This window comes from Candidatus Flexifilum breve (assembly GCF_016713355.1).
The window spans coordinates 461374-519044 of record NZ_JADJPI010000037.1 but is presented as its reverse complement, the minus strand read 5'-3'; the positions used below and the strand labels follow the sequence as shown (position 1 = coordinate 519044).

Annotated in this window: 50 protein-coding genes and 1 pseudogene (2 of these 51 only partly in view); 22 read left to right on the top strand and 29 right to left on the bottom strand. The window is 60.2% G+C overall.

Going from position 1 to position 57671, the window contains the following annotated elements:
- The 4 genes in view from IPK17_RS33360 to IPK17_RS33345 are tightly spaced (at most 56 nt apart) and all read right to left on the bottom strand, a layout consistent with a single transcriptional unit that may run on beyond the window.
- Window positions 1-398, bottom strand: the 5' end (the start) of a protein-coding gene (locus tag IPK17_RS33360) for a hypothetical protein (RefSeq protein ID WP_343422043.1). It extends 544 nt beyond the left edge of the window; 398 of the gene's 942 nt are visible here — the first part of the coding sequence; its start codon is at window positions 396-398; its stop codon lies beyond the left edge, outside the window.
- Window positions 398-1318, bottom strand: a complete 921-nt coding sequence (locus tag IPK17_RS33355; RefSeq protein ID WP_343422042.1) for a hypothetical protein — start codon at window positions 1316-1318, stop codon at window positions 398-400. The genes IPK17_RS33360 and IPK17_RS33355 overlap by 1 nt, the downstream gene beginning before the upstream one ends.
- Window positions 1272-2228 carry a tetratricopeptide repeat protein gene (locus IPK17_RS33350; RefSeq protein WP_343422041.1) on the bottom strand — a complete coding sequence of 319 codons (957 nt, stop codon included), beginning with the start codon at window positions 2226-2228 and terminating at the stop codon, window positions 1272-1274. Before IPK17_RS33350 ends, IPK17_RS33355 begins: the two co-directional genes overlap by 47 nt.
- A 56-nt stretch (window positions 2229-2284) precedes the next feature.
- Window positions 2285-2944 (bottom strand): response regulator, encoded by a 660-nt coding sequence (locus IPK17_RS33345; protein WP_343422040.1) that lies wholly within the window; start codon window positions 2942-2944, stop codon window positions 2285-2287.
- 83 nt (window positions 2945-3027) lie between these two features.
- Here IPK17_RS33345 and IPK17_RS33340 point away from each other — a divergent pair, with 83 nt between their 5' ends.
- The 7 genes from IPK17_RS33340 (at window position 3028) to IPK17_RS33310 (ending at window position 9201) form a co-directional block, all read left to right on the top strand.
- Window positions 3028-3807 (top strand): hypothetical protein, encoded by a 780-nt coding sequence (locus IPK17_RS33340; protein WP_343422039.1) that lies wholly within the window; start codon window positions 3028-3030, stop codon window positions 3805-3807.
- Window positions 3808-3953: 146 nt separating this feature from the next.
- Window positions 3954-5108 (top strand): TolB-like translocation protein, encoded by a 1155-nt coding sequence (locus IPK17_RS33335; RefSeq protein ID WP_343422038.1) that lies wholly within the window; start codon window positions 3954-3956, stop codon window positions 5106-5108.
- Between the two features lie 51 nt (window positions 5109-5159).
- Window positions 5160-6056, top strand: a complete 897-nt coding sequence (locus tag IPK17_RS33330; protein WP_343422037.1) for a hypothetical protein — start codon at window positions 5160-5162, stop codon at window positions 6054-6056.
- Window positions 6050-6910: a hypothetical protein gene (locus IPK17_RS33325; RefSeq protein ID WP_343422036.1), complete on the top strand. Its 861-nt coding sequence runs from the start codon at window positions 6050-6052 to the stop codon at window positions 6908-6910. The genes IPK17_RS33330 and IPK17_RS33325 overlap by 7 nt, the downstream gene beginning before the upstream one ends.
- Window positions 6911-6927: 17 nt before the next feature.
- Window positions 6928-8181, top strand: a complete 1254-nt coding sequence (locus tag IPK17_RS33320; protein WP_343422035.1) for a TolB family protein — start codon at window positions 6928-6930, stop codon at window positions 8179-8181.
- Window positions 8182-8249: 68 nt separating this feature from the next.
- Entirely contained in the window at window positions 8250-8795 is a 546-nt protein-coding gene (locus IPK17_RS33315) for a lipoyl synthase (RefSeq protein ID WP_343422034.1), read from the top strand.
- Window positions 8767-9201, top strand: coding sequence for a hypothetical protein (locus tag IPK17_RS33310; RefSeq protein ID WP_343422033.1), 435 nt, complete (start codon window positions 8767-8769; stop codon window positions 9199-9201). Before IPK17_RS33315 ends, IPK17_RS33310 begins: the two co-directional genes overlap by 29 nt.
- 79 nt (window positions 9202-9280) lie before the next feature.
- Here the strand turns inward: IPK17_RS33310 and IPK17_RS33305 are convergent, their stop codons facing one another.
- The gene (locus IPK17_RS33305; RefSeq protein WP_343422032.1) at window positions 9281-10510 is read right to left on the bottom strand and encodes a DnaB-like helicase C-terminal domain-containing protein; all 1230 of its coding nucleotides are present in this window, start codon (window positions 10508-10510) and stop codon (window positions 9281-9283) included.
- Between the two features lie 169 nt (window positions 10511-10679).
- On the bottom strand, window positions 10680-11990 hold the full coding sequence (locus IPK17_RS33300) for a putative hexosyltransferase (RefSeq protein WP_343422031.1): 1311 nt from the start codon (window positions 11988-11990) through the stop codon (window positions 10680-10682).
- A 280-nt stretch (window positions 11991-12270) separates the two neighbouring features.
- Between IPK17_RS33300 and IPK17_RS33295 the strand changes: the two genes are divergently transcribed.
- The 3 genes from IPK17_RS33295 (at window position 12271) to IPK17_RS33285 (ending at window position 15369) form a co-directional block, all read left to right on the top strand.
- Window positions 12271-13443, top strand: a complete 1173-nt coding sequence (locus IPK17_RS33295; protein ID WP_343422030.1) for a sigma-70 family RNA polymerase sigma factor — start codon at window positions 12271-12273, stop codon at window positions 13441-13443.
- A 127-nt stretch (window positions 13444-13570) separates the two neighbouring features.
- Window positions 13571-14734, top strand: coding sequence for a GAF domain-containing sensor histidine kinase (locus tag IPK17_RS33290; protein ID WP_343422029.1), 1164 nt, complete (start codon window positions 13571-13573; stop codon window positions 14732-14734).
- Window positions 14731-15369 carry a response regulator gene (locus IPK17_RS33285; RefSeq protein WP_343422028.1) on the top strand — a complete coding sequence of 213 codons (639 nt, stop codon included), beginning with the start codon at window positions 14731-14733 and terminating at the stop codon, window positions 15367-15369. The genes IPK17_RS33290 and IPK17_RS33285 overlap by 4 nt, the downstream gene beginning before the upstream one ends.
- Window positions 15370-15601: 232 nt before the next feature.
- On the opposite strand, the gene IPK17_RS33280 is transcribed toward IPK17_RS33285, so the two are convergent.
- Window positions 15602-15766: a hypothetical protein gene (locus IPK17_RS33280; protein ID WP_343422027.1), complete on the bottom strand. Its 165-nt coding sequence runs from the start codon at window positions 15764-15766 to the stop codon at window positions 15602-15604.
- Between the two features lie 423 nt (window positions 15767-16189).
- Between IPK17_RS33280 and IPK17_RS33275 the strand changes: the two genes are divergently transcribed.
- Window positions 16190-16726: a helix-turn-helix domain-containing protein gene (locus IPK17_RS33275; protein ID WP_343422026.1), complete on the top strand. Its 537-nt coding sequence runs from the start codon at window positions 16190-16192 to the stop codon at window positions 16724-16726.
- Window positions 16727-16743: 17 nt separating this feature from the next.
- Window positions 16744-17520 (top strand): alpha/beta fold hydrolase, encoded by a 777-nt coding sequence (locus IPK17_RS33270; RefSeq protein ID WP_343422025.1) that lies wholly within the window; start codon window positions 16744-16746, stop codon window positions 17518-17520.
- Here IPK17_RS33270 and IPK17_RS33265 read toward each other — a convergent pair.
- Window positions 17510-18277, bottom strand: a complete 768-nt coding sequence (locus tag IPK17_RS33265) for a nucleotidyltransferase domain-containing protein (protein WP_343422024.1) — start codon at window positions 18275-18277, stop codon at window positions 17510-17512. The genes IPK17_RS33270 and IPK17_RS33265 overlap by 11 nt on opposite strands.
- A pseudogene (locus IPK17_RS33260) lies at window positions 18274-19385 on the bottom strand (cation:proton antiporter). The gene IPK17_RS33265 and the pseudogene IPK17_RS33260 overlap by 4 nt, the downstream one beginning before the upstream one ends.
- A 222-nt stretch (window positions 19386-19607) precedes the next feature.
- Between IPK17_RS33260 and IPK17_RS33255 the strand changes: the two are divergent.
- From IPK17_RS33255 to IPK17_RS33235, 5 genes are all read left to right on the top strand, one after another.
- Window positions 19608-20339 carry an SDR family NAD(P)-dependent oxidoreductase gene (locus IPK17_RS33255; protein ID WP_343422023.1) on the top strand — a complete coding sequence of 244 codons (732 nt, stop codon included), beginning with the start codon at window positions 19608-19610 and terminating at the stop codon, window positions 20337-20339.
- A complete protein-coding gene (locus tag IPK17_RS33250) occupies window positions 20326-21408 on the top strand; it encodes an S-adenosylmethionine:tRNA ribosyltransferase-isomerase (protein WP_343422022.1) in 1083 nt (360 codons plus the stop codon). The genes IPK17_RS33255 and IPK17_RS33250 overlap by 14 nt, the downstream gene beginning before the upstream one ends.
- A 281-nt stretch (window positions 21409-21689) precedes the next feature.
- The gene (locus tag IPK17_RS33245) at window positions 21690-23489 is read left to right on the top strand and encodes an ABC transporter ATP-binding protein (protein ID WP_343422021.1); all 1800 of its coding nucleotides are present in this window, start codon (window positions 21690-21692) and stop codon (window positions 23487-23489) included.
- Complete coding sequence (locus IPK17_RS33240; RefSeq protein WP_343422020.1) at window positions 23482-25299, top strand: ABC transporter ATP-binding protein; 1818 nt, start codon at window positions 23482-23484, stop codon at window positions 25297-25299. Before IPK17_RS33245 ends, IPK17_RS33240 begins: the two co-directional genes overlap by 8 nt.
- Before the next feature lie 115 nt (window positions 25300-25414).
- Complete coding sequence (locus tag IPK17_RS33235) at window positions 25415-25540, top strand: hypothetical protein (RefSeq protein ID WP_343422019.1); 126 nt, start codon at window positions 25415-25417, stop codon at window positions 25538-25540.
- 390 nt (window positions 25541-25930) lie between these two features.
- Here IPK17_RS33235 and IPK17_RS33230 read toward each other — a convergent pair whose 3' ends face one another.
- The 5 genes from IPK17_RS33230 to IPK17_RS33210 form a co-directional block, all read right to left on the bottom strand.
- On the bottom strand, window positions 25931-26284 hold the full coding sequence (locus IPK17_RS33230; protein WP_343422018.1) for a TFIIB-type zinc ribbon-containing protein: 354 nt from the start codon (window positions 26282-26284) through the stop codon (window positions 25931-25933).
- Between the two features lie 479 nt (window positions 26285-26763).
- A complete protein-coding gene (locus IPK17_RS33225) occupies window positions 26764-29553 on the bottom strand; it encodes a cation-translocating P-type ATPase (protein WP_343422017.1) in 2790 nt (929 codons plus the stop codon).
- 436 nt (window positions 29554-29989) lie between these two features.
- Entirely contained in the window at window positions 29990-30331 is a 342-nt protein-coding gene (locus IPK17_RS33220; protein ID WP_343422016.1) for an NIPSNAP family protein, read from the bottom strand.
- On the bottom strand, window positions 30328-32853 hold the full coding sequence (locus IPK17_RS33215) for an HAD-IC family P-type ATPase (RefSeq protein ID WP_343422015.1): 2526 nt from the start codon (window positions 32851-32853) through the stop codon (window positions 30328-30330). Before IPK17_RS33215 ends, IPK17_RS33220 begins: the two co-directional genes overlap by 4 nt.
- 135 nt (window positions 32854-32988) lie before the next feature.
- Window positions 32989-34671: a response regulator gene (locus IPK17_RS33210; protein ID WP_343422014.1), complete on the bottom strand. Its 1683-nt coding sequence runs from the start codon at window positions 34669-34671 to the stop codon at window positions 32989-32991.
- A 200-nt stretch (window positions 34672-34871) separates the two neighbouring features.
- On the opposite strand from IPK17_RS33210, the gene IPK17_RS33205 reads away from it, so the two are divergent.
- Window positions 34872-37274: a Gmad2 immunoglobulin-like domain-containing protein gene (locus tag IPK17_RS33205; protein WP_343422013.1), complete on the top strand. Its 2403-nt coding sequence runs from the start codon at window positions 34872-34874 to the stop codon at window positions 37272-37274.
- A gap of 71 nt (window positions 37275-37345) precedes the next feature.
- Here the strand turns inward: IPK17_RS33205 and IPK17_RS33200 are convergent, their stop codons facing one another.
- The 10 genes from IPK17_RS33200 to IPK17_RS33155 all read right to left on the bottom strand — a co-directional run bounded on the left by IPK17_RS33200 (window position 37346) and on the right by IPK17_RS33155 (window position 48805).
- Entirely contained in the window at window positions 37346-37549 is a 204-nt protein-coding gene (locus tag IPK17_RS33200; protein WP_343422012.1) for a hypothetical protein, read from the bottom strand.
- Window positions 37516-38529, bottom strand: coding sequence for a hypothetical protein (locus tag IPK17_RS33195; RefSeq protein WP_343422011.1), 1014 nt, complete (start codon window positions 38527-38529; stop codon window positions 37516-37518). The genes IPK17_RS33200 and IPK17_RS33195 overlap by 34 nt, the downstream gene beginning before the upstream one ends.
- Window positions 38530-38615: 86 nt before the next feature.
- Window positions 38616-38933 (bottom strand): DUF4258 domain-containing protein, encoded by a 318-nt coding sequence (locus IPK17_RS33190; protein ID WP_343422010.1) that lies wholly within the window; start codon window positions 38931-38933, stop codon window positions 38616-38618.
- A 2-nt stretch (window positions 38934-38935) separates the two neighbouring features.
- The gene (locus IPK17_RS33185) at window positions 38936-40249 is read right to left on the bottom strand and encodes an MFS transporter (RefSeq protein ID WP_343422009.1); all 1314 of its coding nucleotides are present in this window, start codon (window positions 40247-40249) and stop codon (window positions 38936-38938) included.
- 23 nt (window positions 40250-40272) lie between these two features.
- Window positions 40273-40911, bottom strand: a complete 639-nt coding sequence (locus tag IPK17_RS33180; protein ID WP_343422008.1) for a glycerol-3-phosphate acyltransferase — start codon at window positions 40909-40911, stop codon at window positions 40273-40275.
- A 138-nt stretch (window positions 40912-41049) separates the two neighbouring features.
- Window positions 41050-41607: a hypothetical protein gene (locus IPK17_RS33175; RefSeq protein ID WP_343422007.1), complete on the bottom strand. Its 558-nt coding sequence runs from the start codon at window positions 41605-41607 to the stop codon at window positions 41050-41052.
- Between the two features lie 178 nt (window positions 41608-41785).
- The gene (locus IPK17_RS33170; RefSeq protein WP_343422006.1) at window positions 41786-42802 is read right to left on the bottom strand and encodes a Gfo/Idh/MocA family protein; all 1017 of its coding nucleotides are present in this window, start codon (window positions 42800-42802) and stop codon (window positions 41786-41788) included.
- Between the two features lie 24 nt (window positions 42803-42826).
- A complete protein-coding gene (locus IPK17_RS33165) occupies window positions 42827-45826 on the bottom strand; it encodes a GMC family oxidoreductase N-terminal domain-containing protein (RefSeq protein WP_343422005.1) in 3000 nt (999 codons plus the stop codon).
- A gap of 154 nt (window positions 45827-45980) precedes the next feature.
- Window positions 45981-47570 carry an MFS transporter gene (locus IPK17_RS33160; protein WP_343422004.1) on the bottom strand — a complete coding sequence of 530 codons (1590 nt, stop codon included), beginning with the start codon at window positions 47568-47570 and terminating at the stop codon, window positions 45981-45983.
- 128 nt (window positions 47571-47698) lie between these two features.
- A complete protein-coding gene (locus tag IPK17_RS33155) occupies window positions 47699-48805 on the bottom strand; it encodes a hypothetical protein (RefSeq protein ID WP_343422003.1) in 1107 nt (368 codons plus the stop codon).
- 126 nt (window positions 48806-48931) lie between these two features.
- On the opposite strand from IPK17_RS33155, the gene IPK17_RS33150 reads away from it, so the two are divergent.
- A complete protein-coding gene (locus IPK17_RS33150) occupies window positions 48932-49231 on the top strand; it encodes a hypothetical protein (protein WP_343422002.1) in 300 nt (99 codons plus the stop codon).
- Window positions 49232-49352: 121 nt separating this feature from the next.
- Here the strand turns inward: IPK17_RS33150 and IPK17_RS33145 are convergent, their stop codons facing one another.
- The 4 genes from IPK17_RS33145 to IPK17_RS33130 all read right to left on the bottom strand — a co-directional run bounded on the left by IPK17_RS33145 (window position 49353) and on the right by IPK17_RS33130 (window position 52739).
- Window positions 49353-50093, bottom strand: coding sequence for an FkbM family methyltransferase (locus IPK17_RS33145; protein ID WP_343422001.1), 741 nt, complete (start codon window positions 50091-50093; stop codon window positions 49353-49355).
- Between the two features lie 74 nt (window positions 50094-50167).
- Entirely contained in the window at window positions 50168-51169 is a 1002-nt protein-coding gene (locus IPK17_RS33140) for an alpha/beta hydrolase family protein (protein WP_343422000.1), read from the bottom strand.
- A 78-nt stretch (window positions 51170-51247) separates the two neighbouring features.
- Window positions 51248-51955, bottom strand: a complete 708-nt coding sequence (locus tag IPK17_RS33135; protein WP_343421999.1) for a hypothetical protein — start codon at window positions 51953-51955, stop codon at window positions 51248-51250.
- 361 nt (window positions 51956-52316) lie between these two features.
- On the bottom strand, window positions 52317-52739 hold the full coding sequence (locus tag IPK17_RS33130) for a hypothetical protein (protein WP_343421998.1): 423 nt from the start codon (window positions 52737-52739) through the stop codon (window positions 52317-52319).
- A gap of 242 nt (window positions 52740-52981) precedes the next feature.
- On the opposite strand from IPK17_RS33130, the gene IPK17_RS33125 reads away from it, so the two are divergent.
- Together IPK17_RS33125 and xylB are read left to right on the top strand one after the other, a co-directional pair.
- Window positions 52982-54130, top strand: a complete 1149-nt coding sequence (locus IPK17_RS33125) for a S1C family serine protease (protein ID WP_343421997.1) — start codon at window positions 52982-52984, stop codon at window positions 54128-54130.
- A 137-nt stretch (window positions 54131-54267) separates the two neighbouring features.
- Window positions 54268-55800, top strand: a complete 1533-nt coding sequence (gene xylB / locus IPK17_RS33120; protein WP_343421996.1) for a xylulokinase — start codon at window positions 54268-54270, stop codon at window positions 55798-55800.
- 15 nt (window positions 55801-55815) lie between these two features.
- On the opposite strand, the gene IPK17_RS33115 is transcribed toward xylB, so the two are convergent.
- Window positions 55816-56295: a hypothetical protein gene (locus tag IPK17_RS33115; RefSeq protein WP_343421995.1), complete on the bottom strand. Its 480-nt coding sequence runs from the start codon at window positions 56293-56295 to the stop codon at window positions 55816-55818.
- A 258-nt stretch (window positions 56296-56553) separates the two neighbouring features.
- Between IPK17_RS33115 and IPK17_RS33110 the strand changes: the two genes are divergently transcribed.
- Window positions 56554-57671, top strand: partial view of a S8 family peptidase gene (locus IPK17_RS33110; protein WP_343421994.1) — the 5' portion only. The gene runs 250 nt beyond the window's last position; 1118 of the gene's 1368 nt are visible here — the first part of the coding sequence; the start codon lies at window positions 56554-56556; its stop codon lies off the right edge, out of view.

The following is a 57671-nucleotide window of genomic DNA, read 5'->3' as shown; positions in this document are numbered from 1 at the left end:
AGGCTGGTGCGAATCAGATCGGAGCGGCGCATGTTGAAATCATTGCTGATCGTGCCGAGCGCCCCGGAAATGCCGACAAAGTCAAGGATGAGGTTCAAGGCAATCGACCCGACGAACGCCATCGCGATGAATTCCCCGAGGAAGCTTAGCGGCGTGTAGTAGTAATACGAGCCGATCGGACCAAACCCGGCGTTGGTCAGATCGTTCCAGCGGAACACGGCCAGCAGCAGCATACTCACTGCCAAGACCAGCAGCATCTGCACGCCCCAGCGGAACACCCGCCCGCGCAGCACCATCCAGCTCACACCCCATTTGACCGCCCGGGCATCCGTGCGAAACAGTGGATCATTCCACGCCGCCGGGGGTGGCAGCAAACGCGCCAGTGGATCGACCATCATCACCTCTCCAATAGAGCTAAACGGAAGGCTGCGTGGCGCAGGCTCGCATGTTGAATACCTGAATAGAAACCATAAATGACCGCGCCGAAACCAGCAATGACGACCGGCATGCAAACAAGGACGGCCAGTTGGCTGGCTAACATCCAGAGTGATGCCGTTGAGAACAATAGGGCGAGCGTCACGATCAACACTAACTCTAGCCACCAAAACGCCAACAGCGCCAAACCCGACGCCAGCGGCGCGCTCACTCCGCTGAGAGCCCGCGCCGAAATCGCCACACCGAGCGCGGTGAGCGCCTTCATCCGCCAGTATGGTTCAAGCACGAAGACCACAGCGCCGCACGTGCCAACCACTAGCGCGGCACCCGCATATAACAGGTCAAAGACGGTTGAGCCAACACCCGTCGTGAACCACTGCCACGCAATGAGCACGAGTCCGAACACGGCGAGCAATGCGCGCGCCCACATCAAGCGCGCGGTGGTGCGCCACGCCCGCACGCGAGCCACCGCATACTTCGCGACAATCACGTCAACCGGGCTGATCGACGTCAGACGGATGAGTTCATACCGTCCAGACACGATTTCCTCGCTGATGACGGGCATTCCCGCCGTGATGCCGCGAAAATCGACGACCAGGCTGGTGAGCAGACTCGCGCCCGTCGCGGCCACCCAGAAATTCTGCGAATACACCAACAGCCAGGTCTGCGGAAAGGAGTTTGCGCTGTAGGCAACGTAGCGCAGGAACAGCATGAACACCAACCATGTACCAAAGATCAGCAGGGCGACATGCAGCGCCCAGTACAGAGTTCCGTCATGCATGCGTCCCCAACTATCGCCCCACTTGATGAGCCGCACCTGCGACCGAAACAGCGGGTTATCCCACTGGCGTCGGGGTGGCAGCAATCGCGCTAGTAGGTTCATCAGTCACTCCCAACACATCCAACAGCGCCTGCTGATCCGCATCGAAAGCTGCCAGAATCGCCGCAAACTGCGGATCATTTCCTGAAAGCGTCACCGCGTATTCCAACCAGCGCCGCGCGGAAAGCGCATCCCCGGCGAGATCATAGGCCGTACCCAATTCGGCGTACAGCGTCGGATTCTCCGGGTCGAGCGCCGCCGCCCCGATGATCGCTTCGAGGCTGGCTGTATAGTCCCCCAAGATCCGGAGGTGCAGTCCTTCGAGTAAGCGCACCTGCGGGTCATCCGGCGCGAGCGCGACCGCCATCTGCAGCAGCGCGCCGCCGTCTTTGCCCTGCTGATCACGCACATACCCGCCATAGGCATATGCTCGCGCTGAGCCAACCTGCTCAAAGGCGAGTTCAGCATATGCCCACAGACGCGCCTCTGCCAATGCTCTGCCCACCCGCAGCGGATCCGCCCGCCGCACCCCTTCGATCACTTCAGCCAGTGAGTCGCCGTAGGTCGGCAGCGCGGCGTTAAGATACGGCAGCGCTCGATCCGGTGCCACCGCTGCGAGGATTATGCCTAACTGAAAGTTCGCCCACGCATCATCCGGCGCGAAACGGATCAGGCGTTCGAGCGTATCGACGGCGCGCGCCCACTCGCCCAATTCGACATAGGCCTGCGCCAGCGCCCGCACGACCAGCGGATCCTCGCCCGCGTTCTCCCAGTAGGCTGCCGCGCGCACCAGATCGCCCGACTGGCGCCATAAATCGCCCGCCTGCCGCGCGAGATCCGCCGTCCAACCATCGCGCTGTGCCTGTCGTTCGATATGATACACCGATTCCATAACGCGTTCTTGCTCAAAGGGGTGCGTGGGGTTGAGCGGAGAGACGAGCAGCAGGGCGGAAAACAGAACGAGCAGCGCCAAAATCGACGCTGCCCGTGCATAAGACCGAAAAGAACGCTGAGGCGAAACGCGAGCCATTAACGCGGTGCGCCGCTCAACGCTTTCCTGACAATTTGTTCAACATCGCCCGGCGTAAACGGCTTGATCAGGTAGCTGTACACGCCGTGCAGTTTGCCGACCAGACGATTCGCCGGGTCGCCGTAGGCGGTGATAACGATGACGATCGGCATTGCGCCGCCCGTCTCCTTCTGCCGTTCCTTGATGCTCTCCAGCACCTTCCAACCGGGGATATCCGGCAGGCTGATGTCGAGCAGCACCACGTCAGGCATCATGCTGTTGAAACGCACAAACGCCCGCTGACCGTGACTCTCATGGGCGGTGATCAAGCCCATGCGGTCGAGCGTCACCCGAATGATTTCTGCCAGTTCGAGCGTGTCCTCGATGATCAGGACGGAGGGTCGGCGGTCTTCCAACGGTTGAGCAATGCCTTGCGTTTCGGCAGTGGTGCGCAGAGCATCCTGCCGATCGTCGTCGTCCGCGCCTTCACGGGACAGAAAGACCGGGTTAATCAATCCGGTTTCGGCGCTGGGGGGCGTTGTCAACCCATTCAAGCGCAGCGGGGGCATGGTGGAGGTTTGCTTGAGCTGATGGCGAGTCTGCCCCTCATCGTCCAATTGCCGCGCGCCCTCTGCGAGTGGATCGGTTATAATGATCTTGTCGGCTAACCGTTCTGTCATTGAACCTAGCCTCAATGATAAAAGAAGAGGACATTTGTAGTATAACAAATGTTCACGCCTGAAAAAAGTTAAAAAGGTCAGACATGCGCGCGCCCCTGTTCCATCACCATCTGACGATACCGCTCCCGCACCACGGTGATTGCAGTTTGCTCGGTGTTACGCCGGAAGGTCACATTTACGTCGAAGAGATCTACGCGGACGATGGCTGGTTGGCCCAGCATTGCTATGCGTCCGATGGCGGTCTGCTGCGCTCAGTGGATGAACTCGAAGGCCAGAACACGACCGTGCAGCCGCTGGAACTGCCCGACGACCTCATCACACCGAAGACCGGCTGGCACACAATGGCGCTGAACTTCACGGGCGCACGGCATCGCGGGATGCGCGTCAACGAGCGGCTGGCCGATCTGGTGCAGCCGCTGTCCATTGCCGACAAAATGGCGCTCAGCGGGCGGCTCAAGCTCCAGCCGATGCAGGTGGTCGGCGTGGCCGAAAGTTACGTACTGGCGGAAATTGAGCTGATCCATCCGCATCTGTTCCTGACCTGCCGCCGCATCCGCTTCGCCTATGCCCTGCCCACCGAACAGATCGACGCAGACGGGGAGCCTTACGACTACGATACGCTGGTGATTTACGCCCTGCACCTGTTCGACCTCACATTGGAAGAAGAGCGTCCACTCAGCACGGTGCTCGACGACCTGCCGGGTCTCACCCGCCCAATGGACTGTCTGCTCCACGACAATTGGTTGTATGTGGCGGAGGGCGGCAGCGCCGAGCGGTCGAGCAGCGTACAGGTGTGGCGCGTCGAATGGCTCGACAAGCCGCTGCCCCCGGATGAAGCTTTGCAGAAGAAAATCTACGGATGATCCAGTTTCACAACCACATTAAGCATCATGAGAAGCGGGTGTTTATAAAGCGGACAATGAACTCAACAAGCGAGGTATTTGTAGGGACAAGGCATGCCCTGTCCTCCATACTCGTCTCTAGAAGTCAGGCGGCCTCATTCGTCGCTATGACCGCCCTGCGCCCGCTGCTGCTCGGCCTGCTCGTTCTGCTGATCGGCCTCGCGCCCGCCGCGCATGCCGCCGACACCGTCAACCGCGTGTGCCCGACCGACGAGATTACGACGCGCACCGAAGACTTCACCGGGACGGGCATCATCCTCACGCAGTTCGACAGCGCCGACCTGTGGGTCTATGAGGTCGGGCGCGACCGCCGCTATCCCCTGCCCGACACTAACGCCTGCATGAATCACTGCCGCCTCTCGCCGGACTTTCGTTGGATCTCGTATTTTAATGACCAGACGAATGCCTACAACCGCATGACGCTGCTCGGCACCCAGCGCAGCTTGATCACCGAGTATGCGTCGGATGTCGAATGGTGGTCGGACGACACGTATTTGATCTGGACACCGGCCCGCAGTGCCTACCTGCGCCCCGTCGACGGTGTCGCGCGCGAATATCTCTCCGGGCCGGGCGTCGTCGCCATTCAGCCGGGCGGACGCTATGCGCTGCTGCTCGAACAGAATGGTGATGACTTCCAGCGGTCGCTCATCAATCTTGAAGTGCCGCGCGAACGGCTGCTGCTTGGCGAGGATCGCAGTTACTTCAACGCGCACCAGTGGTCGCCGGATGGCGACTGGCTGGCGTATGTTGAACCTGTCGCCGCGCCTGCGGGTATAGCCACTGAAGCCGCCGACACCAGCGCCGAAATCTACGCGATTCAGCCCGGCGACGATGAACCCGAACCGTGGACGCAGCTCACCGACGAGTACGGCGCGATCCGCATCAACGGGATTGCGGTGGGCGATCTGGCGTGGTCACCAGACGGTCGGCAAATCGCCTTCTGGGTGACGCCGCTCACGGGCGCAGATCCGCTTACGGATACGGGCGCGGCCATGCTGCACGTGCTCGATGTGCGCACGCAAGCGGTGACCGCATACTGCGGCTATACGACCGAGCAAAGCACGCCGAATCCGCCGCATCTGGTGTGGTCGCCGGATGGCCGCTACATCGCGTTTGGCGGCGAACTGCAGCAAGGCGATCAATCCGTGTACGCGCTGCTGGCACTGGAAACCGAATCCGGCGTATACACCGATCTCAGCGAAGGCATCTTTCCGATGTTCGGCGCGCCGAACGTCATCGTATGGGGGCTGCCGCCCGAATAGCGGTCGGCTCCGGAGGAGCAACCGGGTGATCATCATCTGCGGGCATGGGACATGCTGATCTGGCGCTTGCGGCGGGCGCTGGATGACCCCAATCTAAAGTTGGAGTCACGGTGGCAGCGCTACACCACCTTTACCCGGGGCTATCTGGCGCGCGAAGCGGCAGGGCTCCCCGTTGTGGGTGCCGTTGCGTCGCTGCTCCGCGGCGTCGGGCTGATCGTGCTGCCCATCGGCGCAATCCTCTTCGGCGCGCCGCTGCTGGTTATCCTCATGTTCGTGGTCTTCACGACCTCGCCCATCCTCGTGCCGCTGGCGCACCTGCTCTACGGCGGCGCCATCGCTTATCAGGTGAGCGGCAGCATCGTCCGGGAACGCGAAAAAGGTACTTACGACCAGCTCTGCGCGCTCCCGCCCGGCAGCGTCGGTCTGCACTGGGCACATGCGACGAGTTGGCTGCTGGATCACCGCGCGCTGCGGACGCTGGCCGTAGCCATGGTGCTGGTGGGCACAGCGACCACCCTGTTCGGCAGCGTTTCGTTATTCGGCCTGACATATACGGGGACGAGCGCGCTGCTCTTCTGGGTGCTCTCATGCGCCTGCGTGATCGCGCTGCTGACCATCGACCATTACAGTACGCAGGTCACCGCCACCCTGCTCGGCATGACGCTGCCCGCCAGCGTCAACAGCATCTCGACGGTGCGTATCAGCACGGTGACGCTGTTCGTGCTCGTGCAGGTGAGCGCCTACCTGATCGGCGTGCTCAGCGCCGGCGTGGTGCTCCCGACGCTCTATCGTCTCACCAACGCCAGCAGCGAAATGATCGCGCTCACACTGCCCACTATCACGCTGTTGGTCTTCACAGCCTATCGCGAATGGATCATCCGGCGCTTGTGGGCGCAGTTCCGCTCAGCGGTGAATGCGACTCCTGCCGAAATGGAGGCCCTGTGCTAACGTGGCGCTTGCATCACACCCTGCAAAACCCGCTGCGGCGTGACCCGATCAGTTGGCGCGGCTACGAGGGGCGGCTCGGCAAATTCGTCACCTATGTGGAGCCGCGCTTCGACCGCTTCACCCCGGTGATGACCGCCGCGTTTGTCGTCATCGTGCCGCCCGTCGTCGGCATGTCGCTGCTGGTGATCTTCTTCCCCGCGCCGCTGCTCGCACTGCTGGCCTCGCTGCTCTTCGGGCTGCGCACGGTCGAACGCATCAGCGCGTATCTCGCCGGCGAACACCGCCGCCGCGCCTACGATTTGCTGTGTTCGCTGCCCGCCGGGAAGATCAGCTTGCATTGGGTGTACGCGACGCAGTGGTTTCAGGCGACACCCGTCACGCGGATGGTGCTGCGCGGCCTGATGATCCTTGGGTTGGCCGCCGCGCCCTTCCTCGTCGGCGGCTGGCTGATGTGGATCACGCATGAGCGCGCTGTCGCCTTCTGGTTTGCCGATACGCTGGCCTTCTGGGCCTTCCTGCTCTACGAGTACTTCAACACGCGCATTGTCGCCGTGCTGATCGGCATGCTTGTGCCCGCGCTCACCCGCAAGACGCGCACCATTTTCGCGCTGGCGGTCGGCGGCTACCTGCTCGTGCAGGTCGTGACCTATTTGCTCGGCGCGGTGGTTGCCGTCACGCTGCTGCCCGACCTACTGGTGCGCCTCAACGCGCCGCCCATCGCGGCCATCGTGATCGGACCGATCACAGCAGTCGTCGTCATCGTCTTTCGCGAACTCCTCACCCACGGGCTATGGCACACCTTGCGCACATGCTTGAATACCACGCGAGAGGAGATAAACTCTTATATCTATTAATGAACACCAAGGTTTCGATGATGCCAGATGACAACCTTCCAATTGGCGACGATGGCGAACTGCAAATTGATGCAGAGCTTTTAGAGCACCGCAAAAGCAAAAAGAAATATCCGCTCATCCCGCGCCGCGCCTACGTGTCGACACGTCTACTTTTCCTCTTGATGGTCCTCCTGCTCGCTTTAACGGTGTTGCTGTTCGTTAACCCAAACCTCATCGCATCAAGCTTATGTTTCATTCCCGGTCGGTGTTATGTTCCACAACCGTATGTACCGCCGCAAGCTCACGCTCCAGCGGGTCTGATGCGCGAAGATGGAGAACTGCATTTCAGCACAATGAATCAAAGGGGCGAGACAATCTCTTATGCCCAAACCATCACCCCGGCACCCTATGCCCCCTACCCAGCCTGCGCCGGGGCCGAACAAGCAACCGGTATTTTGATCACTGCAGGCGGTAGTCGGAACTCCGAACTGTTCATCATCCATCCCACAGATGACAGCGTTTGTCGGCTGACCTTTGATGATATTGGCATGTACTGGTTTGACTGGTCGCCAGATGGCCAGCGGATCGCTTTCATTGGCGAACGTGATGACCAACGTGGAAGCGATCTTTTTGTGATGAATCTCGACGGAACAGATCTCGTTAACCTCACCAATAATCCTGCGAACGAAGCATCACCTTCTTGGTCGCCCGATGGGAATCGGATCGCCTTCGCCACTGAGTTTGACGATGGTCAAAACGATCTGGCGATCATCCACGCGGATGGCAGCGGCTTTCTCCGTTTAGCCGCCAATCTCGTGAGTGAACGCGACGCCGCCTGGTCGCCCGATGGGAATCGGATCGCCTTTGTCGCCAGCGATACAGGTTACTCTCCTCAAGAAGTCGACATTTTCATCATTGATATAGATGGAGCGAACCGCCAGCGCGTCACACAAAATAATGCCTATGATGGGCGACCGGCGTGGTCGCCAGACAGCCGCGCCCTTGTATATTGCTCCGGCAGTAGACTGGAAGATGGACTGTATATTACTCCAGATTTGTTCATCCAAGACGTGTTTGATGTACAGGTGAACGAAGGGGTCACGCGCTTGAATTCCGACTATCGCCGAAACGAGTGCAGCGGCAATTGGTCGCCGGACGGGAAGCAAATCGCGTATATTCAGAGCGACAGCGTTGAGGACAGCTCGAACGTATTCATTATGGAAGTGGAGACGCGCACAATCCGACGACTGACGTTCAACCTACCAGTAGTCAACATTGGCGGTTGGAGGTAAGGGTGGAACTCGATTTGATCCTGCGCTAGGCGTATAATGCAGTACGGTTTATTTAACGGAGCCCGGTTGTGACCGACTTAATCAACCCCAATGCTATCCCGACGGATAATGCCTCGTGGCAGCCCGATCCTGAGCATCCCCGCCGCCGTCCCCCGTGGATCAAGGTGCGCGCACCGAGCGGCGAAACGTACGAACGCGTCTTCGAATTGATGCGCAACAAACACCTCAACACGGTGTGCGAAGAAGCCCAATGCCCCAACCTCGGCGAATGCTGGGGCCGCGGCACGGCAACCTTCCTGATGATGGGCGACACCTGCACGCGCTCGTGCGGCTTCTGCGACATCAAGACCGGACGTCCCAGCCCGCTCGACTGGGCAGAACCGAACCGCGTCGCGGAATCGGTCAAGGCACTGAACCTGCGCCATGTGGTGATTACCAGCGTCAACCGCGACGAGCGCAAGGACGGCGGCGCGCCGATCTTCGCCATGGTCATCAAGCGCATCCGCGAAGTCCAGCCGGGGTGCAGCATCGAAGTGCTCATCCCCGATTTCAAGGGGAATGCCGAAGCGCTCAAGATCGTCATGGATGCGCAGCCGGAAATTCCTGAATCATAACGTGGAGACGGTGCCGCGCCTATTCCGCAAGGTGCAGCCGCAGGATCACTACGAATGGGCGATGGCCACACTCACCAACGCCAAGCAGATGGACCCGCTGGTGCTGACCAAGAGTGGCATCATGGTCGGTCTGGGCGAAACCTTTGACGAAGTGGTCGAAGTCATGCGCGATCTCGCCAAGTGCGGCGTGGACATTCTCACGGTCGGTCAATACCTGTCGCCGAGCAAGCAGCACCTGCCCGTCGAACGCTACTACACGCCGGAAGAATTCGACCGCATCAAAGAGATCGGGCTAAACGAACTCGGCTTCAAGTGGGTGGAGAGCGGCCCGCTCGTGCGCAGCAGCTACCGCGCGGATCAGCAGGTGCGTGAGCTGTCGAAGCTCAATTACATCACGCTTCGGTAAGCACACGCGGTGGTTAGAATAAAACAAAAACGGGCGACTCATTGGGTCGCCCGTTTGCATTTCCACTCCGAAAATCCGTTTACGTCTCGATGATCTTGTCGTCGATGAGCGTCTGCTGCACCTTTTGACCGCGCGGGTCAAAGGCGAAGTGCTGGCCGTGCAGTTGGAATTCCATATCCTGCATGGCGCGCCCGGCGCGATTCTTCTCAATCGTCCACACTACCCAGTCGCGGAACTGCTTGGCGGTATACGGATTGAAGGCCGCGTGATCCTTCGACATGATCTGATACTTGTTGTTCATAATCAGCGCGATATCCGACTCGTAGTCGAGCGCGCTGCTGCCGCGCAGATGGAACAGGTGAATGCGCTTGCTCTTCAGGCCTTCACGATCTGCCGCGACGATGGCCCACACGGGCACATCCAGCGACATGGCGATGTCCTTCAAGCCTTCGACGATGATCGTCACCTTGTCGTTTTCGTCGCGCGGGCGTTCGGGATGCACAGCGATCTTCTGCAGATAGTCGATGAAAACGGCGACATTGCCGCCGGTCGCATCGCACAGGCGCGCGGTCATCTCTTTGATGGAACGCAGCGTCGTCACCGCCGGGCTGGCTTTGACGAGGATCATACGGTCGGCGTAGCGTAGAATGCGCCCGAGGCCGGGCGCCGTCTTGGGGTTGTCACGCAGAATGGCTTGCAGCGACCCCGCGCCGCCTTCCCGCCCCATGAATTCCTTCGCGCGCTGCGCCACGATGATCTGGTACAGATCGCGCAGTTTCAAGCCGCGGCTCAGGTCAATTTCTGGCGGGTTGATGCTCTCCATGCACAGCAGACGATGCATGAGGTGGGTTTCGGTGTGTTCGTAGGAGAGGTAAAACACGTACTGATCGGGGCGCATGGCGATATTGCGGGCGACTTGCAGCGTGGCAATCGTCTTGCCGATGCCCTGCGCGCCGCCGAGCAGCACGAGTTCGGTTTTGCGCAGACCGCCGCCGATAAACCCGTCGAGCGGGTCAAACCCGGTGGGCAGCGGCACATAATCGACCAGATCGCCGCGTGTGACGCGGTCGTCAGCTTCGTTGAGTACCTGCGTCAGCGTGCGCGGCAGATGCGCATTGCCGCGCGGGCCGCTGGCGCTGCTCCGTTCAGGAGTGGGCGCGGCGGGAGCCGCCGCAGCGGTGGGCGGAGGAGCGGCCGGGGGCGCAGCCTTCGGCTGAATCGGCTGGGGACGCTTGACTGCTGGCCGGTTCTCGGCGGATGGTTCATCTGGATTGGGAGGAAATGGTTCAGTAAAGCGTCGCGTCGTCATGCTGCCCTCGAATAACCCTTCTGTAATGTATGATAATGGCGGGTTCTTTTTTATGCAATGCAACCACGTTAATTCACGAAATATTCCTACTCACCATTGACTGAAGACCGTCCCGCGCTGGGAAACGTCGCAGCCCAATGCAGGGATGGGGTCAAACGTCATGCCGCAATCATGATGTGGTACGCGCGCTGTTCCGAACGACAAGCCGACGAACCTGACGAGCACCATCCCAGAGCAAACTCAGGGTCCACGCGGCGAACACCGCGCCGTTGACCGTCGCATTCAGCATGCGGGCGCTGTCCAGTGTTCCTGCGGGCAGCCACGTCGCCGGGTCGATCAGTACATCGTGCAGCGCCATGTTAAAGCATGCTGTCACGCTGATGACGATGGCCAGCGGCGCATAGCGTCGCGCAGCGCTCGCCGCGATCACCAGCAGGACGACCGTCGGGTACAGGTAATTTTCGTGCATTTCGGTTGAGAGCATGTAGAAGGCGAAGCCAATGTAAGCCGCGGCGGCGAAACGCTGGGGCAGCGCCACCGAGCGGAACAACACGAGCTCATGCGCCGCGCCGAATGCCAGCAGCCCGACCGTGCGCGCGCTCAAGTCAGCCAGCACGGGCTGGACGTCGGATTGCCATACATCGCCGCCGCTGTACAGCCACCATACGTTATGCGCGTTAGCGGCCAGCACCGGGAACAGCCCGACCGTGTTCCGCAGCGCGCGCAGCGCATTGGGCAGCGTGCCCGCCAGCACGTATGGCAGCCAGATCAGCGCGGTGGCGAGGGCGAACCCAACCGCAAATGTGAGCAGGCGCTTCCAATGAAGCGGGCGCAGCAGCCACCAGCCGATCAGCGGCAGAAAGGCCACCGTCTGAAACTTGAAGAACACCCCCGCCGCCAGCGCCGCCCCGGCGATCAGCAGGCGTTCGCGCTGCAGGGCGAACAGCGCGATCACCACGCACAGCGCGTAGAACGCATCGCCGAACATGCCCCAGTAAGCGCTGGTGTACAGGATCGCCGGGTTCAACAGGAACGCGGCCACCGCCACCAACGCCGCCCGCCGGTCAACCGTCTTGCCTAACCCCCAGTACAGAGTCGCAGCCAAAAGCATTTCGCATACAATGGGAAAGAGTTTGAGCAGCGTGTTGAGTTCGGGCGTACCGAGCGCGAACGTCGGGGAAACAAACTGGCGGTAGATGAGCCCAACCGCATTCAGCATTACATGATAGAATGGCGGATAGACCCCTTCATCACGGTTGAAAATCCCGGGGTCGTACATGTGGGGATACCCAAAACGCACCGCCAACGCCGACATGCGGCTCCACCCATCAATGTCGCCGGGATACCCCGGCATGGACGCGAAATAGAGACGCAGCGCCAAGCCCAACGCCAGCAGGCCGAGCAGTATCAGCCCCGCATGCTGGTTAATCCACGACTGGCGGGGCGCAACCGGAGGAGCAGCAGCGAGTAGACCATTCATCAAGATAACCTTCCGTCCGGCGTCACGAAACAAGCTTTAGACGCCGTAGATTGTAGTCAGTTCTGGTGAATTATCTATCGAGACAACGAACACTTAAGCAAATTTTTTGCAAGATTCACGCTATGGCAATATGCACAGTAATTCACAAAGCCACAAGAAATGTGTTAGAATATGAAAGTTTTCTGAATAGAGTTGCTTTTTTTCATGCTCGACGGGTTTGTACACATTAGTACGAACGTGGCACAAGTTATGCCAACTGAGACGGAGGCAAGAAGCTGTCGTGTTACAGGAACTTCTGAACCGGGCTGACCAGCGCGGGTACGTCACCTTTGAAGATGTGCTTGAAGTGCTGGATGAGGATGGCGACGATGTAAACGCCATTGAGACTATTCTCTACGAGCTGGATGAGTTGGGCATCGAGTTACGCCAAGAAAGCGAACCCTCGGACTCGTTTATTCTGGCCGAAGAGGGGGAAGCAGAGTTCGAACCAGAAGAAATCCTGCAAGACCCGACGGTCGGCGACATCAGCGCAGTCTCGGCTGATGATCCGGTCGGGTTATACTTCAGGCAGATGGCGCAAGAGCCGCTGCTCACCGCGCAGGAAGAAATCGAGCTGGCGAAGCGCATCGAACTGGGCAAGCAAGCGCGTGACACCCTGTCGCGGCTTGGTTCCCGCGAAATGTACAGCGACGCGTGGCTGGCGCATCTCGAAAAGCTCGTGAGCGATGGTCAGGCCGCCCGGGAACATCTCGGTCGGGCCAATACCCGTCTCGTCGTCAGCATTGCCAAACGGTATATGGGTCAGGGTTTGCCCTTCCCCGATCTGATTCAGGAAGGCAATGTTGGTCTGATGCGCGCAGTCGATAAATATGATTACCGCCGCGGTAATCGGTTTAGCACCTACGCGACCTGGTGGATTCGGCAGGCAATCACGCGGGCGCTGGCGCAGAAAACGCGCACCATCCGCATTCCGCTGCACATGACCGAACGCATCCGCCAGATGTACCGCACCGCTCAGGGATTGGAACAGTCGTTGGGACGCCGCCCGTCACCGGAAGAAATTGCCGGCGAGATGGACCTCCCCGCCGACACCGTCCGCGCGATGATGGACGCCAGCCAGCACGCAATCGCGCTGGAACGCCCGGTCGGCGATGACGGCGACAGCGAATTCGGCGACTTCATTGAAGATCAGGACTCCCCCTCCCCCGTTGAATCAGCTACCCAGCATTTACTGCAAGAAACCATCGAAGAAGTGTTGAGCGAACTCACCCCGCGCCAGAGCCATATTCTCCGTCTCCGCTTTGGTCTCGGTGGTGGTGAACCGCACACCCTCGAAGAAATCGCCAATAAATTCGGTTTGAGCCGTGAACGCATTCGCCAGCTTGAGAAAGAAGCGCTGCGCCGTTTGCGTCACCCGCGTTTGGCTCACAATTTGCGCGATTATCTGGGCTAGAAACACGTCTCCACAATTGCATAACTGGTCAAAACCGGGCATTGATGCCCGGTTTTTGCGTCTGGATCTGTCGCCTGACATCGTTTTGACTGTACACTGTGAACTGTCAACTGTGAACGGGTAACACATGTCGGATACCGATCAACTCAAGAAACGCAACCGCGAGCTGTCGATCCTCAACACCATCGCCGAAGCGCTCAACCGGGAAGTCGATCTCTCCCGCGCGCTGGAGGCGGCGCTCAACAGCATCGCCGCGCTCTTCAACGTGCAAACCGGGTGGATCTGGCTGCAGCGAGAGGACACGGGCGCGACCTATCTCGCCGCGGCGCTCAACCTGCCACCGGGGCTGCAAAACGATCCCGCCAGCATGGAGGGCAACGACTGCTACTGCCTCGAAAAGTACGCGCTCGGCACGTTCGACACTGCCGCCAATGTCAGCATCATCACCTGCACGCGCCTCAAGTACCTCTCGACCGACCGCTCCGGCGGGCTGCGCCACCATGCCAGCGTGCCGCTCTACCATCATGATCGGCGCGTGGGCGTGCTCAACGTGGTCAGCGCGGATTGGAAAGAGCTCTCCGACGACGACCTGCGCCTGCTCAACACGGTCGGCGGCATGGTGAGCATTGCCATCGAGCGCGCCCGCCTGTTCGACCGTTCGCTGGAACTCGGTGCGGTCGAGGAGCGCAACCGCCTCGCGCGCGAAATCCACGACACGCTGGCGCAGGGTTTGGCGGCGATCGCCTTACAGTTGGAGACCGCTGATGCCTTCATGCATCTCGAAAAGATCGAAGAGGCGCACGACGCGGTCATGCGGGCGCTGACGCTGGCGCGCGCCAATATGGAGGAAGCCCGCCGCTCCGTGCTGGATTTACGGGCTGCACCCTTGGAAAAACGGTCGTTCTGCGAGGCGCTCGAAGCACTAGTGGAGCAGTTCGGCGCAGAGTCCGGACTGCGCACCAGCGTCGAGTTGATCGGCGGGCAGCGACCGCTCCCCGTGCGCATTGAGGCGGGGTTGTATCGCATCGCGCAGGAAGCGCTGACCAATGTCGCGCGCCACGCCGACGCCACCCAGATCTTCGTTGTGTTCACCTCGCAGCCGGAGAAAGTCGAACTGGTCATCGAGGATGACGGGCAAGGCTTTGACCCGACCGCCCTGCCCAAAGACCGCTTCGGGCTGATCGGTTTGAACGAGCGCACGCGTCTGCTCGGTGGCACGTTTGAGGTGTCCACACAGGCGGGCGAAGGGACGACGCTCAAAATCACCTTACCGTTGGAGTCCAGAACATGAGCATACGGATACTTATTGCCGACGATCATCCGGTCGTCGTGGATGGCCTCGCCGCGATCCTCAGCACGCAGCCCGATTTTGAAGTGATGGCGCGGGCCGCTAACGGGCGCGAGGTGCTCAACCTCGTCGCCGCCGCGCCGCCGGATGTGCTGCTGCTCGATCTACAGATGCCCGAACTGGACGGCGTACAAACGCTCAATGCGCTGCGCGAACGCGGGCAGGAAGTCCCCGCGATTGTCTTCACGGCCTTTGACACCGATGAACGCATTTTGAGCGCGGTGCAAGCCGGAGCGCAGGGATATTTGCTCAAGGGGGCGCCGCGCGAAGAATTGTTCAATGCGATTCGGGTGGTCTACGGGGGTGGGTCACTCTTACAGCCGATTGTCACCTCGAAGCTGCTACGGCGCATCACCGAAGCACAGCATCCGCAGACCGAAGCGCTCTCCCCGCGCGAACGCGAAGTCCTCACGCTGATGGTGCGCGGCCTCCAAAACAAGGAAATTGCGGCACAGTTGGTGATCAGTGAACGCACAGTGAAATTTCATGTGAGTTCAATTCTGGCCAAACTCGGCGCGGGGAATCGGACTGAGGCTGTGACGATAGCGCTACAACGGCATCTGGTGGAAAACGTTTAGAGAGACGCTTACATACGTTAAGATGCGAGGAAGCTGTTTAGTATCGGGAACCAAGGTGGTTTGATCAAACAAAACAGCGCGCCCAACCCATAATGAGGTTGGCACGCGCCGAAATTCAGCGGATAGTCGTCTAACGCAAATAGTCTAGGCAGGCAGCGATGCGACCCGCGTTCGTGTCGGACAGCCGCACCGTCGCAACGGCCAGACCGGGTGAAGTACCTGAAACTCTGCTCTAGCGAACGGCGACCGACTGCGCTTCGACAGTCGCAGCGGCGAGAAGTTCGGCCGTGGCTTCTTCTTGCATCCGGCTGGTTGCACCCAGGATACGCGCCAGAATCAGCGTTGCGGGGATGGAGGCCACAAACCAGATAGTGATGATAGTGAGAAGAGTTTCCATTGCTGTTGTCCGTTCACCAGAATGATTAACACTTGGCTCTAAGTTAGCATGGGTCTCTATTTTGAAGCATTGAGATTATTGAATATTGACGGAGATCGAATAGAACTATCGTCATGTTCTGGCCGTGAGTTTCTGCCTGTAATCGCTCATCATTGCTCAAGGTTGACACAATTAATCGACAAATAGATAAATGACTGTCTAACCAAGTCTTCAGAATTCCTTACTTCAAACCATTCTCTAACCAACGATTGAATACACAAGTCACAACTTTATATCAATTCCACCTCTATTCAGCCCGCGAATCAGCTTGGTGCGCGCAGTTTTGAGGGTGGGCTCTGCTTTTACGTTCGCAATTGTTGCCCGCCCCTTGACTATTTCCATTTTTGGAAATATACTCATTTACGGAAACATAGAGGCGAGCTGATGTCCAGAATCGATTTACTGCTCCACCCGATCCGCATTCGGATCATCATGGCGCTCGGCGGCCAACCGCTGACGCCGGGCCAGATCGCGCAGGAGATCAGCGATGTGCCGCAGACCTCGCTCTACCGCCACATCAACGCGCTGCTCGACGGCGGCATCATCCGTGTGGTCGACGAGCGCCCGGTGCGCGGCACGGTCGAGAAAGTCTACGCGCTGGTCGAAGGCGCGACCCGCATCCGCGCGGATGAGCTGGAAGTTGTCAGCGACGAGGATCATTTGCGCTACTTCATGGTCTTCCTGTCGTCGCTGCTGCAGGACTTCTCCAGTTATCTGGAACGGCATCAGGGTGAAACCAACCGGATGGATGATTCGGTCTATGCGAAGACCGTGCTGCACCTGACCGACGACCAGTATCATCAGCTCACCGAGCAGTTCCGCTCACTGGCACTGCCCCACGCCGCCGCCCCGGACGAAGACCCCACCGCGCCCCCCAAACGGCGCTACACCTTCGCCCTATTCAGCATTCCCGAAGACTAAACAGACGAGGACAGCACATGGAACTGTATATCAAGGAGAGCGGCACGCCGGGCGCGCCGACGCTATTGTTTTTGCATGGCTCCGGCACGAGTGGCTGGATGTGGGAAGCCCAAACGCACGCGTTAGCCGATTTCCACTGCCTGAATGTCGATCTGCCGGGACACGGCCTCAGTAATCAGGTCGAATGGGTGTCGATGGCGGACACCGCCGACCTGATCGCGCCAATCATCCGTGCGCGGGCCACGGACGGGCGGGCGTCGCTCATCGGTTTATCGCTGGGCGGCTATGTAGCGCTGCATGCGCTCGGCAAATACGCCGACTGCATCGATCATGTCGTGGTGAGCGGAGTCACCGCCGCACCGCCCCCGCTCGGAGCACTGCAGCGTCTGCAAATCAGCCTCATGTACCGCTTCATGAAAAGCCCCTGGTTTGTGCGCGCACAGGCAAAAATGATGTTCTTGCCGAATGACGTGGCTGATCTCTATACCGAAAGCATGCTGGCGATGTCCCGCGTCGCCTTCAAGCGCATTCTCGCCGAGCTCTATGTGCTCAAGCTGCCGGATTTGCGCCACATTCCCGTACACACGCTGGTTGTGGCGGGGAGCAAAGAGCTGAAAGCGATGGTCGAGAGCGCCAGCCTTATCCCCGGGCTGATGCCCAACGCACAGGGGCGACTCGCGCTGGGGCTGCATCACGCGTGGAACGGCGAAAATCCGGAACTCTTCACGGCGATGATCCGCGCCTGGGTCAGCGGCGCGCCCCTGCCAGAGGCGTTGCAGCGCGTCACCCGGTGACGCGGGCGCGTATCCGCCCATACATGGCCTGCTGATCTTCGTTGAAAGTTGCGCCGGGCAGCGTAGGCAGCAGATCCAGCGCAGCCATAAGCGCGGCGCGGATGCTAATTGCATCCAACGACGGCAGCAACGCAGCAAACTGCACCTGAAGCACGGGATCGGCCTGAGCATCAAACGTATGAATGGGGCGAATCGCGCCCCGTTCGAGCGCGAACAACTCCATGCCGAGCAAGCGCACGCGGCTCAAAAGATCGAGCGCCATCCACAAGCGCCCGCGCCGCAGCGCGATGTCCGTTTCCAGCACATAGCGGAGAAACGCATTGATTTTAGTCTCTGGGCTTTCGGCAATGCGCTTTTGCAGATTGAGTAAACCTGCACCTTCCAAAGCTGTTTGATCCAACAGGCCGTGGAGCGCCCGCGCCGTATGGAGGATATTCGGATTCGTATCGGCGAGCGCGTGATAGCGAATCGAAAACTCGACCAGCGACGGCAGCAGCACATCACCTTCGTCGCCGTGCGCGATGATGAGAGCCCCGGGTTCCAGCGCCGCCGCCAAGCCCGCCAATTCTTCGGCTACGTCGATAGAGACGTCATCGGCCAGCACAATGTCGAGATCGAGGTCGGAGTACGGATCCCACGTCCCCGCCGCCAGCGATCCGAACAGCAGCACCGCACGAATGCGGGCGTCGTCAGCATAGTGGCGCACAATCGCCGCAAGCACCGCCTGCTGGTGCGGCAGCCCCGGTAGTAAGCTCATGCTCGTTCCTCCATGCTAACCCACGGAGCGGAAGCCGCCAGCACCGGCGTCCGCGCGACATACCAGCGGAGCAAAATTGGCGCGATCACTGTCGTGATCAGGATGACCAGCACGATCTCGGGGAAAAGATCGGCAGGAAGCAAGCCGGTCTCCAGACCGAGCGTCGTCAGCGCCAAGCCGACCGCCCCACGCGGGATCATGCTAATGCCAACATGCAGCCCCTCCCGCACCGTGAAACCCCCGAGGCGCGCGCCGCCCCCGCATCCGACGATTTTGCCCAACACTGCCGCAACCAGCAGCGCCACGGCTAGCGGCAGCGTCCCCGCGTCAAAGGCGCGAATGTCCGTGCGTAGGCCAATGTTGATCAGGAAGACCGGGATGAAGACCCCTTCCGCGACGGCGCGAATCCCCGTTTGCAGCGTGGGACGGCACGAAGCGCGACCGAGCGCAATTCCGGCGATGAACGCGCCGAGGATCGGCGTCATTCCACCAACCGCATCCGCCGCCCATGCATACAGGAACATCACGCTCAAGCCGAAGCCGAGCGTCACGCCGGGAATGTTGAAATTCTCCAGGAAGTTGAGGAGGCGCGGCAGCACCAGCCAACCGATCAAGCCGGAGGCGGTCAGGTAGACGGCGAAACGCAGCAGAATGCCAGCGAGATCCGGGCTTTGACCGAAGCTGATCAGGAAGGCGAGCGCCAACAAAACGAGTACATCGTCGATCATCGCCGCGCCGAGCAGCACGACGCCCTCTTTGGTGCGAATGAGGTTCATCTCGAAGGCCATCTGCGTCGCGACGCCGTTACCAGTCCCGGCTAAGGCAATCGCAACGAACAGCGAGACGGGAAAGTCGAACCCCGCCAGCAACATGATCGGGGTGACCAACACCATACTCAGAATGACGCCCAGCCAGCCGCTCAGAATGATGGGTCGGCCGTACTCGCGAAGCTGCGCCGGGTCGATTTCAGGCCCGCGCTGAACACCAGCAGCAAAAAGCCGATCTCAGCGAAGGCGCGAATGGCGGTATCCGTCTCTGGCGGAAAGCGCGCCGACAAATTGACGCCGCCCGCGCCGAGCAGCGCCCCGGCGATCAATGCGCCGACCATTGAGGTTTGCCCCAAACGGCGGCTGATCAACCCGGAAACTTGAGCGACCACAATCAGAATGCTGAGCGCGATAAACAAAGGGGTCATGGCATCCTCTCTGAACCTCCGCTCATTATAACTGTACAGAGGTACAGTCCGGAAACCCGCCCTCTGTCCGACGAATTTGGTCACGCCTTGCCCTATAGTAGAGACAATTCGAAATGTAGACCAAGAGGGAACAGCATGGCAGCGAAAGTAGCAATCATCACCGGGGCGAGCCGCGGTTTGGGCGAAGTTGTGGCGCGGTTTCTCGCAGGTCAGGGCTACGCGCTCGTGCTGACCGCTCGTCACGCCGAACCGCTCCAAAAGGTCGCGCTGGCGCTGAGCTCGTTCAATGTGCCTGTGCAGACCGTGGTCGGTGATGTGGCCGATGCGGCACACCGGGCGACAGTGATCGAAGCGGCTCATGCGCTCGGTGGGTTGTCCGTGCTCGTCAACAATGCGTCGGATCTCGGCGTATCGCCCTTGCTGCCACTCGCCGATTTCCCGCTCGACGCGCTGGAACGCGTCTTCAAGATCAACGTGGTTGCGCCCATCGCGCTAACACAGGCAGCCCTGCCCGCGCTAAAAGCCAACGGCGGCCTGGTCATCAACCTGTCGAGCGACGCGGCCAAAGGCGGCTACCCGACTTGGGGCGGCTATGGCTTGACGAAAGCCGCGCTCGATCTCGCCTCGCTGACGCTGGCGAACGAACTGAGCGACGCGGGCGTGAGCGTGGTCAGCGTGGATCCGGGCGACATGCGCACAGTGATGCATCAGGATGCGTTTCCCGGCGAGGACATCTCCGACCGCCCTTTGCCGGACGTGACCGTGCCGTTCTGGGCGTGGTTGTTCGGACAGGATCGGGCGGCGGTGAGCGGCGGGCGCTACGCGGCGCAAGCGCAGAATTGGGAGGCAGTCAATGAAACGGTCTGAGTTAGTTTTCGAGCGGCCGTTAGCCTTGCAGGCGACGCAGCCCGCGGAAGTCCGCGGCGTCCCGCGTGATCATGCGCGCCTGATGGTGAGCAGCGAGCGCGGTCATGCGCACACGCGCTTCACCGAACTGGCACACTACCTGCGTCCCGGCGATCTCGTCGTCGTCAACGACAGCGCGACGCTGCCCGCCAGCCTGCCCGCGACCAGCGCCGAACTCGGCACATTTGTAGTGAGCCTGGCGACCAACTTTGGCAATGGCACATGGCTGATCGAGCCGCGCTGGAGCACCTCGCAGCCGGGGCCGCTACCCGTGACAGCAGGCATGCAAATTGAGATCGGTGGCCTTCCCGCCCGCCTGATCGCGCCCTATCCCGGCCTACCGCGCCTGTGGTTCGCGCAGGTCGATGGCGATGTGCGCGCAGCGATGGGGCGCGTTGGCGCACCGATCCGCTACGGCTATATCAACGAGAGCTACCCGCTCGCGACCTACCAGACGGTGTTCGCAAGCGTGCCCGGCAGCGCGGAGATGCCCTCGGCCGCGTACCCGTTCACCGAGCGCGTGGTGAACAGCCTGCGGGAGAACGGCGTCGGAATCGCGGCGATCACTCTGCATACGGGCGTGAGCAGTCTCGAAGTCGAAACGGACGTGGTCGAGCAGCATCCCATGTACCCCGAGCCCTACCATGTGAGCGCCAGGACGGCCAAGTGCGTGAATACGGCGAAGCGTGAAGGTCGGCGCGTGATCGCGGTCGGCACGACGGTGGTGCGCGCGCTGGAAACGGCGTTCAACGGGCACGAAGTCGAACCGTCACGCGGGTTCACCCGCCTGTACATTCATCCGAAGCGCGGCGTGAACGTCGTCGACGGTTTGATCACGGGCATGCACGACCCGGTGACGAGTCACCTCGCCATGCTCTACACCATCGCCGGACAGGACACGATCCGCGATGCCTATCACGAAGCCGTGCGCGCGGGTTACCTGTGGCATGAATTCGGCGACAGCCACCTGATTCTGCCGAGCGACCGCCGAGCGCTGCCCGAAATCCGCTGGATCGAACGCACAGCATAAAAGCTTCGGTTCACAGTTTACAGTTGACAGTTTTCAGTAAAGGCCTCTTCTGACTGTTAACTGATAACTGTCAACTGTGAACTCACCTCCTCTTCACGATCAGGCTGCGAATTTACATGTAGAATTGAGACTCTCAACGTTTAGGTGGTTCAGGAATTGAACCCTCATGACCCATTGATAACGAAATTGGTACGTTAATTCCTCAAAACACCCCTTGATTTTCATCCCCAAGGTGGGTGTATAATCCTCCATGCGCGATCAGTTACAAGGAGGCGCAGCTTTTGAATTACCAAGCACTCGATCTCAAAGCAACAGTTTCATCCAACCGGCTCGTCGGGTTGTGGCGGATGCTGGCTGGCTTTCGTCGTCTGTACGCAGGCGCGATGCTGGCTCAGGCGCTGTCGGCGGCTGCCAAGACGGGGACCCTCCTCATCTTGCGCTACCTCGTCGATGATGTGCTGATGCGCGATCAGATTCTCGGAGCACTGGTCTTGATCGCCTTAAGCTTCATCGCGATGGCAGGCATTGAAGCGGTGTTCACCTATTTGAGCGGTCGTTGGGCGGCGCAAACAGCCGAAGGGATAGTGCTGCGTCTGCGCAACTACCTGTTCGACCACTTGCAGCGCCTGACTTTTCGCCTTTCACAGCAAAATGCAACCGGGGAATTGATTCAGCGCGTGACTTCTGATGTGAACCACATTCAGCGGTTCTATTCGGAACAGGCCATTGGCCTCGGGCGCATCGGCTTGCTGTTCACGATCAACTTCACCGCCCTGCTGGCGCTCAACTGGCAGCTCGCGCTGTTCTCGGTGATCGTCGTCCCGGTGATCGGCGTGGTGTCGCTCATCTTCTTCCGCCGCATCTCAAAGGCGTACGAACGCCTGCAAGAGCAGGAAGGCACGCTCTCCGCGACGCTGCAGGAAAACCTGACGGGCGTCCGCGTCGTCAAGGCATTCGCGCGGCAGGATTACGAGCGCGCCAAGTTTGAGAAGGAAAATCGGGAGCACTTTGACCGCGGCGTGAAGTTCATGCAGGGACACGCGACCTATTGGCCGCTGACCGACATGATGAGCGGTTTGCAGCAGCTCTCCGGCTACGTGGTCGGCGCAATCATGGTCATGGACGGGACAATCACGGTCGGCACATACGTCGCTTACATCGGCCTGATCATCTGGATCATTGAACCGATCCGCGGTCTCGGGCGAATCATCGTGAACATGTCGGAAGGTCTGGTGAGCTACGACCGCGTGGCGAAAATTCTGCGCGAAGACCGCGAACCGATCACCGAAGGGTTGTCCAAGCTGGATAAGCCGCTGGAAGGCAACATCGCCTTCGAAAGCGTCGGCTTCCAGTACGAACCGGGTCAGGTGGTGCTGCAGGACATTACGTTCACCGTCAAGGCGGGGAGCTCAGTTGCCCTGCTCGGCTCGACCGGGTCAGGCAAGACGACGCTGGTCAACCTGCTGCCGCGCTTCTACGATTATACGGCGGGGCGCGTGACGCTGGACGGCGTGCCGATCAGCCTGATTTCGCGGCAGTTCCTGCGCTCGAATATCGGCATTGTGGAGCAGGAACCGTTCCTCTTCTCCCGGTCGATCCGCGAGAACATCACCTACGGGGTCGGGCGGCATGTCGACGACGCAGAGGTGATCGCGGCGGCGAAGGCGGCGGACGTGCATGACGTGATCATGTCGTTCCCGGACAACTACAACACGGTCGTCGGCGAACGCGGCGTGACGCTCTCCGGCGGGCAGAAGCAGCGCGTGGCGATTGCGCGCACGCTGCTCAAGAACCCGCGCATCCTCATCCTCGACGACTCCACGTCGTCGGTGGACACGGAGACGGAAGCGAACATCCGGCAGGCGCTGGACGAACTGATGGAAAACCGCACGACGTTCATCATCGCGCACCGCATTCAGAGTGTGATGAACGCCGATCAAATTCTGGTGATGGACAAGGGGCACATCGTGCAGCGCGGCACGCACGACACGCTCGTCAATCAACCGGGCATCTACCAGCAGATTTATGATCTGCAAATGCGTATCGAGTCGGAACTCGAAAAGGAGCTCGCCAATGTCTGATTTTGGTGGCTACGAAGAAGAAGACTATAAAGCAAAATTCAACGGGCGTGTGCTGATCCGCATTGTCAGTCAGCTCCGCCCGCACCTGAAAGCGACGGCGGGCTTTCTCGTCGCGGTGAGCACCATGTCGGTGATCGGCATGATCCTCACTTACCTGAGCAAGCTGATCATCGACGAGGCGATCATCCCCGGCGACCGGGAACGTCTACTCGAAATCGTGCTGGTCTACGGCGTGCTAATGGTCATTCAGGCCGCGTCGGTCTACATCTTCATTTATCTGACCGGGAAGCTCGGTTGGCAGGTGATGTACGACATGCGCACCGCCCTGTTCGACCACCTGCAGAAGCTGTCGATCAGCTACTACAACAAGACGCCCGTCGGCTGGATCATGTCGCGCCTGACCTCGGATACCGAACGCATCGCCGACCTGATCACGTGGGGCATGCTCGACGTGACGTGGGCGATTGTCAACATGATCACCGCCGTGTTCTTCATGATGTCGATCAACTGGCAGTTGGCGCTCGGCGTGATGCTGGTCATCCCCGTGCTGGTCGTGATCGCCGTGTGGTTCCAGGCGCGCATCCTCGACGAATACCGCGAGTCGCGCAAGGCGAACTCGAAGATCACGGGCGCGTTCAACGAGAACATCACGGGCGTGCGCGTGGTCAAGGCGCTGGGACGTGAAGCGGAAAACCTGCGCGAATTCGGCGTGCTGACGGATACCATGTACCGGGCATCGTTCAAAGCGGCGTGGCTGTCGGCCATGTTCCTGCCCGCGGTGCAGTTGGTGAGCGCGTTCGCACTCGGCGGCATCATCTACTATGGCGGCATGCAGATCGACCTCGGGTTGATGACCGTCGGCGGCATTCAGGCCTTTATCAGCTACGTGACCTTCATGCTGTGGCCGGTGGCCGACATGGCGCGCGTATTCGCCTCGATGCAACACGCGATTGCCTCGGCGGAACGCACGTTCGCCCTAATGGACAGCCAGCCGTCGATTGTCGATAAGACCAACGCGGTGGACCCCGGCACGATTGCGGGCGACATCGTGTTCAATAACGTGCAGTTCTACTATGACGACGAAGTCGACAAGCCGATTCTGCGCGACTTCAACCTGACCATCAAGCGCGGTGAAACCATCGCGCTGGTCGGGCCGACAGGCGCGGGCAAGTCGACACTGGTCAACCTGATCTGCCGCTTCTTTGAGCCGCGCGGCGGCACGCTGAGCATCGGCGGCATCGACTACACCGACATGACGCAGCACGCGATCCAGTCTCGCATCGGCATGGTGCTGCAAACGCCGCACCTGTTCAGCGGCACCATCCGCGAGAACCTGCGCTACGGCCGCCTGGACGCCACCGACGCAGAGATCGAAGCGGCGGCGAAGCTGGCGGGCGCGCACGAATTCATCACGACGCTGCCGAAGGGCTACGACGAAGAAGTCGGCGAGGGCGGTAACCTGCTTTCGGTCGGGCAGAAGCAGTTGATCAGTCTGGCGCGCGCGGTACTGGCCAAACCGGAACTCTTCATCATGGACGAAGCGACGAGCAGCGTGGACACGCTCACCGAAGCGCTAATCCAGAAGGGGATGGAAACGCTGATGCAGGGGCGCACGAGCTTCATCATCGCCCACCGTCTGAGCACCATTCGCAAGGCTGACCGCATCCTCGTCATCGAGAACGGCGGCGTGAGCGAACAGGGTTCACACGCCGAACTACTCAAGGCGCGGGGTCATTACTACCGCCTGTACACGCAGCAGTTCCGCCGCGAACGCGAGATCGAACTCTCGCCGGAGATGGCCGCGGATTAACCTCACCTCCTAGCCCCCTCTCCGGGCGGAGAGGGGGAACTAAAAACGCGGTGATCGCTTGATCGCCGCGTTTTTGTTTACAATAGAAGCGTGTCTTCCAGCAGAGCCCCGAACTATGCCAAAACAGAAATTCCGCGAAATCCAACCCAGCGAAATCCGCGAAGCGCGGAAGTATCTCGCACTCGAGACAACCGAAGTCTTTGCCGAACTCGACGATGCTGTGCGCCCACGCACAGGCTGATGTTTTGAGCGACCTGTCTAGCGCTGCTGCGACGCCCCCTCAACTCAGAATTTGATCTGATGAAATTCCCAGAAGCGGCGGAAGAGCATGAACGGGCTGCCCGTTTCCTGACTAATCTGCATTACGCCATGCTTCAATACCCGAACCGCTGTGCAGAACTACAGACCATCTTGAGCACCGCCAAATCGGAAGAAGAGAGGGTCGCCTACCTGGGTAACTGGTTGTTTGAGGAAGCCTCTGATTTCCGCGATTTCGACCGCATTTGTTTCTGGTTTCGACTGCAATCTACAGGCTCGGCGTGCACACCTTCTTCGTCTGCCCGGAGCAAACGTAAAGGGCGCAGCATCTGCTGCGCCCCTCCGCTAACGGCTAATTGCTAACGGCTACCCGCTAGTCGAAGACATCGAACATCTCTTCGAGGAAGTTTTTCTTCTTCTTGGGCGGATACTGCCCCGGCGGGTATTGATTCGGCGGATACTGACGGCGATAGTCATCATCGTCGTAGTCGTGATCGCGGTAATACTGGTCGTTCTTCGGCTTCTCGCCGAGCGGGGCTGGGGCGCGAGGCGCTAACCCTTGCGTCGGCGCAGCGGCGGCCTGCGCGTCATACCCCGCCGACCGTTCGATGATCTTGTCCAGCTCACCCCGGTCGAGCCACACGCCGCGGCACTTCGGGCAGTAGTCAATTTCGATTCCTTGCCGATCCGCCATCACCAGCGGGGTTCCATCAATCGGGCATTGCATCGTGTGTTTTCCTTCTCTCTATTGGCAACGCTACCGCGTCCCAGATACACAACTGTTTTCGTAGGGACGCCATGCATGGCGTCCGAGGTCGCCACTTCAAGTCCGCGGACGCGACAAATCGCGTCCCTACTCTATGATACAAATGTTCTGATTTATACCTCACCAAATTCATTTTGCTTGTCTCCCCTCTCCTCTTTTCGGAGAGGGGCTGGGGGTGAGGTTGAGTTGGCGGACGCGCCGTTGCGCGTCCCTACGCTGTATCGACTTTCCCTGCTTGCCTCCTCTCTCCATCCGGAGAGGGGTCGGGGGTGAGGTCGTCTCTGCCCCATGAACCTCGTGAGGAAGGGAGGAGAGAGGAAACTCCCTCTCTCCCGGTTTGGAGGTGCCTACGCTTCGATGAAGGATCTCCGCGTAGGCGAGACATGGGGACTGCTTGGTCAAGCGGACGGTGCTGTGGGCCGCCGCTTTAGGTATCAGAGTTACTTGAGAATGCCGCGCCGCATGAGCAGCTTTTCCAGTTCCACGCCCCAGAACACGACCGTGCTCAGCACCAGGCAGATCAGCAGTTGGTCGAGGGTGAGCGGGTTGGTATTGAACAGGTTGTTGAAGAACGGCGTGTAGATGGCGATCAACTGCAGGACAATCGTCACGATGACCGCGCCGATCAGCAGGCGGTTGCCCGCCAGCCCAACCGTGAAGATCGATTCGCGGTGCGAGCGCAGCGCGAGCGCGTGACCCATCTGCGCGATGGTCAGGAAGATGAAGACCATCGTATTCCACGCGGGCGCGCCATTGGCCGCCGTGATGTTGTTGGCGAACGCCCAGTAGCCAAGCGCCACGCCGGAGATGCCGAGCAGCGCGCCGACGATCACGATATGACGACCGAGGCCACGCCCGAACAGGCTTTCATTCGGGGCATACGGGGCGCGCTTCATGCCGCCCTTTTCGGCCTGCTCCACGCCCAGCGCCAGCGCGGGGATGCCGTCAGTAATCAGGTTCATCCACAGGATTTGCAATGTCGTGAGCGGCAGCGTCATCCCGGCGATCAACTGGGTGGTGAGCAGCACGATCAGTTCGCCTGTATTGCTCGCCAGCAGGTACTTGATGAAGCGGCGCACGTTGTCATAGATCGTGCGGCCTTCTTCAACGGCGCTCACGATGGTGGCGAAGTTGTCATCGAGGATCACCATATCGGACGCTTCTTTGCTGACCGCCGTCCCGGTGATGCCCATCGCCACGCCGATATCACTCTTCTTGAGGGCGGGTGCATCATTCACACCGTCGCCCGTCATCGCGGCGATATGCCCCTTCGTTTGCAGCGCCTGCACGATGTTCAGCTTGTTTTCGGGCGACACACGGGCGTACACCGCCACGTTTTCGACGACGTTCTCCAGATCGGTCTGGCTCATCTGATTGAGGTCATGCCCGGTGAGCACCTGATCGCCCTCTTTGGCGATGCCCAACTCGCGGGCAATCGCGTAGGCCGTCAGCGGGTGGTCACCCGTGATCATCACGGGGCGGATGCCCGCCGTCTTGGCGACCGCTACGGCATCCTTCACTTCCTTGCGCGGCGGGTCGATGATGCCGACCATACCGACGAACGTCAGGTCGATTTCAACCGTCTCCGGGTTGATATTCGCGGGCAGTTCGGTCAGGTGACGGAAGCCCATGCCGAGCACGCGCAGCCCGTTCTGAGCGAGATCGTTGGTCGCATCTTCGATGCGCCGCCGCCATTCCGCGGTCAGCGGCACCGCCTTGCCCTCATACCAGACGTGCGTGCTGCGATCGAGCATGGTATCGACCGCGCCTTTGGTGAAGGCGACATAGTCGAGCGGACGCAGGTTGAGCAGTCGCGCCACATAGCCTTCGCTGTCGCTGAGCGTCGCATTCGCTTCCAGCGTGTGGATGGTGGTCATGCGCTTGCGATCCGAGTCGAACGGCACTTCACCCACGCGAGGGAAGACACGTTCCAGATGCGGCTTAACCAGCCCATAGTTCGCCGCCGCGACGAGCAGAGCACCTTCGGTCGGGTCACCAACCGTTTTCCATTCGCCGGGCTGCACCTGTTCGAGCGCCGCGTCATTGCACAGCGCGTCACCAGCCAGCAGCACGGCGTGCGCCGAATTGCCGCTGCCATCGGTGATCAGGCGGGCCATGCCCACCGCGACAGCCTCGTCCATCTTCGCACGGCTGCCCGCCACGTCCATCACGGTGACGGTCATCTTGTTTTCGGTGAGCGTACCCGTCTTGTCCGAGCAGATCGTAGTGACCGAGCCGAGCGTTTCCACCGCGGGCAGCTTGCGGATCAAGGCGCGGCGGCGGAGCATGCGCTGCGCACCGAGCGCCAGCGCAATCGTCACCACGGCGGGCAGACCTTCCGGCACGACCGCGACCGCAATCGCCACGGCGTTGAGCAGCACATCCTGAATGCTGTCACCTGCGATCAAGCCGACGACAACCGCAATGCCCATCACGATCAGCGCCGCGCGGATCAACACGCCGCCCAGTTCATCCATCCGCCGCTGCAAAGGCGTCTTTTCGCTCTCCACACCCTGAATGAGTTCGGCGATGCGACCGAGTTCGGTCTGCATCCCCGTCTCGACGATCAGCGCCGTACCGCGTCCGTAGGTGACGGAGGTGCCCATGTACACCATATTCGAGCGGTCGCCGAGCGGCGCTTTCTCGTCGGCAATCACGCCGGGCGCTTTCTCGACGGGCTGCGATTCGCCCGTGAGCGCGGCTTCCGCGACGCGCAGGTTGGCGCTTTCCACGAGGCGCGCATCCGCCGGAACGATGCTGCCCGCTTCGAGCAGCACGAGGTCACCGGGAACCACGCTGCGCGACTCAATGTCGCTCACGCGACCGCCACGGCGCACACGCACCAGCGGCGCCGACATTTTCTTGAGCGCGGCCATCGCCTGCTCCGCGCGGTATTCCTGCACGACGCCGAGGATCGCGTTCAGCACCACAATCGCACTGATGGCGATCACGCTGTCGGCTTTGCCGAGGAATGCCGAGATCACCGCCGCGAAGATCAAGAGCAGCACGAGCGGATTGGTAATCTGTTCCCACAGAATCGCCCACGGGCTTTTGAGTTTCTTCTCGACGAGTTCGTTTGCGCCATACTGCGCGAGACGGGCGGTGGCATCCTGTTCGCTGATGCCATTGGCGAGGTCTACATTCAAACGACGGACAACGGCGTCGGTATCGACCGTGTGCCATGCCCCTTGAGTATTCGTTTGTTGGATTTCCGGTGCTTTCACAGCCATGTTCTCTCCGGTGAACCGCGTCCGCGCTGTTCGCAGGGGAGCGGGATAAAATAGTTTGTCGTGATTTAAATTATCATGATCAGCGAAATTACTTACCCCAAGAAAGTGGGGGGAGAGGATGAGTAGTTCGTGAGGGGAAATCAATGGTGGGGTAAAACGGATTACCGGGTAGGAACAGCCCAAATTCAACGAGCAGGCTCAACCATGAGGCTCTCTACGCTCGATCAATGATACCGGAAGCCTCGCGCGCAATTTTCAAAACGCCGGACAATGAGCTTGATACATCGTCTGGGAAATTATCTGTCTGTAGTGAAGCGCCTGAAATCTGGTGTAGGGGCAGACCTCTGGCACTTGCGTAATGATTTTCGAGATACATAGGTAAGGAGCTCGTGCGCCGAGTCCCTACGAGAAACCTCAGGAGTATTCTGACTGCTTCTTACAGCGTGTTGTGTCCGCGCAAGCCCGCCAGCGTCTGGTCATCGACTGCAATGACAAAGGAGGTCATGTCCTGAATCAAAGCGATAATGCCTGCTCGTGGGCCTTCGCGCCATTCTGCGCTGCCATAAAAAGCATCCTGACTCTGTTGACGGTCTTCCAAACTCGCGTAGGAACGCATGAGATAGTAGGAATCCTCATCGTGGAGTGATGGGCCATAGGCCACCACATCAACCCGCCAACGTTGTAACATCGGCAGCGACTGGTCAACAAACAACGCGTGAAATGCAGCGCGCGTTCCCGCTTTCAAGGTATACGAACGGATTTCTAGAGTTCGAGTCATGTGCTTGATGCCCGTCCAAGGCCGAGGAAGCGTTCGAACCAGTCGTGCCGCCACGCCTGCCGCAGAATCAGCGCCCAGGTGAGAACGGCCAGCCCGATAATCAGATAGTCGGTCGGTTTGAGCACGATCAGCTCGAAGAAGCGGCGCGCGGGTTCGTACACGTTGAAGACGATGAACGCGAGGAAGCATCCAAGCGCCAGATAGGTGGGCCGCTTGTCGGGACTCAGCACATCGCCGCCCACAAAGAAGGGATGCGGCGGCTCGACGAAGATGATCAGCATGAGCCCGGCAAGCGTCGTGAACGTGGTCAGCGCCGTCCGCGCGACGATGCTGGCCGACTCAAACCGGAAGTCGTCAACAGTGGCGATGTCATAGGCGATATTGGCATACGTCTGGAACTCGCGGATGTCGTCCGGCGTCACTTCCACATTGAGCGTCGCGTTGAAGGCGGCGATGAAATAGCCGACGTACAGCAGCAGCGCAAACACAAAAATGCTGATCGCCGCTGGAAACACAAAATGCGTCACCGAGCGCAGCAAGCGCCCGTGGACACGCCCCGGTCGCGCCCACGCCGCCAGCGCGAAGGTCGGCACGCCGACGGTGAGCAGCGTCAGCAATGAGACATGCTTGGGCACATACGGGAAGCCCGCGTCCACCACCGCAATCGACAGAATCAGCAGCGACACGTACAGCGCGCGCGTGAGGAACAGACGTAAAATGTCCTGCATGCCGTTGATGATGCGCTGCCCTTCAAGGAAGGCGGGCGGCAGCGCGCCAAACGAGTCGTTGAGCAGCACCATATCCGCGACGCCGCGCGTGGCCGCGCTCCCGCTTTGCATAGCAATGCCAAGATTCGCCTTCTTGAGCGAGAGCACATCGTTGACACCATCGCCGATCATGGCGACGTACGCGCCGCGTTTGATGAGTGAATCGACGAGCTTTTCTTTCTGCTGCGGCGTGATACGCCCGAAGATCGTCGCGTCGTGCGCTGCCTGTTCGAATTCGGCATCCGTCATCACGGCCAGTTCCGTGCCGGAGACCGCCTGCAAATCGCCGACGAAGCCCGCTTGCTTGGCCAACGCCGCAACGGTGTACGGGTTGTCGCCCGAAATCACTTTCAAGCGGATGCCCGCTTCCGCAAAGCCTTGCAGCGTCTCTTTGAGCTGCGGGCGCAGTTCGTCGGTGAAGGCGATCAAACCGAGCGGGATCAAGCCGTCCGGCAGCGCGGGCTGTTCGGTCGCGTTGTAGAGCGTCAGTCCGTCGGGTTGGTGCGCGAACAGCAGCACGCGCAGCCCCTCATTCGACCAGCCTTGCACTTGCGCCGAAAATTCGTCGCCCGGACGCAGCGACGGCGCGATCATCTCGATGGCGCCGAGCACGTACACACCGCGCATGGCCGGATCGTCAAACGCGAGCGCGCTCCACTTGCGCGCCGACGAAAACGCGACTTCGGCCACCACGTTGCGCTTCTCGCCGGTGAGCGCCGCCGCAATCGCCTCGCCCGTTTTGTTCTGCGAGCTGGCGCTGTGTGCGAAATCACCGAGCGTGGCGCGGAGTTGATCGTCCGGCAAGGTGATCGGGTGGACGGTATAGAAATTAATCTTGTTGGCCGTGAGCGTGCCCGTCTTATCCATGCACAGCACCTGTACATTCGACAGGGACTCAACGGAGTTCGACTGCTGGATCAGGGCGCCGCGCTGCACAATGCGGAGCGCGCCCATTGCATACGCGACGATCACCATGAAGAACAGCCCGTTCGGCACGAGCCCGGCAATCACGGAGGCCATCTGCACACTGCGAATGAGCGGAATTGAGTACAGGATCACCGAGATCAGCAGCAGAAAGCCGATGAACATGGCGATACCCATCAGCAGGCGGATGACGAAATCCACGTCGCGCTGGAGCGGCGTCTTGACCACGCGGAAGGCCCGCGCGCTGGCCGTCAGCTTGTTGGCGAAGCTCTCCGCGCCGACCTGCGTCGCCTCGTAAATCGCCTGCCCGGTCACGGCGAAACTGCCGGAGAGCAGTTGATCGCCGGACTGCTTAGGGATGAGGTCACTTTCGCCCGTGAGCAGCGATTCGTCCGCGTCGATTTTGCCGTCGAGCACCTTGCCGTCGACGACAATTTGATCGCCCGCGCGCACGACAATCGCGTCGCCGATCACCAGTTCAGACGGATCAAGTGTCTTTTCGACGCCGTCGCGGATGACCGCCGCTTTGGGGCGCGTGAGCAGCGCGATCTGGTCGAGCTGGCGTTTCGCCCGAGCTTCCTGATACACGCCGATCACAACGTTGAGTAAAATTAAGCCGACGCTGACGACCGCATCGCCGACGCGTCCCAGCGCCACCAGCACCGCGCCGATGCTGAACAGCACGATATTGATGAATGTGAACACGTTCTGGCGCAGAATATCGACGTAACTACGCCCGGTTTGCAGTTTGACGTTATTCCCCTGCCCCCGGGCGCGCCGCGCCGTGACTTCGCTTTCAGATAACCCGCGTATGGAATTGACCGCCGCCATGATGCCCCCTTCGCTGCGTGGTATCGTGTATGGATGTTAAGCGGAGCCCAGCAAAACGGCAAGTTCAGGCTAATCGCCGCTATCCACCTGTGATCAGTTGTGCTCTAGACAATACGGATTATTGCCGATTTGGTTTTACGCAAACAAGCCGATACGGCGCGGCGAGGTGGAGAGGAGTCCCGCGACCAGCGCCGCGCACACGAGCGCGTGGAAGCGCTTTTGCGGCGGGTGATATTTCGACTTCATGAGGCGCAGCAACGTAAACAGCAGGCCGATCAAATAGGCGCGCCAGGCCGTCGCCCGGTCGCCCAACCGATCTTCGATGGCGAGGCGGCGCACCGTCATAATCGACTGATGCGCTTTCCGCACGGGCGTCACCAACTTGAGCGCGTCCGGCAGTTCCGGGTAGATTTCATCCCGCGTGGCAAACAGCGCTTTCGACCACGCGAACAGCTTGCCCAGCGGCACACCCTCAATGCTGCTGATGAGCAGCCAACCTTCCATCGTCAGATAATCGTGCAGGATCGGGCCTTTGCCCATATCGGCAAAATCGATGAGCCACGTATCCCAACGCTTGTCGACCAGCACATTGCGCCCGTGCAGGTCGCCGTGCATGACCGTCTCGTAGTAATCGTTGAGCAGCGGTTCGGTCAAAGCGAACTCGGTCGGGTTGAGGAAACCGGTGCCGTCGCGGAAATAGAACTTTTTGGCGCGCGCCCCCTTGCGCACGGCGTCCGCCATCGTCAGCAGTTCTTCCTGCCGTTCGAACAGCACCGCGGCGTCGAGATGCAGAAGCTGTGTGTAGATCGCCGCCATATCAACATTCTGATACAGGTGCTTGGTGTACAGGCGCTGCATCGAGAGCGTGTCCGTGTACAGGTTCGTCAACAGGTGATCGATCTGCACCTGACTGGCGACGCGTTGATAGGCTTCGGCGAGATCGACCACCCGCCCGCTCATATTCAGGAACGTGTAGATCATGCCGCCGAGCGTGCGCGTGCGGCGGTAGGGTTCCAGCGCTGCCGGATGCCGGTTGACGTTGCTCAGGCGGCCAATGTAGTCATGGTAGCAGTGGATTTCGCGTTCGATCAGCGGGTATTCGCCAATCTTGACGATCTGCGTCGCCCCTTTGACGTCATCGGCGTACTTGTCCACTTGAATGACGTGGGCTTTACTGTAGCCGGAACGCTGCGACGCAATGGGATGCAGATCCACCCGCGTGTCTTCGTTGAACAGCTTACGGAGCAGTTCCGCCAGTTCCACATCGAGCTGCTCGGGCGGCGGCTGCGTCAGCGTTGTGCACTGGAGATTGCCCGTGACCGCCTTCATCACCGACTTTCCGTCGTTGATCTGCAGCTTCCAATTGATCTGCACGACGTCCTGAAACACATCCTGCACGAGGTCGGGCAGCTTCTTGAGGTCATCCGGCGTTTTGGTCAGGTAGCGCGAGGCGATGCTGCGCGGCTGACCCAATTTCCCGGTTTTCACGGGCAGCGACTGCATCAGTTCCAGCACATCCTGTAAATCCGCATGAAAGCTGATGATGATGATGCCCACGCCGGGATCAAGGCGGTGAATATCACGCACGAGCTGCAAGCCATCGCGGTTGCGCGGGTTGTTTTCTTCCAAGCGCACGTCGACAATGGCGATGTGGAACAGCTTCTGCTGAAACTGCGCCAGCGCCTCCGCCCGGCTCCGCGCTGTGACAATGCTGCAGCTTTCGACTTCCAGCAGGCGCCGGAGCATGTCCAGCTGTTCCTGCGAGTCGTCGACGAGCAAGATGCGGTAATGGCTGAGATCAGGCGCAACGTTTAGCATAAGTGTGCAAATTAGTGGTTCTAGAAGTAAAACCTACTACAAACATATTCTAAACCAGATTTGCACAAATAGCGCATTCTGACAAAAATGAAGATCGTTAGTTTTTTCCTACCTCAGCGTAGGCAATTTGTATGGTTCATTCTCGGGAGAACAGTCGTCTAATAATAGTTAGAATTGTGTACTATCACACAGGAGCAGCCATGAACAAAACCCGCGTTTTCCTGCTACTCACGACGCTCGTCATCATTCTCGCCTCCAGCATGACGGCCCTTGCCCAGACTCCGACCGTTGCCATCGGGAGTCCGACCGGGGGTTCCACCGTCGACACGAATCTGCTCGTCGATGTGAGCGGCACGTACACCAATGCCCCGGTTGGTGCCACCGTCCTCGTCCAACTCTTTAGCAGCGTACTGCTCGACTCGCGGTCGCTGGCGCTGGACGGCTCCGGCAATTGGTTCGCCAATGACCTTGATCTCACCGCCGTCCCCAAGGGAACCTCCGGCTATATCATCGCGTATCTGGTGGCCAGTGATCTGTCGACGCTGGCGACGTCCAGCACCGTCTCGGTCACGTGGGGTTTCCCCGTGCCGACCGCGGAACCGACGTTCACGCCGAGCCCCACGGCCACCTTCACGCCAACGTCCACGGCCACCGAAATCTTCACCGCGACGCCGACCGCGACCGGAACGCAGGTAGGCACGGCCACCACCACGCCCACGCCGACCATGACCAAGACGCCGTCGCTGACGCCGCCGCCCGCCGCCACGATCACCATTTTGTCGCCGCTGAACGAGTCGATCTTCCCGACCGGGGTCGTCGTTTCGGTCGTCGGCACCTCGACCAACCTGCTGGCGAATGGTCTGACGGTGCGCGCGCTCAACGCTAACAGCGATGTGCTCGCCGAAGCCAGCGTCATCCCGGATGTCAGCGGCAACTGGATCGCTAACCTGACCGTGAACGTCCCGCTGGGCACGCGCGGCAAGATCTACGTCTTCGCGCCCCGCCCCGGCGATGGTTTCGTCTATGCCTCGGCGCGCGTCACCGTCACCTATGGCGGTCCGTGTGTCGTCCGCACCGATTGGTTTGTGTACACCGTGCAGGCGGGTGATACGCTGTTCCGCATCGCGAACCGCGTGGGCAGCAACATCAACGAACTGGCGCTGGCCAACTGCCTCGACAACACCAACCTCATCTATGTCGGGCAGCCGCTCCGCGTGCCGCGTCAACCCGCCGCGCCGCCCACGCCCAACCCGACCACCAACCTGCGCATTCTGACGCCGCTGCCCAACGGAACGGTCGACACCAGCGACCGCGTGAACGTCGCCGGGACGGGTAAAGGCATCGCCGGTTATTCGATTGTCGTGCGCGCGTTGAATCAGGCGGGCGAGGTGCTCGGACAGCAGGTTGCCGTCGCCAGCGCCGCCAATGCCGCGGGCGACAGTTCGTGGCAGACTGCGCTGTTCATCTCTGTGCCCCCCGGCACGCCCGGTTCAATCTACGCTTACGCTGTGTCTCCGGCGAATGGCGCCATCGTCGCCGACGAGCTGATTCAGGTGACGTATGGTGGCGCGTCCAGCGTCGAACCGACGCCGCGGCCCACAGGTGAAGCCATCGAAGGCGCCATCGAGGTCATCATCAACACGCCCGTGGACAACCAGACGTTTGTGCTCGCCAACCCCGTCGTCAATGGGCGCGTGGTCGGTCTCACCGACGGCACGCTCGTCCTGCGCGCGCTGGATGCGGAAAGCAATGTACTGGGCGAAGCCTCCGGCAGTCTCACGCCGATCAGCGAGAGCGAATCGTCGTGGCAGTTCGCGCTGCCCTTTGACGTGCCCACAGGCACACGCGCGACCATCTACGCCTATGTCACCGATCCGCTGACGGGCGTCGTCGCTGGCGCGGATGCGGTCAACGTGGTCGTCGGCGAATCCAACGCCAATCCGTTCGTCACCATCATCGATCCGCTGCCGTATGCGATTGTGCCGCTGGATGAACCCGTGACGATCACCGGCTATGGCGCGCGCCTATTTGAAGGCACGGTGCTCGTGCGCCTGCTGGATGATCAGGGCGGCGTGCTGGCCGAAGCAGTCACCACCGTCGACAGCCCGAACGCGGGCACGGGTGGCGAAGGTCAATGGCAGCTCACGCTGGATGTGAACGCCGCCGCTGGCACCCGCGGCTCGATCTACGCGTTCGCCACGTCGGCGCAGGATGGCAGCGTCATCACGGCGGCGCGGCGCTACGTCACCTTCGGCGATCCGTCAGACGCGACGAACTTCGTGCAAATCACTACGCCGCTGCCCGGCACGCTCATCTCCGCGGATAACGCGCTGTTGATCGCCGGACGCGCCGATCTGAACTCTGGTGAGGCAGTCACCGTGCAAGTCTTCGACGAAGTGGGCAACATCCTGATCGAAGAACCGCGCCCGATCAACCCAGTTGATGGGGCCGCCTACGGCACGTGGGATGTGATCCTCGAACTGCAGAACCTGCAACCCGGCACGCGCCTGCGCGTGAACGCCTTCACCACCTCGTCCTTCGATGGCAGCATCCTGTCCTCGGACTCGGTCCAGCTCACTTATGCTGAAGCGGGCGGCGGCTGATCGAAGCACCCGTTCCCTAAATCACAACGGGCGATCCAGTTGGATCGCCCGTTTGCTGTCTGGTTCAAACCTCAGCCACCGCCGTTGCCACGTCCGTTCCCATTCCCTCCGCGGTTGCCATGGCCACCACCATTGCCGTTCCCACCACCATTCCCATTGTTCGCTTCGGTGGGCGTCTCCGTGGGCTGCGGCGGTTCGACGGTCGGCGGCACCGGAGTCGGGGGTTCGGGCGTCGGCGGAACTAACGTTGGTGGAAGCGGTGTGGGCGGTTCCACGGTGGGCGGCATAGATGTTGGTGGGACAGCGTGTTCGTGGTTGGACAGGCGTGTTCGGGCGGCACCGATGTCTCGGTCGGGCGACGCGGCGTGCGCGTGGGTCGGTGTGGCGTTTCCGTTGGTGGAATCGGCGTGCTCGTCGGCGGCAGCAGCGTGTTCGTCGCTGGAATCGGCGTGCTGGTCGGTGGCAGCAGCGTGTTCGTTGGCGGCACCGATGTCTCGGTCGGGCGACGCGGTGTGCGCGTGGGTCGGTGTGGCGTTTCCGTCGCTGGAATCGGCGTGCTGGTCGGCGGCAGCAGCGTGTTCGTTGGCGGCACCGATGTCTCGGTCGGGCGACGCGGCGTGCGCGTGGGTCGACGTGGCGTTTCCGTTGGTGGAATCGGCGTGCTGGTCGGCGGCAGCAGCGTGTTCGTTGGCGGTACCGGTGTGTTGGTGGATGGGACGAGGGTGTTCGTGAGTGCTGGTGCGGTGTCGCTGGGTGGGACAGAAGTGTTGGTCGCCAGAATTAACGTGTTCGGTGCGCTGGTCGGCGGCGGCTCTTGTTGATTCGGCGCTGAGGGAACAGGTGTATCCGGTGGCCGCGTCGCTGCGTCGGGCGGCTGCCCGGTTAGCGCCCGAGGCGTCGACGTCGCCAATGGGAGCGGCGTCAACGTACTTAACCGCAGTAGATTGGGCAAGATCGTCACGGCGTTGATCGCCGTGGGCGTAGGTGTCAGGCTGGGTAGTTCAATTGATGCGCTGGCTGGTGGTCGCCAGTTGCCGAGAATCCCGGGCAGGTTTCCCCCACGATCCACAAGTTCTTCATAGTTACGCAGCACTGCGTCGAGATCGGTTGGTTTGGGGAGGGGTTGGGGCGGCGTGGGAAGCTGTTCTTCAGTCGGGATGCGGGGTGGCGCGCCTTGCAGGACGCTGTACACAATGAAGCTGACCAGCGTCACCGCAGTCACGAACTGAAAAAACGTTCTTACCAGCTTACGCATGGTCCCCGTCCTTTTGCGTACCCTGTCTATCTTCGGACGGTTAACCTTACAGAGCCCTAAAATGAAATGTTATTTGAAATGAACGCCTAGCGACGCTGGCGTGAGCCACCTTTCAACAACTTTCGGATGAAGGCCCACAGGCGCCCAAGCAGCGGATGATCACTTTCCCCGCGCACCCACGTCGATTTGACCAACCATTTCTGTTCATCGTTCAAGCGGAAGGCGATCACATGCACTTTGCGCCCCTGAATCGTCTTGATGAACTCGATATCGCCGTCGGCTTCACGCTCACGTCTGTCCGGTTCATAGATGGCGCTGGCGACCATCTCCTGGGTGATGCGGCGCAGCTTCAGCCGTTCAAGGGCGTGATTGGTGAAGACAATGTGCCGGTATTCGCGCTGCATGGTTAGCCTTTGGTCTGCGCTTGTCGAATGAACAGGAAGCTAATTACGCTGAGCACCGCCATGACCAGCCCGCCGAGCAAAAACGGCGCGCTCGCTCCGTACTGCTGAAAGATCAGCCCGCCGACGATGGGCGCGGCGGCATTCGCGGCACTGACTGCCGACGCACTCAAGCCGAGGATCCCGCCGTAAGCCTGGCTGCCGACACGCTTGGTCATGAGGCTGTTGAGGCTCGGGCGAATCATGCCTGCGCCGATGGTCAGCGGGACGATTACGATGAACATCCACAGCAGCCCGCCGACGCCATTCTGACCGTCCGGCGGGAGCTGCACGGCGATATCGCCGATCACTGCTTCGGTACTGGTCACGTCCGGATCGACGAGCAGCGCGCGTTCGACGATGCGCTGCACATAGAACGGATGGGGCTGCTCCGGCGTGAGCGCGACGAGCACCAATCCGGCGGCGAGCAGGAGCAGCGCGATCAGCACCACGCGGCGTTCGCCATACTTGCGCGTCCAGCGGCCAATCAGCCGGATCTGCGCATAGACCAGTGTCACGCCAACGACGATAAAAATCAGCGATGTGCCCTGCCCCAGCAGGCCAAGGCGACTCAGCGTGAACAGGCCGAGCAGGCTTTCGAAGGCAAAAAAGGCGAACTGCTGCGCGAACATGAGCACCAGCAGCAGATTGATCTGTCCGCTCTTAAGCAGTGCGAACACATTGGTCGTGCGTCCGCGCGCGCCGCGCCGCTCCGCCGGGAGCGTCTCTTTGAACATGAAGAGCGTGAGGAAGATCGAGATCAGCGAGTAGATGGCCGCGACAAACGCTGGCAGCGCGAGGTTATCGCTGACTTCCAGCGTGAGGATCGAGATCAGCGGGCCGAAGACGAAACCGAGGCCAAAGGCCGCACCTGTCAAGCCGAGTCCCTGCGCGCGCGTTTCGTCCGTGGTGATATCACTGAGCGCGGCCTGCGCCGTCGCCAGATTCGCGCCGAACAGCCCGTCGATCACGCGCGAGAGGATGACCATTTCCAGCGAGGTCGCCGCGCCGAGCATGATGAAGCCGATGCAGGTCGTGATTTGACTGATGAGCAGGAGGGGTTTGCGCCCAAACCGATCCGACAGTGCCCCCATGAGCGGCACGCCGATCAATTGGGTTAGGGGAAACGAAGCGAGCACCAAGCCAATTTGCAGGGGAGTTGCGCCAAAGCGCGCCGCGTACAGATGCAGCAGCGGCAAAAGCACCGTCAAGCCGAGTACGTCCACCAGCGTGAGGACGAAGATCGGCGCGGCGCGGTCGAAATCGAGTCTATTCGTCATGTTCCAGCAGCGCGGAACGGGTTTTAGGCGCGCTCACCTAAGCGACGCTCGGTGCCGTCCAGCAGGCGCTGAATGTTACCGCGAAACTTGAGAAACACCATGACGACGATCAAGCCGACATACAGGCCGTATTCCGGGGGCAGCAGGTGCTGGTAAATGAGCATCATCACCCACACGGTCGCCACACTGAAGGCGATCAGCACAGCAAGCGACATATAGCGCGTCAGCAGCAGGATTAAGCCGATGATGCCGAGGAAGCCCGCGATCACCTGAAACGGCATGATGAACAGCAGCGTGCCAAAGGCGGTCGCTGCACCCTTGCCGCCGCGCAGGATACCCGTGATGATCCACGCGAACAGCGACCAATTGTGCCCGACGATGGAGACCAACCCCGCGATAACTGTGGCGAGGATTTCGTTCTGCGGCATGATCAGCCGCGCTAACACAATGGCAATACCGCCCTTGCTGGTATCGACGGCGATGACGAGCAGACCCCACCAGATGCCGAGCGCGCGGATGACGTTGGTGCCGCCCATATTGCCGCTGCCAACTTCAAAGATGTTTTTACCATTAATCCGCGTGATGATATACGCGGTCGGGAGTGATCCGAGCAGATAGCTGATGGCGACAATGAGAATGATTTGCAAGGTGTTATCGTTCATCACTCGTGATGATCCCTCTGAAAATGGTAAATGCCTGCAAGCGGTATCGTAAAGTAAGAACACTGTTGTGCGCGTTTAGGTTCTCGAATTTTAAGAAATCGTCAGGAAAGTGTGAAAAATCGGCGAAACTGAAAGCAGTCAGCACGGTGATTGTTCACCAGTTTCCCTCAAAGTGGCAATCGACGCATCGCGCACGCCCCCCTGAATGAACGAATCGCGCGCCGCCCAGCCCTGATAGCGATTCTGCCCCGCATCGAGATACATAATGTTCAGCCAGTGATAGCCCTCGGTCTCGACTTCCTGCCCGTTAGGCACAAGGAACACGCGCGCGTTGTTGGGAATGCGGATGACGAGCGGCGCATCCGCGCTCGGTCGTGCCCGCAAGCTGATCACATTGGCCGGATCCACACCAGAATACACGAGGTAAACGCGGCACGTCTGCCCCAACGCCTGCGCATTCGACGTGGGTACGGCGGTCGCGCCTGTACCGGGCAAGCGTGTGATCTGCCCCACTATATTCGGCGTGAGCTGAATGCTGCTGGTCGGCGTGCCGACGCCGCGCACGGGCGTAGGGATCGTCGTCTCCGGCAGCACGGGCGACGGGATGATTTGTGGTGTGGCGGTCGGTCCGGATGCGGTCTGCAAATTGCACGCCGCTAACAGCGCCGCCACTAGAACCACCCACGCTCTGCGCATTCTACTTCGCCTTTATCCTGAAATAGATTTTGTTATTTTAACACAATCAATATGAATTGCACATGAATCGACGGTGAAGGGCGCGTCAGGAAGCTACTTCCACTAATCACCAAAAAGGACGAGGCATGCCCCGTCCTTTCACTGCCAGATCCACACTCGTTCTATGGATTGAGTCCGATTACACTTCTGGCACGCCGCAGCGCACCACCGAGCCCGTCTCGAACGACTTGATCGTGTCGAAGACCATGCCGAGCGAATACAGGTTGTCCGCGCCCGTCGTGATCGGCGGCTTGCCCGTCGTCACCGCTTCGTAGAATTCGTGCAGCAAATACGCCTGATGTGCGTACGGCAGATAGTCCATGTCCTGCGGTTCCTGCGGCGCGTCCATGTCTTTGTTCCACGCTTCCGGGTAGCCGCGATAGACCTGATTATCGCGCATCCACAGCACGCCCTTCTCGCAGTCAAAGCGCCAGTTGCCGTTATACGACGTGTCGCCGCCCTGCGATTCCCACGAGCCGTTGTAGCTCACAATCGCCTTGTTCTCGAACTCGAACAGCACGGACGCCGACGCATCAAAGTCGAAGCGGCTCCACGGCGGATTCCACGAGCGCCCGTACACGGTCAGCGGGTTGCAGCCGAGGATGCAGCGCATCATGTCGAAATGGTGAATCGCCATGTCGACGATCAGCGGGTACTGCATGTGCAGGCGGAAGTTGTTCGAAAAGGTCATGTGGCGGTAGTGCTCGACCGTCACCGCCGTGACCCGCCCCATCTCGCCGGATTGCAGAATGCGACGCACCGTCTGCACGGACGGGAAGTAGCGGCGGTTCTGCGCCACCATCTGCACTAACCCGGTTTCCTGCGCCTTGCGCACAATCGCCTGCGCCGCTTCCATCGTGTCGGAGAACGGTTTTTCGGTCAGCACATGCAAGCCCGCATTCATCGCCGTGACCGCCATCGGCATGTGAAAGCGCGGCGGCGTCACGTCGATCACCGCGTCCGCTTTGACGTTCGCAATGGCGTCTTCCAGCGTCTTGAAGATCAGCGAGCGGTCGAGGTTGTATTTGCCCGCCTGCTCTTCCGCAATCGCGTCATTGATTTCGACAAACCCAGCAAACTCAACTTCGGTCGACTTGAGAACGGCATTCAGCCAGGTATTCCCCATATTGCCGATCCCAACCTGGATCACCTTCATGGTGTTGTACATCCTTGTGTAAGTTTATTGAGCGATGAGGTCTGCGGCGTAGTGTGCCATGGTCATCACCGTGAGCTGCGGGTTGACGGTGGTCGACGTTGGGAAAACGCTCGCGTCGCAAACATACAGATTATTGTACCCATGCACACGAAAATCCTCACCTATCACGCTGTCTGTTGGGGATGCGCCGATGGCGTTGCCGCCCTGCGGATGTCCCGTGCCGAGCAGAATATCTTCGTCGCGCTGGACGAGCTGGCGCAGCTTGTCGATTTCGCTCTGCGCGCTGAAAACCGCCGCGCCGTTCTTGTAGGTCTGATACGTGCGCGTCGAGGCGTAGACCTCCTGCGCGCCCCCCGCGAAGAAGATGTCGCCGAGGATGACCAGCGCGTCGAGCAGTTTCTTGAGATCGCCTTGTGTTGGCTGAAAAACCACGTCTGGCCCGCCGGAGACCAGCGCGGGCATGATGCGCGCGTTCGACTCCGTGCCGACCAGCACGCCGACCGCCGCCATGCGGTCATAGTGCTGCATGTTCTGGAAGTGCGTATCCAGCCAACCGGGCATGGCCAGCGCCTGCGCGACGGGCGGGTTATACCACGTCTCGTAGACGAAGCCGGGATGCTCGTCGATGGCGAGGTAATGCGAGATTTGCAGCCCGTCGTAGGCATTGAGCGGTTGATCGAAGCGCGCGTGCAGCGGACTGCCCATGTTGAAGCTCAAGCCCTGCCCCACGGGCAGCTTCTGCGCCTTGCCGATGCCGCTCTGCATCAGCAGCCAGCTTGACGCAATCGTCCCCGCGCTGACGATCACCGTCTTGGGGTGTTTGATCACCAGCTTGCGCCCGCCGCGCACCGTGACGTGCACCTCGGTCACCGTGCCGTTCTCCTCGACCAGCTTAGAGGCTTCACTCTCCGAGAAAATCTGGAAGCAGTCCTTGCCATATTTCGCCTGCGCGCTCGGCAGCACTTCGTCGAGCATGGAGAGCTTGCGCCCGTACTTACAGCCGATGTTGCAGTAGCCGCAGCCTAAACAATCGACAATATTCGCTTGCACAACGTCGTAGTGATAACCGTTACTCTTGAAATAGTTGTTGATGCCGCGGGTGACGACCCCATCGCCGTGATTGAGCACGCCGTCAAGCGGTTGGCGCGTACCCGCCGCCACCGGACGAATGCGCATGCGGTCACGCACCGCCTGCTGCGACTGGCGGAAGCGGGGCACATTGATCACGTTCTGCCGCCCGTTCCACTTTTCGAGCACGCGGTCGGGCGTATCGAAGCACACGGCATTGTTGACGACCGTCGTCCCACCGACGCAGCTCCCCTGCAGAATGGTGAAGCGCAGCGCCTGCGAGATTTGCAGCGCGCCGTCCCCATACAGGCGGCTGATCATATCGACTTCGTCCTCGCTGAAGTCGTCCGGGTGGACGTAACGCCCCTTCTCGATCATCAGCACGCGCCGCCCCCGTTCGAGCAGTTGTTCGGCGAGAATCGCGCCCGCCGCCCCCGACCCGATGATCACCACGTCCGCATCGGTGATCGTCTCGACGTTCGCCTGCTCCATAACGGCGGGCGTGGTCACATCCAGCGGCGGATGCGGGCGGCGCGGCTTCACGTCGAAGTCTTTCGGGCGCTGCGAGAACGGCACATAGCCGATGCCGCTGCCATCGTCGCCGCGCGGCCAGACTGCCGGATGGCTGTAGTAGCCGAGGTAGGTCAGCTGCATATTGAAGCGCAGCATCGCCTCGATCAGGCCCGTGAAGCTGAGCGCCGCGCCCAGTTCTTCCGCCCGCCGACCCTGCACGCGCAGAATCAGCTTGTTGACGGCCAACACAACGCTGTTCAAAAAGCGATAGAGCGGACTGGGGTTGAGCACATCCTCTTTGAAGCGCCCATTGATGAACGCCTGCCGCGCCGCTGGATGCATATAGTTGATCGGCGGCTTGAGCCAGATCAGCGGGAAGAGGCCGAGACCGATGGCCGCCATTTTCGCCAGATTGAGGCGGCTCGACTGGAACGAGCCGAGATAGCCATCCGTCCGCAGCACCACCTGCTCCGGCGCGAGGCGTTCAGCGGTCTCCCCGGCGATCAGCGTTTCGACGGTCGCTTCCAGTGCGCGAAACTCGGACGGGCTGAGGAATTTGAGGTCGGCTAGCAGCGCCTGGTTGATCATCCGGTTGAGGTACAGCAAACCCGCGACGACCACACCATCCAGCAAGAGCGCGCCGCCCATGCTGGCCAGCGGTGAAAGCGTCAACCCGGCGATGGTGATCGGCAGCGGAGAGAACGGCGTCAGGCCGAACAGCACGAGCAGGCTGATCACGACGAACGAGGCAGCGTTCCCGACGATCAGCGCCGTGATCATGGGGATGTGCTGCGTGTAGCGGCGCGGATCGTAGGCGATGGGCAGCGCACATAGGCCGAGCGCCGCCAGCTTGACCGTCGAACCGGAGAGGAACAACGGGCTGATGACCAGTGATGACGCTGGATCGAGGAAGGGAAGCGCGATACTCAACAGCGCCGCGCCGAGGGAAGCGACACCAAATACACCGAGCACGATCCGCACGGTGTTCTCGGCGGGCGTGGGTGGCACGGCGGGAATCCACGGCGTCCAATCGGGTGCCGTGAGGGGGGCGTTATATAGGCAAATGCCAATATATACAGATGCGAGGATGAAGATCAAAGGTAAGTAAAGTGGGTTTACAAACTGGATCGATATGGGCAGGTTGATCGGCGTGAGGAAGAGCGCGACCGCGCCGACCAGCAGTGACAGAATCACGATGATGATCAGTGGGCGGAAGCGGCGGACATCCCCGGCGGCGAGCCACGCCAAAAAGGCGACCAGCAGCAGTCCGGCGAGGCTGTTCGACACCCAGAACGGCGGCGCATTGTAGAGCGCGCTGCCGGGAACACTGAGATAGGCGGCGGCGAACGTCACGAGAGCGAGAAGCACGAGGCCCCCCGCCAGTCCATTGAGGACGCGCGCGAGACGCTCCTCGGGCGGGGTCAACGGATGGGACGGGTTCATGGCTAACCTCCATTCCGACTGCATATCGAGTTGGGCGTTGATGGTGTGATCCACTATACGCCGATCTGCGGCAGATGGGAAATGGGGTTGTTCACGGTGGTTGATTGTAGGGGCGCACGGCCGTGCGCCCCTACGGAGGCCGGGTAATCAGGTTTTACGCGGTGGGTTCGGTGGACGGCGCTTCGGGGACGCCATGCGGCTGCGCGCGCTTGATCACGTCTGGCAGCACGAACCAGGCGAACGCCGCCGAGGCGTACATCACCAGTGAGGCGACGAAGAAGGCGCGCGTCATGCCCTCCATAAAAGCGAGCTTGGCCGTCAGCACCACCTGATCCGCGAGCGCGGGGTCGAGCAGCGCGAGGGTGTGCGGGCTGATAGCCGTCTGCAAGCCCGCCGAGACTTCCGCGAACGCTTCGGGCGTCAGGCTGCTTTGCAACGGCGCGACCCCGTTGAGATAAATTGTCGTGGCGACCGCCCCCAGCACAGCGATCCCCAGCGCGCCGCCGAGCTGACGCGTGGTGTCATTCATGGCGCTGCCGACGCCCGCTTTCGTGACCGGGATCGAACTCATGATGGCGGTCGTGGCGGGGCTGATCGCCAAACCGATGCCACCCGCCTGAAAGATCTGCGCGATCAACACCCACGGGAAATAGGTCGTATTGATGGTGTACACGAGCGACTGAAAGAGGAAGGAGGTCGCGCCGATGCAGATGCCGAGCACCACCGTCCGCTTCGTGCCGAGGCGGCTGGAGACGCGCGCCGACCGGTTGGACGTGAAGGTCAGCGAGGCGGCCAGCGGCACGATCATGATGCCCGCGAGGAACGCCGGGTAGCCGATCACCGACTGCAGAAACTGCGGAATGAAGAAGACCGCGCCGAACAGCCCGAAGGTGAGCAACGTGAGCGTGACGTTGGCGCCCGTGAACGCCGGGTTGCGGAAGAAGTGGAGCGGCAGCATCGGGTTAGGGATGCGCGCCTCCCACACGGCGAACAACGCGAGGATGATGACAGCCGCGACCAACGCGAGCAGCACATTCGGTTGCCCCCAGCCCACGACGCCCGCCTCGATGATGCCGTACACCAGCGCGATGAGACCGATGATCGACAGCACCGAGCCGACGAGATCCGGCGGCGGCGCGTTGGGTTCTTTGGTTTCGCCGAGATAGATTTGCCCGCCGATGACGGCGACCGCGATCACCGGGATGTTGACGAGGAACACGGCATGCCAGCCGAAGGTCTGCACGAGGAAGCCGCCGAGCACCGGACCGATCCCTACGCCCAGCCCAAACAGTGACGCCCACGACGCGATGGCCTGCGGACGTTCGACCGGGGGGAAGGTGGCGCTGATGGTGGAGAGCGTGGCCGGGAGCATCAACGCGCCCGCGAGACCGAGGAAGGCGCGCGCCCCGGTCAGCACGCCGATGTTGGGCGCGACCGCCGCCGCCAGTGACCCGATCCCAAACAGCACCAGCCCGGTTTGCAGCGCGCGCTTGCGCCCAATGCGGTCGCCGAGCGTGCCCATGGTGAGCAGCAGCGCGGCGAAGACCAGCACGTAGCCATCGACCATCCACTGGAGGTCGGTGGTGCTGGCGTTGAGCTCCCGCGCGATGGACGGCAGGGCGACATTGACGATAGTGTTATCGAGGCTGATGACGATGACCGAAATGCCGACGAACACTAAGCCGCGCCACCGCCGCTCGAAGTAGGGCGAATCGGTGGGAATCGTCACATACGAGTTGGCCAAAAGGGTGATCTCCTATTGGGTTTGTGTAGCAGACTCGCTTAGTGTACACCTAGCTTATTCAGGATCGTACTGATCATTGGTCTAGGGCGGACTTATGCAAAGTCGTCGTCGATGTTAATAAATTCGCTTTAAATCTGGATATACCGTCCGCCAGTTACTACATATCGAAGTGTGTCGTCTTTGTTTATCAGGGTTTTTACATAGATGCTGATATCCTCTACCAAGGAAAACAGGTCTGATTCCTGTGGAGTCACGTCGCAAAACATATGGACAGCAACTTGACAAACTAACTCACTGGAAAGTAGGTAAAACTTCGCATGAGCAGTTGAAAAGAGTGGTGGTTCTGATAGACGCATCTTTTTTGCAGGTATGCTTTGAGTAGGATCGCCCAAATCCAGAATCCTCACGAATATATTGTGTACGTGTGAACTCGTGTCAACACTGTCCGGAAACTGAAAATCGGTGTTTGCAGAAAGCCACTTTGAAATCGCAGGGCCAATTGTCCCCGTTATATTATAACTATCAAATGGTTCGTAGAGTTTGCCCACTAGATCGGCTTGCAGCGTCTGTATTGACCTGTCTTTTAATAAACAGATTGGTTTCCGCAATGACAGCATGTATCCGACCTCTAGGGCTACATTTGGGTTAAACGTTTCCTTCAAAACGTTATCGAAAATGGCGATACCAATATCACAACCGTACATATAGGTCAGAACATTGTAGTGCAAGTTGTCATGGTAGTATTTCTCATCCGCGCGAAGACCAAGTATATTAAACTGCCTTAGGCTTCTTTTGATTTCAGATTCTATCTCTCGATGTACAGCTGTATCTGCAAACTGCATCATAAGAAATGCGGTTTTTGTGCGTCCGTAATCCTCGTGGAATTTCCTCAGGGGATTTACAACTTCATCTGGGATCCTTAAAACCAGCTTTTGCTCGTCAATAATTGCGCTTCGCAAATTCGGATCATCGGCAATAAGGGCATCCACAAACTGATCAACTTTATAGCGAATAACTGAAATGTCCTGGTCTTGAAATTCCGTCGAACTGAGAATGTCTAGATGAACAGGTACTTTCCAGATATCTCGTGTCAACATAACTGATACTTGTAATTTCCCCTCTGTAATGGGGTAAGCGCGGATTAGCGGCTCTCGTCTCCCGTCCGAACGATTTCGCATCTCAACATAGAGAGCCAATTTGACGACGTTCCGATTCCAATTCTGAGATGTGTCCATACTTACCTCTATATAGGAGGAATGCAATGCAACATTACAGCCTTAGTTATGCCATATTAAGAATACTAGGCGCAATCTAAGAAAAAGAATATACTATTATGAAATGAGCGCTATTGAGAGTCCGTTATGCCTCTAGTTATTGTTGGCGGTCTAGTTGTAATTGTAGATCCAGAAAACGATGATAGAGTCGCAATGATGTTTGTAGATCCCAAAGCTCAATCGCAAGTTCCTAACCAACACTATTATCTCGTTCGTGGATCCTTTAAGAGAGAGCAACAAAACGGCACACAAAATATATATGATTATGCAATTCATGTTTACTGTAACGTCAAGTACGAAGACGAGGCTATTGAGCGGCTGATACACTGGTTTATTGATCAACATAAATCCGAACTGAGTTGGAAGTCGTTGGAAGAGAACATTTAGAAACTCTTTCACATTAGATCAAATATATAGCCACTCAGGTAGAGTAACCCCACGAAACAATTATAAATATTCCATTTATATGAATAAACAGAGTCGAAGTGCATCAGTATAGTGTCACTACTCACGCGTAGCGGGCGAGCACTTCGTCCGTCGCTTCGACGGGGCGGTCGTCCAGCGCCTCGACCGTGTAGCCGAGTTCGCGCAGCAGCGTCAGGCACTGGCGGTGCACATCCGCGCCATGTGTCGCGAGGAAGATTGTCGGGTGGTGCGTCCGCAGCAGGGTCTGCGCGCCCCGCAGCACGTCCGCTTCCGCGCCTTCCACGTCGATCTTCAGGATCTGCGGCGGGAGGATACGTCCCTGCGCGCTCAACTCGTCCAGGCTGACGATCGGCACGGTCAGCGTGCCGTCCGCAGTCAGCGACCCCATCGACGAGGCGGCATGCACGCTGAACTGCCCCGCCCCGGCGGTCTGCCCCACGGCGGCCTCAAACACGGTCACATTGCCGAAGTGGTTCAGGTCGATGTGCTGGCGGAGATAAGTCAGGTTGCGCGGCAGCGGTTCAAAGCTGAACACGTGCCCACCCGGCCCGACGAGCTGCGCCGCCAGCAAGGTGTAAAAGCCCACATGCGCGCCAATGTCATAGACCACCATGCCGGGCTGCACATGCGCGCTCAGGCGCTGCTGCTTGTCGAATTCGTAGCTGCCCAACCAGCACCCGTGATTGCTCGACCCGGCGATCCACCAGCGACCACGCAGCGCGCCCTGCAAAATCGGGACGCGCGCCGAAGGTGGAATCAGCGCGAGCGGCAGGCGCAGCAGTTGACCGATCAGCGATTGGCGTGATATCCCGGAGAAGTTCACGGCGTTCCCTCAGCGTTTAGGCAGCATCGCCTCTGAGCATACAGCCGATCAGCGAGGGGCACAACCGCGGGTCGCTACCCGCGCACGTGCACATGCATAAACGCGACCGAGAGCAGGAGCGCGTCGTCGCGGTGCGTGGCGATGTTGTGATCGTCGCCCTCCCACAAAAACAGCTCGCTCGTGCCGCCCGCCGCGCGGATCTGCTCATCGAGGCGCACAGACATGGTATAGGGCACGGTCGCGTCGCCGGTGCCGGTATGAGTCTGCACCGGGCCGGAGAGATCCCCGAGGAAGCTGTTGGCGGAAATCGCGTTCCAGAAATCGGGGTTGGTCTGCGGCGAGCCGTAGCGCCCGATCATGCGGTCGCCCCAGTCGCGGCGAAACCACGTCGTCAGCATATCCGTGTACGAATCGACCACGCCCGCCCAGATCACCCCGGCGCGGATGCCCTGCTCCGCCACCATCGCCCGCAGCGTGATGTAGCCACCCATCGAATGCCCCCACATGCCCACGCGGTTCGGGTCGGCGTCCGGGTAGCGCCGCGCCGCCGCCAGCGCGTTGAGCACGTCGACGGTGTAGCCGGGGCTGGTGTAGGCCGATTCGGGATCGCCTTCCGAGCTGCCATGCCCGCGGTAATCCGACTTGACGACGATATAGCCCGCACGGGCGAAAGCGTCGGTATAGGCGAGGTAGCGCTCGGTCGTGCGGTATTCGTCGGGCGGGATATAGCCGTGATTGAAGATCACGACCGGGTAGCCCGTCGGCGGGCGCTCGCTCATGGGCACGGTCAGCAGCGCGTAGATCTTCAGCCCGTCGGAGAGGTACGACGCGATATAGCGGTTGTAGTTGATGCCGGGTTCGAGCGTCTGCTCGATGACGAAATCGCTGCCGGGGTAGGTGCGGTCGCGCAGCATGGCAATGCTCAGCGGATGCGTCGCGGCGAGGCCACCGGGCGGGTCGGTGACGGCGAGGCTATCGGGGTTCGGCGTGGGCGCGGTGGGATCAGTGGCGAAGCAGGCCGTGAGGGTCAGCGTGAGGACGATCAAACCAATGAGGATGAGCTTGGTACGGGTCATTCCCTTCCTTGGATGAACCAGATACGCTGCATCCTATTATAGCACAGGTGTTTGCTTAACATCCCGCTGATCCCAGCGTTACGTGCTCGTCAAGCGCTGAAACGCGGCGACGAGATCGGGTGGGAGCTTGTGGCGGGCCAGCGGATTCAACCAGACGGCGTTCCCGGTCGCGTGGTGCAGCACAACCGCGCTCAAGTGCTGGTACTGCTTGAGGAATTCGGCGGCGCTGGCAAACCCGCGCCGCGCGAAGAAGGCTTCGTTTTTGCTTTCGGCGAGCTGGCGCAGCGTGACCGCCGCCCGGTTGAACTCCGCTTCCGTCACCCCCGCTTCGACGGCCAGCCACAGCACGTTGAGCACACCGGAGGGCATTTGCCCGACTTTGTCGCACAGCACGCCCACCAGCTTGATCTGCGGGTCGTCGCTGGCTTCCACGGCGCGCAGCCGCCGCACTTCGACATTGACCAGTGTATGGGTCTTGTAGGTGATCGTGAAATCTGGCCCGCGCTGCCGGGAGGCGGTGTATTTTTCGTATTCCAGCGCGAAACGCTCCGCGCGCAGCAGCAGGAAGGCGGTTTCCAGTTCGGTGCGCAGGTCATTGAGTCCCGCGTCATCGCGCACCTGTTTGAGCTTAGAGCGAATCTTGGCATGGTGGTCGGTGGCAAAAACTTTGAAACGCCGCGATTCCCGCACCCACCCCGCGAATTCAGCATAGAGGGGGTGCGGTCGAGTCTCGAAAATAGCGGCGAGCAGTTCGTCGACGGTACGCATACGTCCGGCTTGGTTCATGCTAGCGAATAGCTCAAGCATACTGCATGTGCGGCGGATGCGTTATTCGGGAACAGGTGGGATGGTCTGCGCGGCACGCAGAAACTGGAAGAACGGGACAACCACCCGAACGAGCAGCACAACGAGTAACAAAGGTAGAGCGGTGCTCATGAGTTTCCGCATATCCTATCCATACCGCTTACGGTTCAGCGATGACCACGGTGCCAAGACGGTTTGCTTGTGACCGACTCCACATGGTGTCTACCATAACGTCCAGATGTTCAGATCTGGTTTAGATGCTGGCGAGTTGCTAACCCGAGCAAACGGAAGACCCGGCTTCCGACCGGGTCTGGTTGAGGGGGAGTCTTACGGGACAACCGGGCTAGAAGGACTGCACCCAGTTAAATTGGTAGGCGACACCGTCCGTGGCGGTCGGCGCGGTGATGGTCAGGCTGCCGTCGGCTTCACGGTACAGGGTATAGCTGAAGGCCGAGGCCACTACGGCGCTGCCGTCGCTCAGTTCCGCATTGAGAATCTGTTCCGCCGACACATCCATCACCTTAACGACATTGCCGTCACCGTCAATGCCCCAGAATTCGAGGCGGTCGAGCACGCCCATGTTGACATCGTCGGCATACGGATAGCTCCAGATGGCGTACACGGCGACCGGGGCGTCGATGTCAAATTCGTTGATGCGCCCGTCATTGATTTCCGGCAGAACGACTTCGTCATCGGCATAGGCGGCGACCGCGAATGACAGCAACAGCAGGGCGAGAACGGCGAAGATGGTGAGATTGCGCTTCATGTTTGGTGCTCCTTGGGTTTGCATATCGAACATGACCACAGGATAGCCGCCGCGTGTGAGGAATTTCGGTAGGAAATGTGGAGTGTGTGGTGCAGACGTAAACAGTGTGTAAATTGCGGTGGCTGGTGGGCATCAGCGAGGATTCAGCGATGCCTTATCCAGAATTTACACTTTGGCTACAACTCGTCTCTACAATCACCGAGCATGAGCGGTAAGCACAGATGTCAGAAGAAAGGGCTGCCATGCGTTCGCGCACACTCCTCATGGGAATATTCGTTTTCGGCCTCGCGGCAGGCATCGCGCTGACCCTGATGCTGGTCGTCGAGCCGCGCGCGCACCCGGTCTCGGCGCTGCAAATTCCAACGCCGGAACCAACGCCGCCGCTGCCCGATGAAGCCATTTACAGCCGCCTCGAAGCCTACGATCAGGTGATCACGAGTCTGTATGCGCGGGTCAGCCCGTCCGTCGTGCATATCACCAGCTTGCAGCAGACCATCACCCGCTTCTATGGCGTGCAGCCGCAGGAAGGCACCGGATCCGGTTTCGTCTACGATGACAACGGCCACATCGTCACCAACAATCACGTGATCGCGGGCGCAACCGACATCACCGTGCTGCTGGCGAACGGTATCTCGCTGCCCGCTCAAGTCGTGGGCACCGACAACTACTACGATCTGGCGGTGCTCAAAGTCGATGTGCCGCCCGGCACGCTCACGCCGCTGGAACTGGGCGATTCGTCGGCACTGCAGGTCGGGCAATCGGTGATCGCCATCGGCAATCCGTTTGGGCTGGATCGCACGCTGACAACGGGCGTGATCAGTGCGTTGGAACGCCGCATCGATACCGAAGGCTCGGTCATCGGGCAAGCAATCCAAACGGATGCCGCGATCAACCCCGGCAACTCAGGCGGGCCGCTGCTCGATCTGCGTGGGCGCGTGGTCGGCATCAACACGGCGATCAATTCGCCGAGCGGCGGCTCAGTTGGCATCGGGTTTGCCGTTCCCGTGAACATCGTCAGCCACGTCATTCCCAGTTTGATCAGCACCGGGCGCTTCATCCATCCCACCCTGGGCATTCAGGTCGCGGAGCTGGGCACGGAAGTCCGCATGTCGGCAGATACAGTGCAGAGCGGGCTGCTGATCGTCGATGTGGCGGTGGGGAGCACCGCGCAAGCCGCTGGCTTACAGCCCGCCACTGTGACCGTGCAGCGCCGCCGGTATGTCATCAATGGCGGCGACATTATCACGGCGATTGATGGGCAACCGCTGGTTTCACGCAACGATCTGCTGCTGTATCTGGAGGAGAATCGGGTCCCCGGCGACACGGTCACGCTGAGCATCATACGCAACGGCGCGCCGCTGGAGGTCACGATGACGGTCGGCGCGGGGTAGTTCAACATCAGAATAGTTGGCGGGCGGGGTGCACTGCGGCGCGCCCCGCCCGCGGCCACTGCGTCCGGGTTGTGAGGAGCGGTTCCGGTGGAGTATAGTTCTGAGGCGTATTATTTCATTTTTTGACAGCAGGAACCATGACCACATCCCACATTATTGCCCACGATTTAGGCACCACTGGCAACAAAGCAACGCTCTATGACCGCGACGGCCGGCTCGTCGGCAGCGTGTTTTACGGCTATGACACCGAATACGCCCAGACCGGGTGGGCGGAACAAAACCCGGAAAACTGGTGGTTGGCTGTGTGTCGATCCACCCGCGAACTGCTGACGCAAACAGGCGTCAGCAAGAGCGACATCGCCTGCATCACCTTCAGCGGACAGATGCAGGGCGCAGTCGCGCTCGACAAGGAAGCGCGCCCGCTGCGCAAAGCGATTATCTGGGCGGATACGCGCGCGCTGGCGCAGGAAAAATGGATCAGCGAACGCATCTCATTCGAAGAGATGTACCGCATCTGCGGGCATCGGCTCAGCCCGTCGTATTCGCTGGCTAAGATCCTGTGGATCCGCGACAACCAACCGGACATCTATGCGGCGACACACAAGTTCGTCCATGCCAAAGATGCCATCGTCGCGCGGCTGACGGGCGTGTTCGCCACAGATCCGTCGGATGCGTCGGGGATGAACCTGTACGATCTCAATACCGAAACGTGGTCGGCGCGCATTCTGGACGCGGTCGGTCTGCCGCTCGAAAAACTGCCAGAGATCCGCCCATCCACTGACGTCGTCGGCGGTGTGCGGGCCGACGTGGCCGACGAGGTGGGCGTCAACGCGGGCACCCCCGTCGTGATCGGCGGCGGGGATGGCGCGTGCGCGACGGCGGGCGCGGGCGTGCTGCGCGCTGGATCAGCTTATAACTACATCGGCTCATCCTCGTGGATCTCCGGAGCATCGACCACCCCGGTCTTTGACCCGGATTACCGCACCTTCACGTTTGCGCACGTGCTCCCACACATGTTCATGCCGATGGGCACAATGCAGGCGGCGGGCGCGTCTTACCAGTGGGCACGCGATCAACTGGCGGGCGCGGAGAAGCAGGTCGCGCAGGCGCTGGGCATAAGCGCCTACGAGTTGATCAACGCGGAGATCGACACGATCAAACCGGGGGCGGAAGGCTTGTTCTACCTGCCCTATCTGCTCGGCGAGCGCAGCCCGCGCTGGAATCCGCACGCGCGCGGCGCCTTCATCGGCTTGACCATGCGCCACACACGCGCGCACCTGTTCCGCGCGGTGCTGGAAGGCGTGACGATGAATCTACGCGTCATCCTCGATGCGTTCCGGACGCAGGGTCTGCACATCGATGCGATGCGCGTCATTGGCGGCGGCGCGCGTGGACGCCTGTGGAATCAGATCATGGCGGATATCTACGGTATCCCGATTCAGCGCCTGAGCGTGCTCGAAGAAGCCACCTCGATGGGCGCGGCGCTCGTCGGCGGCGTGGGCATCGGCCTCTACCCGGATTACAGCATCATCGAGCGCATGAACGAAACGGCAGAGGTGATCACGCCCAATCCGAGCGCGCAGGCCGTCTACGAGCAGATCTACCCGGTCTTCAACACGATGTACGAGGCGCTCGTCCCGGTTTATGAGCAGATCGCGGCGCTGCCGTAAGAACATCCCAATTCATCAACGAGCGGACAGCGGCAAAAAGCCGACAAATCCGGCGATCTTCCACTCAGCGTCGAGGCGCACGCATTGATAGAGCGTCTGCCAGTGCAGTGGAATGATCGTGCCGGAGCGAGTGACGATCTGCCCATCGAGCTGTTTGTGCAGCAGCGCGGAATCGCCCTGCACTTCGATATCGTTCATGCGCGTCGCGTCGATGAACGCCTGCCGCAGCGCGTCCGGCGTGACCTGCGCACCCATGGCACGGGCATTCTCCAGCCAGAGCGTGCCATAGTCATCGACACGGCTGAAGCTCAAGCGCCAGTCATCCGGGTTGGACGACGCCTTGGCGTCAATCGCCGTGAAGCCCGTGGACACGAACGCCGACCGCAGCCGCGCCCAGTCCGCCTGCACAAACGATTCGATATCAACTTCGACCAACAAGTGCCAGAACGCATGCTGGTCACTGCCCAGCGGAAACGGGTTCTGGTAAGGTGTCATCGGCGGTTTTCCTCTCTTAAGTCCACGGCATATCCCTAAGCATAATACTGGAGCACTATCAATCCAGATATAACACTGGCAGGTAGTTAGATTTCATCTAAAGCGTACAAACTACATATGAACAATGCTTTGCATAACCTTTTTCTTCCTGCTATATTATTTAGTGTCAGCACAATGTATCTCTTAGACGCCACATCTGAGAGGTATTAGCAGGTTCTCGTGTACCAAACAATTTACTATTTGCTTGGAGGCCACCACATGAATCGTAGTCGTTTCAGTCTGGTTTTGCTTGTCGTTTTTGTTATCGGTTTGCTCAGCGTCTCTGCGCTTTCGGCGCAGGGCGTGCAGCGCTCATACATCGTCCTCTCCGATGGGGACGGCAGCAACCTCGCCAGCGCGATCTCCGCGGCAGGCGGCACCATGGTCAACTATCTCCCGCAAATCCGCGCCGCTGTCGCCGTCTCGTCGAATCCCAACTTCAAAACGCAGGTGCGCGGCGTCCGCTCCGTAATTCCCGATCTGGTCTATCAGTTTGATGTCCCGACGCTCGTCGTTGAAGGCGAATCGGTTGACGCAGCAGTCGCCAACCCGCCAAATTCCGGCAGCCCGGATGAACGCTTCGATCTGCAATGGGGTCATGACGCGGTGAACGCGCCGGAAGCCTGGGCCGCCGGCGTGCGTGGGCAGGGCGTGGTCGTCGCGGTGCTCGATGGCGGCTTTGACCTCGATCACCCGGATCTTGCGCCGAATATCATCGGCAGCATTAGTTTTGTTCCGACTGAGTCTGCGCAGTTCAACCTACCCACTTTCGCTAGTCACGGTACGCATGTGGCTGGGACGATTGGCGCGGCGCAGAACGACGTAGGTACGATTGGTATCGCGCCAGATGTCGATCTCCTGCTGGTCAAGGTGCTGGCGGACAGCGGCAGCGGCGCGTTTAGCTGGGTTGCCGGCGGCATCCTGTACGCTGCCGATCAGGGTGTCGACGTCATCAACATGAGCCTCGGCGCGGACATTCCGCAAAGCGGGGTATGCGATACCGACGGTTGCATCACAGCCCGCGAAGTTGCCGAACTGCGCGTCATGATGAACCGCGTCGCCAACTACGCGGCGCAGCGCGGCGTAACGGTCGTCGTCGCGGCGGGCAATGACGGTCGTGATCGCGATCACGATGCCAACATCCTCACCCTACCCGCGGACATGCCGAACGTGATCGCGATTTCCGCCACTTCGCCAGTTGGGTGGGCGCTTCCCGATTGGGACGGTTCCTTTGACTATCCTACGTCCTACACCAACTACGGTCGCTCAGCGATCGACTTCTCTGGCCCCGGTGGTGATAGGCCCTTACTTGGGCAAGGAGTGCTTTGCACGGTAGG

What these genes read in the sequence shown, in the direction of transcription:
- IPK17_RS33305 (WP_343422032.1), bottom strand. Translation starts at nt 10,510, where the DNA reads ATGACGACGCGACGCTTTACTGAACCATTTCCTCCCAATCCAGATGAA.
- IPK17_RS33235 (WP_343422019.1), top strand. Translation starts at nt 25,415, where the DNA reads ATGCCAAAACAGAAATTCCGCGAAATCCAACCCAGCGAAATCCGCGAA.
- IPK17_RS33185 (WP_343422009.1), bottom strand. Translation starts at nt 40,249, where the DNA reads ATGACGAATAGACTCGATTTCGACCGCGCCGCGCCGATCTTCGTCCTC.
- IPK17_RS33280 (WP_343422027.1), bottom strand. Translation starts at nt 15,766, where the DNA reads ATGGAAACTCTTCTCACTATCATCACTATCTGGTTTGTGGCCTCCATC.
- IPK17_RS33230 (WP_343422018.1), bottom strand. Translation starts at nt 26,284, where the DNA reads ATGCAATGCCCGATTGATGGAACCCCGCTGGTGATGGCGGATCGGCAA.
- IPK17_RS33205 (WP_343422013.1), top strand. Translation starts at nt 34,872, where the DNA reads ATGAACAAAACCCGCGTTTTCCTGCTACTCACGACGCTCGTCATCATT.
- IPK17_RS33340 (WP_343422039.1), top strand. Translation starts at nt 3,028, where the DNA reads ATGCGCGCGCCCCTGTTCCATCACCATCTGACGATACCGCTCCCGCAC.
- IPK17_RS33130 (WP_343421998.1), bottom strand. Translation starts at nt 52,739, where the DNA reads ATGAAGCGCAATCTCACCATCTTCGCCGTTCTCGCCCTGCTGTTGCTG.
- IPK17_RS33345 (WP_343422040.1), bottom strand. Translation starts at nt 2,944, where the DNA reads ATGACAGAACGGTTAGCCGACAAGATCATTATAACCGATCCACTCGCA.
- IPK17_RS33150 (WP_343422002.1), top strand. Translation starts at nt 48,932, where the DNA reads ATGCCTCTAGTTATTGTTGGCGGTCTAGTTGTAATTGTAGATCCAGAA.
- IPK17_RS33210 (WP_343422014.1), bottom strand. Translation starts at nt 34,671, where the DNA reads ATGCTAAACGTTGCGCCTGATCTCAGCCATTACCGCATCTTGCTCGTC.
- IPK17_RS33290 (WP_343422029.1), top strand. Translation starts at nt 13,571, where the DNA reads ATGTCGGATACCGATCAACTCAAGAAACGCAACCGCGAGCTGTCGATC.
- IPK17_RS33140 (WP_343422000.1), bottom strand. Translation starts at nt 51,169, where the DNA reads ATGACCCGTACCAAGCTCATCCTCATTGGTTTGATCGTCCTCACGCTG.
- IPK17_RS33165 (WP_343422005.1), bottom strand. Translation starts at nt 45,826, where the DNA reads ATGAACCCGTCCCATCCGTTGACCCCGCCCGAGGAGCGTCTCGCGCGC.
- IPK17_RS33170 (WP_343422006.1), bottom strand. Translation starts at nt 42,802, where the DNA reads ATGAAGGTGATCCAGGTTGGGATCGGCAATATGGGGAATACCTGGCTG.
- IPK17_RS33240 (WP_343422020.1), top strand. Translation starts at nt 23,482, where the DNA reads ATGTCTGATTTTGGTGGCTACGAAGAAGAAGACTATAAAGCAAAATTC.
- IPK17_RS33250 (WP_343422022.1), top strand. Translation starts at nt 20,326, where the DNA reads ATGAAACGGTCTGAGTTAGTTTTCGAGCGGCCGTTAGCCTTGCAGGCG.
- IPK17_RS33275 (WP_343422026.1), top strand. Translation starts at nt 16,190, where the DNA reads ATGTCCAGAATCGATTTACTGCTCCACCCGATCCGCATTCGGATCATC.
- xylB (WP_343421996.1), top strand. Translation starts at nt 54,268, where the DNA reads ATGACCACATCCCACATTATTGCCCACGATTTAGGCACCACTGGCAAC.
- IPK17_RS33270 (WP_343422025.1), top strand. Translation starts at nt 16,744, where the DNA reads ATGGAACTGTATATCAAGGAGAGCGGCACGCCGGGCGCGCCGACGCTA.
- IPK17_RS33115 (WP_343421995.1), bottom strand. Translation starts at nt 56,295, where the DNA reads ATGACACCTTACCAGAACCCGTTTCCGCTGGGCAGTGACCAGCATGCG.
- IPK17_RS33135 (WP_343421999.1), bottom strand. Translation starts at nt 51,955, where the DNA reads ATGAACCAAGCCGGACGTATGCGTACCGTCGACGAACTGCTCGCCGCT.
- IPK17_RS33180 (WP_343422008.1), bottom strand. Translation starts at nt 40,911, where the DNA reads ATGAACGATAACACCTTGCAAATCATTCTCATTGTCGCCATCAGCTAT.
- IPK17_RS33310 (WP_343422033.1), top strand. Translation starts at nt 8,767, where the DNA reads ATGCGCAGCCGGAAATTCCTGAATCATAACGTGGAGACGGTGCCGCGC.
- IPK17_RS33355 (WP_343422042.1), bottom strand. Translation starts at nt 1,318, where the DNA reads ATGAACCTACTAGCGCGATTGCTGCCACCCCGACGCCAGTGGGATAAC.
- IPK17_RS33220 (WP_343422016.1), bottom strand. Translation starts at nt 30,331, where the DNA reads ATGACTCGAACTCTAGAAATCCGTTCGTATACCTTGAAAGCGGGAACG.
- IPK17_RS33125 (WP_343421997.1), top strand. Translation starts at nt 52,982, where the DNA reads ATGCGTTCGCGCACACTCCTCATGGGAATATTCGTTTTCGGCCTCGCG.
- IPK17_RS33320 (WP_343422035.1), top strand. Translation starts at nt 6,928, where the DNA reads ATGATGCCAGATGACAACCTTCCAATTGGCGACGATGGCGAACTGCAA.
- IPK17_RS33175 (WP_343422007.1), bottom strand. Translation starts at nt 41,607, where the DNA reads ATGCGCAGAGCGTGGGTGGTTCTAGTGGCGGCGCTGTTAGCGGCGTGC.
- IPK17_RS33335 (WP_343422038.1), top strand. Translation starts at nt 3,954, where the DNA reads ATGACCGCCCTGCGCCCGCTGCTGCTCGGCCTGCTCGTTCTGCTGATC.
- IPK17_RS33300 (WP_343422031.1), bottom strand. Translation starts at nt 11,990, where the DNA reads ATGAATGGTCTACTCGCTGCTGCTCCTCCGGTTGCGCCCCGCCAGTCG.
- IPK17_RS33225 (WP_343422017.1), bottom strand. Translation starts at nt 29,553, where the DNA reads ATGGCTGTGAAAGCACCGGAAATCCAACAAACGAATACTCAAGGGGCA.
- IPK17_RS33285 (WP_343422028.1), top strand. Translation starts at nt 14,731, where the DNA reads ATGAGCATACGGATACTTATTGCCGACGATCATCCGGTCGTCGTGGAT.
- IPK17_RS33155 (WP_343422003.1), bottom strand. Translation starts at nt 48,805, where the DNA reads ATGGACACATCTCAGAATTGGAATCGGAACGTCGTCAAATTGGCTCTC.
- IPK17_RS33255 (WP_343422023.1), top strand. Translation starts at nt 19,608, where the DNA reads ATGGCAGCGAAAGTAGCAATCATCACCGGGGCGAGCCGCGGTTTGGGC.
- IPK17_RS33330 (WP_343422037.1), top strand. Translation starts at nt 5,160, where the DNA reads ATGCTGATCTGGCGCTTGCGGCGGGCGCTGGATGACCCCAATCTAAAG.
- IPK17_RS33215 (WP_343422015.1), bottom strand. Translation starts at nt 32,853, where the DNA reads ATGGCGGCGGTCAATTCCATACGCGGGTTATCTGAAAGCGAAGTCACG.
- IPK17_RS33195 (WP_343422011.1), bottom strand. Translation starts at nt 38,529, where the DNA reads ATGCGTAAGCTGGTAAGAACGTTTTTTCAGTTCGTGACTGCGGTGACG.
- IPK17_RS33190 (WP_343422010.1), bottom strand. Translation starts at nt 38,933, where the DNA reads ATGCAGCGCGAATACCGGCACATTGTCTTCACCAATCACGCCCTTGAA.
- IPK17_RS33265 (WP_343422024.1), bottom strand. Translation starts at nt 18,277, where the DNA reads ATGAGCTTACTACCGGGGCTGCCGCACCAGCAGGCGGTGCTTGCGGCG.